Below are 56488 nucleotides of genomic sequence, written 5' to 3' on the forward strand. Positions count from 1 at the left end.
TAAATTTAATGTGTACTTTTCAAACTTCATGGGCTGAGCCGTTTATGGATTTTGCAGAACGCGCCCAGGTTGTTGAGCAGCTTATCGAAATGCAACAGGACGGTTTGTTGGCGATCGAAACAGATCGGATTGTAATTACTGAATCAGGCAAGCCCTTTGTTCGTAATATTTGTATGGCTTTTGATTTGCATTTAAAACGAAGAAAACCTGAAACACAGATTTTCTCGATGACGATTTGATTGTATTTTACAAAATATTATATTTAAACACTTAGATGAAGAAGTGCAGATGATTTCTTTCTTTTCAGGGATGAAAAGAAACAAAAATCCTTTGTTGGGCAAAGGGGACTCCTGTCACCCTTGCCCAACGGCGACATCCCTGTCGCCATCCGCGATAGCAAAACCTTTCTAGATGTTTTATTCATAAAATTAGTGAATTAATAGAGATGTTATGGTTTTACTGATTTTTTTTGTTCGATTAACTTATTAATGACTTCACCATATACCCAAGTATTTAAAATTTCATCTGAGCTTTCTAGGTCAATAATATCTAAAAATTTTTCATAGCTAACAGCAACTTGTTCTCTATCATCTGTATCTAGGCTGTATGGGTCAATTTGATTGATACCATCAGCAAGTGTTTTAAGTAATTGTTTTTTTGAGGGTAGTGTTTGACTCTCATAAAGTTTAATAAAAGCTTGACTTGTATGGGTTAAATTTTGATTGAGTTTTTGCTTTAATTGAGGATTTTTGATCCCGGCATATAAAAAAATTTCGGGCAAAAAATGGTTTTGTTGTTGGAACTGTCTTAATTGTTGAATGATTGTAGATTAGGCTTTTGAATCAGATGCCTGACAATATGCGCTGAATAAAAGGAGACTGATTGCAAATAAAATTGAGCTTAATTTCATTAGTTCAGTCTCCTATTATTTAACTTAGATTATTTAAAAGTCATCTTTCTCATACATATGAGACATACGATCATGTTTGGTTTTTAAATAATCTTCGTTGAATTTATTTAAACCCACAGTTAAAGGAACACGGTCGACAACATCTATGCCCAAATCCGTTAAGGCTTTTAATTTTAACGGATTATTGGTGATTAACTTGACTTGTTTAACCTGCAAATGATCCAGCATAATGCTGCACATGTCATATTGACGAGCATCAGCAGGGAGGTTCAACAATAAATTGGCGTCTACAGTATCATGACCTTGGTCCTGTAAAGCATATGCTCGAATTTTATTGGTTAAACCAATCCCGCGACCTTCTTGGCGTAGATATAAAATTACACCTTGACCTGCTTCATTCATCATTTTCATGGTGTTGTGTAACTGTGGACCGCAGTCGCATTTCAATGAGCCAAAGGCATCGCCAGTTAAACATTCTGAGTGAATGCGAACTAAAACAGGATTTGTGGGAGCGATTTCTAAACCCTTAGAAAGAGCAACATGCTCTTCACCTGTCAGCGGATCTTGAAATACAGAAATTTTAAAATCACCATATGCGGTGGGTAATTTTGAAGTGGCAACAAACTCTATTGACACAGAATCTTCCATCTATTTGTTTAGAAATTAGCTAAAGTATAGCGTAATGCTTGGACATTGGTAGAATTGAAAAGCATGTTTTTATAGATAACTTTGCGATAAAAAATTCTTTTTTGTATAAAGCGCACGATAATAGTTGATATATAGATAGATTATTCATGATAATTGACACCAAGAGCACACTTGCTGACTTGGAAGTATCCAATGACGCATCATTATAAATGTGGCTGATCGAATGTGATATGATTTGTTTTCACAATCATGCTAACCCGTGTACCTAGCTTAGATTTGCCAGGCTTTAGAAGGCTTTGCCACATATGTTGTATACCGAAATACCTAATCAACGTCCTGTTACGCCATTGTTGGATGAAGTAGAGCATCCTCAACAATTACGTCAGCTTGAGCAAAGCCAATTGGTGCAGGTCGCGGACGAATTGCGTCAATTCATTTTGTATGCTGCTGGACAAAGTGGCGGGCATTTTGGGGCAAACCTTGGCGTTATTGAACTGACTGTCGCTTTACATTATTGCTTTGAGACACCCAAAGATCGTTTGGTGTGGGATGTAGGGCATCAAGCATACCCACACAAGGCACTGACAGGCCGTCGGGAACAATTAACCACGATCCGTTCCAAAAATGGTTTGGCGGCTTTTCCCGCACGAGAAGAATCCGAGTTTGATACCTTTGGTGTTGGTCATTCTTCAACAGCAATTTCAGCAGGTTTGGGAATGGCGTTAGCACGTCGTTACCAAAAAGACCCTTGTGAGGTCGTGGCTATTGTGGGCGATGGTGCGATGACGGCTGGTATGGCTTTTGAAGCTATGAATGATGCTGTTGCGCATAATGCTGATTTGATTGTAGTGCTCAATGACAATGATATGTCCATTTCGTGTAGTACAGGCGGTTTTGCAAAGCACTTAGCTGCAATTTGGGAACAAGGCCAATTCATCAATATTGATGAAGAGGGACAAGCTTTTGTTCAAGACTGTCCAGAGTGGGACTACAATTCTCGTTTACACCAGTCAGCAACAGATGCAGCCGATAATTTATTTAAAGCGATTGGCTTTGATTATTTTGGTCCATTTGATGGTCACGATGTTGAGCAATTGGTACAAGTATTCAATGCATTGAAAAAGCGTAAAGGTCCACGTTTAATCCATGTATATACGGTAAAAGGTAAAGGTTTTGCGCCTGCCGAAGCTGATCAAATCAAATATCATGCCATTGGTAAAATTCACGCTTTACCCGCTAAAAGCTCAGCACCAAAATATTCAGATGTATTTGGGCAGTGGTTATGTGATGAAGCTTTACAAGATCAACGATTGTTGGCCATCACACCTGCGATGTGTGAGGGTTCGGGGATGGTACAGTTTGCCAAGCAATTCCCAGAACGCTACTTTGATGTTGCAATCGCAGAACAACATGCCGTGACTTTGGCTGCGGGGATGGCTTGCGAGGGCTTGAAACCTGTGGTTGCAATTTATTCGACCTTCTTGCAACGCGGTTATGACCAATTGATTCATGATGTCGCTTTACAAAATCTGGATGTAACCTTTGGGATTGATCGTGCTGGATTGGTTGGCGAAGATGGCCCAACCCATGCAGGGGCTTATGATTATGCTTATATGCGTACAGTGCCGAATATGGTGATCATGGCACCAAAAGACGAAGATGAATGCCGTCAGATGTTACATACGGCCTATTTATATCCAGGTCCAACAGCTGTTCGCTATCCACGTGGTAATGGTTTAGGGGTTGAAATTCAGCAGCAATTGACTGAACTTGAAATTGGTAAAGCAGAATTATTATTAGAACTCAATGCTGAACATGATGAAGGTTTGAGTATCCTTGCATTTGGTAGCCGTGTTCAACCTGCGTTAGAGGCAGCAAAACAACTGGCACAGCAATTGGATATTGCAATTCGCGTTGTGAACATGCGCTTTGTCAAACCATTGGATGAGCAGATTATTCAAGACTTGGCAGACAAAACCAGTTTGTTTGTTACCGTGGAAGAGCATGCCGTTATGGCGGGTGCAGGTAGTGCTGTAAACGAATTTTTAGCACAGGCTCAAATCATTAAACCGATTTTAAACTTGGGTTTACCTGATGAGTTTCTGGCTCAAGCAACTCATACTGAAATGCTTCAAGACTGTGGACTGGATACCGATGGTATTCAAAACTCAATCCAGCAGGCATGGTTGAAACTTGTTCAACATGTCTAAATGATTGTAAAAAATCAACATGTAAAATTTTAGAAACAAAATTTCCCAAAAAGCGCAGATATTTGTTAAAATGCCTGCGCTTTTATGCATTATTCTTTATCAGTATCTTCAAATTTGTAGTGGGTGTTCAATGGAACCTATGGTGGTGATGGCTGCGCGTGCGGCTCAATTAGTTGGTCAAGAGCTTTTAAAAGCGCATCAAAATCGTCATAAACTCGATCTACAAGTCGAAGAAAAAGGGATTGATGGGCCAGTGACTCGTGTAGACCGTTACATTGAGCAACTTACCATTGATACACTTCGTAAAAGTTATAAAAATCACAGCTTCCTTGGTGAGGAATTTGGTCTACAAGAAGGTAAAGGTCACGATGCCGATTGGTGTTGGGTGATTGATCCACTTGATGGCACTTTAAACTTTATCAATGGTTTCCCACATTTCTGTGTCTCTATTGCCGTTCAACATAAAGGCGTAACTCAACACGGTGTGATTTATGACCCTGTAAAAGATGAGTTATTCTCAGCAAGCCGTGGTCGCGGTGCCATGTTGAATCAACGCCGTATCCGCGTCAATGTGAAAGACAGCCTGGAAAATACTTTTGTTGGCGTAGGACATGCTTATCGTGCAAAACGTAACGGTGAAATTGTTTCTTATGCAAAAAACCATTTTGAATCTTTGTTAAATGTGACAAATGCTGGCGCACAATATCGTCGTGCAGGTTCTGCTGCACTCGATTTGGCTTATGTTGCTGCTGGCCGTTTAGATGCTTATTTTGAACTTGGTTTAAAACCTTGGGATATTGCGGCAGGTGAATTGATTGTGAAAGAAGCGGGCGGTACAGTTGTTGATGCTCGCGGTGGTTCAGACTCAATGGAAAATGGTCAAGTGATTGCTTGTTCTATGAAAATGTTAAAACCATTGATGCAACAAGTTGTTCCAGCATGGGGCGAAGCTGCGAAATAATTTTTAATTATTTGTGTAGATTGAGTTTTAAAAAGCCTTCATGAGAATGAGGGCTTTTTTGTTTTCAGGCAGTGATTTTCTTTTATCGGATTATAATATTTAGATGGTGATAAAATATTTATTTTAAAATATAGTTTAGATATATTAAAAAATACTCCTGATACGATAGTTTTTAAAATTAATTATGATCAAAAAACTGTCTTATCATGAATGAATCTTCAAAAATAATAATTTAAGGAAGTTCTAAATGAAAAGTATATTAATGTTGATATTTTTAATATTCATAACAGGTTGTTCTTCAAGTCCAAAAAAATTATATCCTGAAATAAATAAACATATGGTTTATATAAATAAAAAAGGTGAGCTAAAAGATCCTACAACGGGTAAAATTGTTACAAGTGATGATGATATAAATATTTATATTAATAACATTATTGAAGATTTTGAAAAGTCAGGTAAGAAAAAAATTACAATCTTTATTCATGGAGGTTTAAATACATTTAAAAACGCTACACAAAAAGCTTCACAAGTTCTAGAAAATTATGATGATAGTGAAAGTTTTATAATATTTGTAGGATGGTCCGCTGGTCCATATTCAAATTACTGGGACCATTTGCTTTTTATAAGAAATGGTGAAAGAAGACCTCACTTAGGACCAATAACTTCTCCGTTTATTTTGATTGAAGATATTGCTGAAAGTGTTTCTCATACTCCTCGCGCTATAACAGAATCAGTAATGTCTCAGGCTTCTGTCCCTAAGCCTAAAGCTTTTGATAGTAAAGAAGAAAAAGCTTATAGAAGTAGTCTTAAGATGCTCGAATCTCCAAAGTTGATAAATATTAGAATGACAGGGGAAACTACAGGATTAAATATGAAAGACATTTTACCTGTTATAAACCCCATAAAGTTTATTACTGCTCCTTTTGTTGATGGTCTTGGAAGTGGTGCGTGGGACTCTATGTCAAGAAGAACCGAGTTATTGGTCTATAATGATTCTGCTTTCAAAGGGCAAAAAAACGTAAAAACAGGGTTGGAAAAACTTCTAGTTGGTATTGAATGTAAGGAAAAAATAGATACAAAATCTCAAATAAACGGTACAGAGGAATATCTCAATATTGATGGTATCAGATGTCGAAAAAGAAGTGAATTTCAGGCAAATAAACCAGCAATTACACTTATTGGTCACAGTATGGGAACAATGGTTGCAAATAATATTCTTTCGAGACAACCTGACTTAAATTATCAAAATATTGTATATATGGGAGCTGCGGCAAAACTTAAGGATTTGGAAGCAAACGTAGTACCTGTTTTACTGAAACATAAAGAGACTAAATTTTATAATTTGTCTTTAGATCCTTATAGAGAAATTTCAGAGTCACATATGCTCGATTCTGTACCAAGAGGAAGCCTGTTAGTATGGATTGATGGCTACTTTACTAGGATAGCCTCATTTAATGATAAAACGGCAGGTAATTGGTTTAATATCATTCGAGCTGCCAATATTATTTTCCCTGATCAAGCCAAAAAACAAGTTTATTTGACAAAGTTCGGTTTTAAATCTGGACCACAAAATCATGGAGAATTTGATGAGTATAAATTTTGGGATGAAGAGTATTGGAAGGGAAATAAAATAACTCCCTTAGTTGATATTCAAAAAAAATAAATGAGTTGAAAAAAGTATAAAGAACAAAGCATTATTTTTAACTATAATAGTGATGCATTTAGATGCTGTAGATTTATAAAACAAGTCACAGGAAAAAACAATAAAACTTCGTGACTTTTTAATAAACTCTGCTATACTCCGCGCACGCACTAAATTTCGTTCATTACCTGAACATTCTCTTCTATATTGTGTATGCGCGTCCGGTCCAAAGAGAGGACAATATTTCGCGCCCCACCCAATCGCTTAAGCGATTCCTTCAGGTTGCGGCTGTTATCAAATGTGCGTTATACGCATCGTCGTTCTCGGATCGCCGCTGATTCTATATTTTCAGCGATTATTGCTGTGCCGCTTTTTGCCGATGTCCATCAGACCATATATTAATGGAGCACCCACATTAGGGTGAATATCTCTATGAGCAAAACTTTTGCTGAATTTTCATTAGACGAGTCGCTACAGAAAGCACTCGAGAGTCTTGGTTTTACTACACCGACTCCTGTTCAAGAATTATCTATCCCAGCGGCTTTAGAAGGAAAAGACCTTTTAGTATCAAGTCAAACTGGTTCTGGTAAAACTGCTGCATTCTTACTCCCAACGTTAAATGCTTTAGCTGGTCAAGATACATTTGTACCATTTAAAGAACGTATGAAAGCAGTCACTCAACCCAATATTTTGGTGATTTCGCCTACTCGTGAGCTTGCACAGCAAGTATGTCAAGATGCGATTGCATTTGTACGTCACATGAAAGGTGTGCGTGTTGCTGCGATTATGGGTGGTATGCCTTTTGGTAAGCAAATCCAACAATTAAAAGGTGCACAAGTTGTTGTTGCAACTCCAGGTCGTTTACTTGACCTTGTGAACCGTCGTCAAATCAAACTTGATTCAGTTGATGCTTTGATTGTTGACGAAGCTGACCGTATGCTTGACTTAGGTTTCTCTGAAGACCTGGAAGCGATTAGCGATTTAGCTTTAAACCGTAAACAAACATTAATGTTCTCTGCAACATTTGCACCACGTATCATTAACCTTGCTGAACGCATGATGAATGATCCAGAACGTATTGCAATTGAAACAGGTCATTCTACCAATACCGACATTACCCAGACCCTACATTGGACTGATGGTTTTGAGCATAAGAAAAAACTGCTTACGCATTGGTTAAATGAAGAAGATGTCGATCAAGCAGTTGTGTTTGCATCAACTCAAGAAGACACAGATATGTTGGCTGAAGAGCTTGCAGAAGCGGGTCTTTCTGTTGTTGCACTTCATGGTGCTATGCCACAAACTGTACGTAACCGCCGTTTACGCAGTATCCGTGAAGGTCGCGCAAAAATCCTTGTTGCTACAGATGTAGCAGCACGTGGTCTTGACGTACCAACAATCTCGCACGTGATTAACTTTGGTCTTCCAATGAAGAACGAGGATTATGTACACCGTATTGGTCGTACAGGTCGTGCAGGTCGTACGGGTAAAGCAATCACTTTAGCAACATATCGTGAACGCGGTAAAATCCGTGCTTTAGAAGATTACTTGGAAGCGCGTTTAAGTGTTTCTGAAATCGAAGGTTTAGAGCCATCTCCACCTCCTGCACGCGGTGGTCGTGATGGCGGTCGTGGTCGTAACGGTGGTGGTCGTCGTGATGGCGGTCGTGGTGGTTTCGGTGGCGGGCGTCGTTTTGAAGGTGAATCGAACTTCAAACGTCGTGAAGGCGGTGATGATCGTCCACGTCGTAGCTTCGATGACAAACCTCGCGGTGATCGTCCATCTTATGGCGAAGATCGTCCTAAGCGTTCTTTTGGTGGTGAAGACCGTCCACGTCGCGAATTTAATTCGGATCGTCCACGCCGTGAAGGTGGTTTTGAAGATCGTCCTAAACGTTCTTTTGGCGGTGAAGACCGTCCACGTCGCGAATTTAATTCAGATCGTCCACGCCGTGAAGGTGGTTTCGGAGATCGTCCGCGTCGTGAAGGTGGGTTTAATGATAAACCTCGTTTCAATGATGACAACCGTGGCAACAGCGTAGACTATAAACCACGTCGTGAAGGTAGCTTCGGTGACCGTCCTAAACGTTCTTTTGGTGAAGATCGCCCACGTCGTGAATTCAACTCAGACCGTCCACGCCGTGAAGGTGGTTTTGAAGACCGTCCTAAACGTTCTTTTGGTGGTGAAGATCGTCCAAAACGTGAGTTTAACTCAGATCGTCCTAAACGTTCTTTTGGCGGTGAAGATCGTCCAAAGCGCGAATTTAATTCAGACCGTCCACGTCGTAAATTCAATGACTAATTAAGTCTTTGCAATAAAAAACCAGCCATTCGGCTGGTTTTTTATTGCAAGTTGAAAAGTATTTGGTAAAATAAAAAATGTGACGCAGTTCAATTTATTTTGTAAAAAAGTTAGGTTGTTCTATTCTGTTGAATATTGAGTCTAAAATGAAGGCGATGATTTTTTTTGAGGCAATTATGTTATACATGTTTTCAGCTTTATTGATTTCCAATGTAGGCTATTTCTTTTATAGCTTCATTTTCAAATAAGCTGATGTTGTACAATTAAAACACTGCAATTTAAAAGTAAAAAAACAATGCATTTGATTTAAATGATATTATTTAAACAATACATATGAGTTTAAAGCCGTAGTTTTATCTTTTAATTACAAAAAATATAGATATTTCAGAGTATAGTATGTGAGCTGGTAAATGCAGGAAAATGTTCAGCTATGAATAAGCAAAGCCATTCCGAAGCTGAAGCTTTAATTGAAGTCAAAAATTTAAGTTTTAACCGTGGTGAGCGTGTAATTTACGACAATGTGGATTTAAAAATTCGTCGTGGGCAAATTACTGCAATCATGGGTCCATCAGGAACAGGTAAGACCACCTTGCTGCGTTTGATTGGTGGTCAGCTAAGCCCTGATGAGGGGCAGGTATTACTTGATGGGAAAAACATTGCATCTATGTCACGTAGTGAGCTTTTTTCGGCTCGTGCACGGATGGGGATGCTTTTTCAAAGTGGTGCCTTATTTACAGACATGACGGTCTATGAAAATGTCGCATTTCCAATTCGTGCACATACACATTTACCTGAAAATTTAATTGCAGAATTAGTGGCGCTTAAACTAGAGTCAGTTGGTTTGCGTGGTGCTGAAAAGCTGATGCCTGCGGAGCTTTCTGGTGGGATGAATCGACGTGTTGCACTTGCACGCGCTATTGCGCTTGACCCAGATTTGATCATGTATGATGAACCTTTTGCAGGGCAAGACCCAATCGTGATGGGTGTTTTAACGCGTTTGATTCGATCATTACGAGAAGCATTGGATCTGACCACGATTATTGTTTCACATGATGTGGATGAAACATTGTCTATTGCTGACTATATTTATGTGGTGGCAGAAGGCAAGGTACAGGGTGAGGGCACGCCTGAGCAATTGAAACAACATGCTTCTCCATTTGTGCAGCAATTTTTAACAGGATCGGTGGAAGGGCCTGTGGATTATCAATTTAGCCATCAAGCTTATTTAAGCAATGAGGTGAGTTCATGAATGCTATTGCCTTATTAGGTAGACGCGTTCTAGAACGTGTTCAAGGCATTGGTGTGGCAATGCTGATGTTGTTGCGGATCTTATTTTCGCTTCCCACAATGCTGGGTGTAAAACTGTTCATTTATCAGATGTACCGTGTGGGCGTGCTGTCTTTCTTGATCATTGCTGTATCTGGTCTGTTTATTGGGGCAGTTCTGGGTCTACAGATGTATAACATTTTGGTGACTTTTGGTAGCGAAGCAATGCTAGGCGCTGCTGTAGCATTAACCTTGTTGCGTGAGCTTGCACCCGTAGTTGCCGCATTACTTTTTGCAGGTCGTGCAGGTTCTGCATTGACTGCTGAAATTGGTTTAATGAAAGCTACAGAACAATTATCCAGTATGGAAATGATCGGTGTTGATCCTTTGAAACGTGTGATTTCTCCACGGTTATGGGCAGGCATTGTGAGTTTACCGATGCTTTCTGTCATTTTCGCCGCAATCGGTATCATGGGCGGGAAAATGGTCGGGGTCGATTTTCTAGGTGCGGACGAAGGTTCATATTGGAGTGGTATTTTAAGTAGCACTCAGTTTATGAAAGATGTCTTTAACGGTACCATCATCAAAAGTTTAGTCTTTGCTTTAATTTGTACTTGGATTGCGGTATATCAGGGCTATGCCTGTGAACCAACATCTGAGGGAATCGCAACATCTACAACACGTACTGTTGTGTATTCATCACTCTGTGTTTTAGGTTTTGATTTCGTGTTGACTGCGGTCATGTTCGGAGGTGTTTAATGAAATCACGTACTAGTGAGCTGACCGTAGGTGTTTTTGTCATCATCTTTGGTATTGCTCTGTTCTTTTTAGCAATGAAAGTGAGTGGCTTGGTCGGCACAAACTTAAAAGACAGTTATGAAATGACTGCAACATTTGACAACGTAAATGGATTAAAGCCACGTGCAAAAGTCACAATGAGTGGGGTGAAAATTGGACAGGTCGAAGCGATTAGTCTTGATCCAGTCACACGCCAAGCGACAGTAAAGTTTGATTTAGATGGTTCATTGACAACCTTCAATGCTGAACAGCTGAAGAAAGTCAAAGAAAATGCTTTAGGTGATTTGCATTACAGTGCAGATTATCAGGCTGCAACGCCTGAGAAACAAAAAGAAATGGAAACGCAACTTTTAAGTAACATGAAATCCATCACAAATATTGATGAAGATGCTTACATAATGGTTGCAACTAATGGTCTTTTAGGCGAAAAATATTTGAAAATTGTTCCTGGTGGCGGCATTAACTATATTAAACGTGGTGAAAGTATTGCCAATACGCAGGGTACGATGGATCTAGAAGATTTGATTACCAAATTTATTACGGGTGGTGCTGGAAAAACAACTGCTGGCGCATCAGATGCTAAAGACACATCTGCATCCACTGAAACAACTGATGCTCAAACTTCATTCGTTGAATAAGCATTAGAGGAGTTATTGAAATGAATATGTTGTTTAAACAAACTTTGACTGCAAGTGTTTTGGCTACAATGGTCGCTACAGCGGCTCAAGCGGCACCAGCAGAAGCACCTCCAGCATTTGTTAAGCGTGTAGCTGATGGTTTAATTTCACGTTTAAAAGCAGAGCATGGGAAATTGCAAAATAACCCAGCTGCTGTGAAAGCAATTGTCCGTCAAAACCTTGACCCATATGTAGATGGTCAAGCATTTACACGTATTGTGATGGGAACCTACGCCAACAGTAGTACGCCTGCTCAACGTGCTCAATTTGAACAAAACTTCCGTAATACCTTAATTGAAAATTATGGTAGTGCTTTTGCCAAGTATTCAAATCAGACCTATACCATGCGTCCTTATAAAGCGACCAACAGCAAATTCCCTGTTGTGACGATTGACTTCAATAACAATGGTGAAAAAATTCCAGTATCTTTCCAGTTATCTGATGCAGGTAGCCAATGGAAAGTACGCAATTTAAATGTGTCTGGTATTGATCTAGGGCTGCAATTCCGTAATCAGTTTGCGGCAAATGTACAACGTAATGGCGGTAATATTGATAAAGCCATTGCGACATTTAAACCAGATGCCGATGCTGCCGTAAAAAAATAAGCGTATCTTATTGAGCTAAAATAGGTGTAAGCGAGTGATTGAATTCAAGAATCAAGAACTATACGTGAGTGGTAAAATTGCTTATGAAAATGCAGAAAGTTATTATTTAAATGGCTTGAAAGTGATTCAAAGTGAAAAAAACTTTCCATTGACGGTAAATCTGTCTCAACTTGAACATGGTAGTACGCTTGCACTGTCTGTCTTTGTACAATGGTTGCGTCAAACGCCTAACTTGCAAGGCTTGCAATTTAAAGCTGTGCCAGAAAAAATGATGAAAATCATTCAGGCTTGTCATTTGCAAGACGATTTGAAATTGATTTGAATCATTTCTCAATAAAAAAGCACCATTCATAAGGTGCTTTTTTATTGAATTGAACTTTGTGTCCTAAAATATGGATTAAAATATTCATCCCTAATGCTGAAAAAGCCATGTGCCCAACACGTTTTAGATCCATTTTTTCCATCTAAAGTAAGCCAGTGGGCCGACAAAAAATGCGATCAACAATGAAATAACCACGTAAAAACTCCAATGCCCATGAGCAAAAGGAAGAATTTCAGTATTCATTCCATAAATACTGGCAATGAGCATTGGTGGTGCGAGCATACTGGGTAAAATTGAGAATCGACGAATCGTATCGTTCTGTTCGGTATTAATGAATCCAGAGGTGGTGTCGAGCAAAAATCGGACTTTTTGAAACAGGAAGGCATCATGTTCAACAAGAGAACGCACATCTTCGCTTAACTCTCGGATATCTGCATCGTAAATATGACTGCCCAATGCACGAGGACGGGATAAGAAGGTGAGGACACGGCGTAAATCAATTAAACATAGCTGTGCCTTTCCAAGCATATCTTCTTTTTGTGCAAGACGTGTAATCATGTCATCTAGATCAAGAATCATCTCACGGTGGCGTACGTTCAGCACTTCAGTAGAGTACAACTCTAAATCTTTGTGGATATCTTCTAAGATATCCGCAAGCTCATCAAGTTTTGCTTCAAGTAGACCGAGAAGAATCCATGTCGGATCTTTATAGTCGATTTCATAATCATTGCGTCGCGCACGTGCACGGAAAGCGCGGAAGGCAACCAGTTTCTCACCACGTAAAGTAAACAAACGCTCTTTATGTAAGATAAAAGCAACGGTTTGCACATTTGCCAGCATATTCGATGTATCTTCTGGATCTCCTTCAACTTGGTAATTTTTATTTTTTGTTAAAAAATACGTACTGATATGTAGAATACCATCATCATCACGGTAAAATCGTGCAGAAGATGAAATATCTTCTAAAGATTTGAGGGTGGGTAAGTTCTGCTCATAGGCATCTAAAACCCATTCTTGTTCTTCTTGTGAAGGTGCAATAAGATCCACCCAAACCAATTCAGGATGTAGGTCGAATCCACCATTAATGGTTGCATCTTCTAAGCTACCGCGCTCAGTGGCGTAAAAGGCTTCAAGCATTGTGTCTTTTCTCCCTTGCGCAGTGTGGTGTCAATTTGATGTGTGTATTTTAGACAAGGATTTTAGGAAAAACACTGCTTACAGCGCTCTTTTGTAAAAAAAATCTTTATGGTTCGTCTATATTTTTAGCATGACTAAATTAAAACTAGGTTAAATTTATGAATTCTATTGCTATTTTTTGTGGTTCATCTTTAGGTACAGATCAGATTTTTGCCGATGTTGCACAACTGACTGGTGAAACTATCGCCAAGCAAGGGCAAATACTGGTTTATGGCGGTGGTCGTTCAGGCCTGATGGGTATTGTTGCAGACAGTGCATTGGCAGCAGGTGGTCAGGTGATTGGTGTGATTCCTCAGGGGCTTGTAGATCGTGAGTTGGCACATCCCGGTTTGACCGAACTTCATATCGTGAAAAATATGCATGAACGTAAAACAAAAATGTCTGAATTGTCTGATGGTTTTATTGCATTACCAGGTGGAGCAGGGACGATTGAGGAAATTTTTGAGCAATGGACTTGGGCACAACTCGGCATTCATTTAAAACCATGTGCATTTTTAAATGTTCAAGGTTTTTACGATGACTTGCTGAAATTTATACAGCTTACAACTGATAAAGGGTTCTCTAAGGCAAGATTCACAGATCAGTTGATTCATTCTGCATCTATTGAAGATATTCTGGCTCAGTTTAAGGCCTATCAAGCACCCGAACCAAAATGGGGGGTAAAAGATCGTGAAGAGTTGGTGAAATTGGATTAAGGCCTAAAATACTTTATGCATCTTGATTAAGTCTGTTCAATTTAATTTTTAAAACACAATATATTGTTTTTAATTTTTTTGATGTCACAATATATTGTGTTTTTTATTATGCCCTAGAATGATGAATGTAATTACTGTCTCTGCTGCCGTGATTTTAAATAAGCAAAATCAATTATTACTGGTACGAAAAAAGAATACACAGTTTTTTATGCAAGTGGGTGGGAAGTTGGAATCGAATGAAGTACCTGAACAGACCATGCTACGTGAGATCACAGAAGAAATAGGTGTTCAAGCTGAGATTAAACACTATATTGGACGATTTGAAACTTCAGCTGCAAACGAGTCAGGGCACCAGTTGGTGAGTTATCTCTATCAGGTCAATTTAACCGATGCACCCCGAATTGATGCAGAAATTGCTGAAATGAAGTGGATTGATTTAGATGATCAATCCACGTTATTGGCACCATTAACCCGAGAAGTAGTGATCCCATGGTGTAAGGAAAATCTTTTAAGTTAAATTAACTGAATTTCAAAAGCTAATTCTTTAAATTATTGTAATGATTATTTCAAAGATGGATGTGCTGCCGCAATACAAAGACTGGAAATCTGTTGGCAACCCAAGCTTTGTAAAGCTTGGGTTAGTGCATGAATTGAACTGCCCGTTGTGACCACATCATCAACAATCAATACTTTTTTAAATTTTCTTCTTTCTGATTGAATGATTCGGAATTGATGCTCAATATTTTCCAGTCGCTCAACTCGGCTTAAGCCTTTTTGTGAGTGCTGTGCTTGCCGTATCACGGGTTGCCAAACGGGAATATTTAATTGTTTTGCCATAATTTTAGCCACAATCAACATTTGGTTATAACCACGTTCTTTAAGGCGCTCGGTTGAAATGGGCATGGGGACAATGGCTTGGAATTTGGAAAATCTTAGGCTCAATAAACTGTATGCAAGCACGTTTTGATATTGTAATTGTTGCTCATATTTATAAGTTTGAATGATGCGATCAATGGGAAAGTCGTAATGATGTGCGCAAAGTATCTGCTGTCCATGTCGTGCTATAGATTGTTTGTGCCACGGTAGTTGATGCCAACAGTCTTGACACAAGGAATGTGCCTGCTGTCGGTCAATGCCGCAAAGTAAGCATGGAGAAATACATTGTACGCCTTTATGGATCAGTAGATTGATAAAGTGGAGCATTTTTTCTAGTCTTTATTTGATCAAGTTTCAGTGATACTCCATTCATACGCGTAATTTCGAATAAAAACTTTTCATTTGGCGACATGCCGGATTTCAATAAATCATCATGATGGTGAAAAATGCATTGATAAGCCCTCAGTATAGTGTAAAGCTTAAGTCATTCTAATATGGTTAGGTTTAAACGTAGGCATATCGCGGTGCTTCAGGGAGCCAGCGTTTAAGTAATGCTTCGGCATTTTCTGGAAAATCTTGAAGCACTTGGGCCGCCACATAATGTGCTTGATTGAGCAAATGATCATCTCGTTCAAGTTTGGCAACTCTAAATCCCATATCTCCAGTCTGTTTTGTTCCCAGTAATTCTCCGGGACCTCGAATCTCTAAATCTTTTTCCGCAATGATAAATCCATCATTGGTTTCCCGCATAATTCTTAAGCGTTCTTGTCCATTTTGAGACAATGGATTTTTATAAAGTAGGGCACAGAAACTTGCAGTTGCACCACGTCCTACACGTCCACGTAATTGATGGAGTTGTGAAAGTCCAAGACGTTCAGCATTTTCAATCACCATAATGGATGCATTGGGTACATCGACACCCACTTCAATCACTGTGGTGGCAATTAAAAGCTGTAATTGATTGTCTTTGAATTGCTGCATCACAGTTTGTTTTTCATCAGCTTTCATTTTGCCGTGTACTAAACCGATATTGAGATTTGGGAAACGTTGTTTAATTTCTTGATAAGTTGCTTCTGCTGCTTGTGCATCCAAGGTTTCAGACTGTTCGACCAATGTGCAGACCCAGTACGCCTGTTTACCCTCAGCACAATTGGTGGCAATTCTTGTTAATACTTCTTCCCGTCGATCGAGTGGAATGGTGACAGTCTGGATCGGTGTTCGTCCGGGTGGAAGTTCATCAATGACGGAAGTATCTAAATCACCATAGGCAGACATTGCCAGTGTACGGGGGATGGGGGTCGCTGTCATGACCAGTTGATGGGGTGTGGTGTTGTCCACCCCCTTATTACGTAAAGCTAAACGTTGATCAACACCAAAACGATGTTGTTCATCAATAATCACTAAACCAAGTTTAGAAAATTCAACATTATCCTGAAATAAGGCATGGGTACCTACGATAACATTGGCTGTTCCATCCTTAATGGTCTGCTCAGCTGCTGCACGTGCTTTACCTTTCTGTTTTCCTGAGAGCCAGGAAACGCTTAAGCCTAAGGGTTCAAACCACTTTTTAAAGTTTAAATAATGTTGTTCCGCCAGGATTTCAGTGGGTGCCATCAGTGCAACCTGCCATCCTTCTTCCAGAACATGACATGCAGCTACACCGGCAACCAATGTTTTACCCGCTCCAACATCACCCTGTACCAAACGTAGCATTGGTTTGCTCTGTTTAAGGTCTTTGGCAATTTCATTCGAAACACGTTTTTGTGCGCTGGTCATTTCAAATGGAAGACTGCCCAGTAGAGCTTTTGCAAATTTTTTACTGGATGAAAACGAGGGTGCCGCGATGTGTTGAATATATGCCCGTCGGGTCAGCAAGCTGATTTGGTGTGCCACGAGTTCTTCAAAAATCAAACGTTGTTGTGCAGGATGAGCGCCTTGCGCAAGCTGTAACATATTGGCATTGACGGGAGGGTGATGGATATATTCAAGTGCTTCTTTGAGGGCAAAACCATTGGTAAACTTTTCAGGCAATAATTCAGGTAGTTCATCTGCATGTTGCTTCAATGCCTGTTTAACATAGTCACGTAATTTGGGTTGAGTTAATCCTTCTGTTGCAGGGTAGATTGCAGTCAACTGTGTTTGAGGAAGAGGGGTATGTTCTGTAATCAGTTGTATTTCTGGATGATAAAGCTCTAGTCCGCGCGCACCAACACGCACCTCACCAAATATTCTTAAACGATTGCCTGCTTTAGCTCGATCTGTCAAAGCTTTATAAACATGATAAAAACGTAAAGTGACTTTGCCAAAGTCATCTTGTAATAAAATCGCCATGGATTTCCGTTTACCTGGTGGCATATCGATAGATTTAACGACACCTTCCAACAGGTAACTCCGACCCACCTGTAATTGGTTCATGGCAATGATCGTGCTACGATCTTCATAGTCCCGTGGCAAATGAAACAACAGATCATCTGTTGTGAAAATATTCAGTTTTTCAAGTAAGGTAGCCGCTGCATTGCCAACCCCTTGTAATTGATGAACTGCTGCCATGTCCCCTCAGCTTAAGTTTGATTGATTTTGAAAAATAGGTCGTGTCATGCATATTCTATTTATAGGTTATGGTAAAACATCACAACGTGTTGCTAAACAAATATTTGAGCAAGATCACCAAATTACCACAGTTAGCCGTAGCCCGAAAGTGGAGGATTTTGCTCAACACTTGATACAGGATATTCATGAACTTGACTTATCACATATTCAAGCAGTGGATATGGTCTATGTCGCACTGGCGCCATCTCGAAATGCCTCACTCAATACTTTAGAACTGTATCAACACACCTATGTGGATTCCGTGCAGCCTATTGTTCAAGCACTTAGAAATCATCCAGTAAAACGGATTATCGTGGTGTCATCTACGCGTGTGTATGGAGAAAATCAAGGTGAACTGATCACCGATGATTCTGTAGTCCAACCGAGTGATGGGCAAGGCCGTTTACTCGTAGAAATGGAGCAGTTATGGCAACAGGCGTATCCTGCTGAAACTGTGATTGTCCGTCCGACAGGAATTTATGGTGTACCTACAGAGAGAATGGTAAAGCTTGCAGAAACCACTCGGCATTATCCAAATCTTCATTGGTCAAATCGAATCCATATTGATGATCTTGCCAATTTTTTAGCGTATTTGCTTCACGTGGAACGTCCTGAAAAATCATATATTTGTACGAATAACAAGCCGCAACCGTTGCATGAGAAAATTTTAAATCTTCAGCGCGAATTGAATTTACCTGAGTTGGTTTTAGAAAGTAATAAAGAGACAGGAAAGAAAATTTTTGCAGAAAGGATGCCTGCAACGGGATTTAAGTTAATACATTAGGATTGTTACAGGGGATCAATAAAAATCTGACCATACTGAAAGGTATACTTTGATGGCCATATTCGTACGCTGAACAGTTGCCTCTTTCTTGATCGGAGGAGGGTGAGCGAATCATGCCCCTTCTCCCAAAGAGAGAAGGGGGTAGCATTTATTTCTTCTTGCGTTTTAAGCGTTTCTTGGCTTGTTGCGCGGCCAAAGCATCTAAAGCCTCTTTAAGTTCCTTATCAGTGAAGGAGGTGATGTGGTGAAGCATTTGTAAAGTCACATCATCCAACACTAAATTGGCATACTGCGCAACATTTCTAAACTGTTCATCGAAAACAATAGCATGATCTTCATTGGTTTTGATATAAGCTTGTTCAATCAAGACTTTCATAAAACTTTGGAATAAAGCCTTATCAAAAAACTCAGGTGAATTGAACTCATACAATACAGATAAGCGTTGTCCGACTAAATGACTTAATTCTTCCACTTGGCGAATCGAGATATTTCCTGAACCACGTTGAGTAATCAGCGCAAGCGTCATGTAATAACGCTCAAGGCTTTGGCGAACAGGTGCGGCTAAAACAGCAAGTTGGTTATGATCCTCAGAGTTTGGCGCAGGGCTAAAGATAAAGCCCTCATCATCGACAAAAATCAAATTTGCTTGCGCCAAAGCATCGACATATTCAGTCACTTGAGCTTTGATTTCATGATCTTTCCACTTTAAAAACAATTCAGCTTTTAAGAATGGGTAAAGTGTGCGAATGACATTCAGCAGATCGGTCTGACTGATTTTACCATTATGCTCTACCAAAGCTGCGATCAAGGATGGAAGCACAAAGGCATGTAAAATATTATTACGGAAATAAGTCAGTAAAATGGCTTGATTATCTTCAATCGCAATAATATCACCGAGTACATGCTGAACTCGTTTAATCAATTTCAGTTTCATGCCATAGGCAATGATTTCTTTGCCTGAAAGTGGTGTCACTTGCGTACGATGGTCATAAGGAATTGCTGTCAACAGCTTACGATATGTATCCAACTGTTTGATGCAGATTTCTTCGTCCAACGTGTGTTTTGGGGTTGCCAATAAAATCAACGATAGTAATGATACTGGATTGATCACCACAGCACGATTGATATTTTCCAAGATGGCATTGGCAGAACTGTTGACTGCATTTGAGACTTCTTGAGGGATCGGCGCATCATTGTGTTCAATACGAATTTGATCTGCACCATGCTGTTTCAATAAGTCATCTAAAAAGACGGGTTCACCAAAGTTGACATGTACTTTACCAAAAATACGCTCGATTTTTTTCAGGGTTTGCAGAATGCCCCAAATTGATTCAGCCTCTTTAGGTTTACCATTCATTTCACCGACATAGGTTGCACCTTCCATCAAGCGCTCATAACCCACATAAGTAGGGATGAAAACAATCGGCTTGGCACGACCTCGCAAATGACCATGAACGGTCATTGCCAACATCCCCGTTTTAGGAGGCAATAAGCGACCCGTACGAGAACGTCCACCTTCAATAAAGTATTCCAGTGGGGTATTGCGAGACAGGATACTGAATAAATATTCCTTGAAGACGGCTGTGTAGAGTGCATTGCCTCGGAAAGAACGACGAATAAAGAATGCACCGCCACCACGCAATAATTGACCGACAAATGGCATATTCAGGTTATCACCTGCAGCAATATAGGGCACCATCAAACCGCGCTTGTAAATCACATACGACAGAAGTAAATAGTCGATATGACTGCGGTGACAGGGGGTGTAAATCACTTCATAGTCTTTAACCAATTCACGTACTGTATTGAAGTTATGTACTTCAACACCATCGTAAAGTTGCGTCCATAAACGGGTTAATGCCATATCAGCAAAACGTACAGCTGAAGCAGAATAATCCGATGCAATTTCGTTCACAAAACCAATTGCACGATGTTCAGCATCAATCATGCTGATTTTAGAGCGAACACTTTCTTTTCGAATCGCATCTTGGACATCGGGCGCTTTGATCAAAGATTGCATGACATTGCGACGATCAGATAAATCTGGACCAAGAATGACTTCTCGCTGACGATCTAGGAAGTCATTGAGTTGATTGACAATATAGGTTGCAGGAGAAATATTGGGATGATGGATTTTTGCGTGTTCGACTAAACCACGCAGGGATTGTGGTTCATGAAACTCCAGGAATGACTGGCGACCATGCAAGCCAATATTCATCAATTGCTTGACCTTGCTTGGTGTTGCCCAGGTATCGGTAAACAAAAGCTTGAACCAAGAGTCTTCTTTATCTGGTGAGCGTCCCCATAAGACTGTCACAGGGATCAGCTCAATATCTAAATCTGGATTTTGATCCAGAGATTCAATCAGTCTGAGTAAACGTGGTGGAAATGCATGCTCAGGGGGGCTAAAATAATTATTTTCATCCTGATGCTGCAAAAATAGAATCGCCGCTTTTTCACGGTTTCCACCCACTATCAGTGGGTCAAGTGCAGGGGCAAGCTGTAAACGACGTGTCTCACCATCAACGACCAAGGCATTACTTCTTGAGTAATTCTGTAATACATAACACACTACTTTTTGAGGTGTTGATGTATTGATTTCATTACTCTCTGTTGACTGGTCTAGCGTTGGAGTTTCTTTAGGAACCTCTCCAAGAACATGCGGGGTTACCACAAGGTCAAGTATTTTACTCGAAAGTCGACGATACATTTGACCAAAGCCACTCTTGGACATACATACTCCTAGCCAATGGTGAATCACGCAATATAGCGTATAAAAATAATCATTTCTGTCATTGAAGCACAGAACAGGATGTCATTTTCTGACAAATTAACTATTTCTTGTCAGATTTTATCGTTAAAAATCGTATTTTAAACAATCCTGCTGGACAAGAGAAGTGACAGCATAGTCTAGAAAGTTTAGTGTATCACTCTGGATTTATGGCAAAATAGAGTTAAATCTCTAAAATATGAACACTTTATTCTCTTTGTTTGAATAAAGTCTGTATATGGATAGGTCACTTATGAATGCTTTAACCCAAGAGCTTGTAGAGCTTTTAACGCTAGAAAAACTTGAAGAACATATTTTCCGTGGTCAAAGCCGAAATTTAGTCGGCAAACGTGTATTTGGTGGACAGGTTTTAGGGCAAGCACTACGTGCAGCATCATATACTGCGGATCGTCCTGTGCATTCTTTACATGCCTATTTCTTATATGGTGGGGATATCAATGCGCCGATTATTTATGAAGTAGATCGTTTGCGTGATGGTAAAAGCTTTTTAAGTCGCCAAGTGCGTGCCATTCAACATGGGCGGACTATTTTTTCAGCAATGGTTTCTTTTGCAACACCAGAAGAAGGGTTGAATTATCAAATTGCTGAACCTGAATATCCAGATCCAGAATCATTAAAATCTGAACAGGAATTAAAAGAGAATTTAATCAGTTTTATTCCTGAAAACATTCGCGCTGCATTTATGCGACCGCGTCAGGTGGAAATTCGTCCGATTAATGTGACCAACCCTTTCCAACCTCAACCAGAAGCACCATCCTATGCACACTATTTGCGTACACATGAGCCACTAGCAGCGGAGTTGGTGGATGATATTTCCTTAAATCAGGCAATTGTAGCGTTCTATTCAGATTACACCTTGATGATGACCGCATTGCGTCCGCATGGTTTAAATTATCTGTCGCCAAGTTTGCAGTGTGCGAGCATTGATCATGCAATCTATTTTCATAAACCGGTTAAAGCAGATGATTGGATGCTCTATGATATGGATGCAACCGTAAGTGCAAATTCGCGCGGTCTCAACTTTGGACGGATGTGGCAAAATGGTGAGTTGGTGTGCAGTACCGTTCAGGAAGGTCTGATGCGGGTACGTGAAATCGAAAACCAATAAGTAGTAGTTTTGGGCATTGTATAAGTGGCTTGCGTCATAGGTTAAAATCGAGCAGATATCAGGCGTATACTGCGCAAGGAAACACAGAGAATCGTGAGACTATTTTCAAGTTTCATAACATGGGCTGGGAAAATTTTAGCCACAACTTAAGCAAGAACAAAGCATTGCTTTGTTTGCAGTGCAGGGTGCAGCGGAGACTGGTATGCTTTTTGTCATTTCCTGGTTCTCTTGCAAAATCCTGTGTCTCATCATTTAGAATCACAAAATTTCGTATTTCGCAGCAGGAATCGTCTAAGAAACATACCCAGTCGTACACTTAGACGAATTGTCCACAGACCCCAGATACATCACCCAGAATAAAGCCATCACGATTGATGGCTTTTCTATTTTTTAGCAGAGCTTGTGACAAAAAAATGCTCGATTATAAGTAACTTCAATGGCATAGTTTAAAATGTGAAAATATATAACAGTCAATGAAGATGAGCTTAAATACCCAAATTTTAATTGCTGCCATTCTTGGTGTCGCATTTGGCTTCTTATTAAATCAATTCCCAGATACTCAGTTTTTAGACGGCAGTATTTATGCTTTAAGTATCGCCAGCAGTATTTTTATTGGCTTGTTGAAAATGCTTTTGGTGCCGCTAATTTTCAGTTCAATTTTAGTTGGTGTTTCCAATTTAGAAGCAGGCAGTCAGTTGAGCCGCGTTTGGAAAATCACCTTGGCTTGCTGCGTAACGACAACCACCTTGGCGCTGATTCTTGGTCTGGTATCTACTCACTTTTTCCATGTTGGGCAGGGGGTAGATATTGACCTGTTTAAAGATGCAATGAGTCAGCATAAAAGCCCTGATTCATTAACGCCAAGCTCATTTCTGACCAACTTTATTCAAAATACCCTGATTAATCCTTTTAAGGCATTCAGTGATGGCAATGTTTTGGCGGTTGTGCTGTTTGCATTGTTATTGGGTTTAGCCTTGGTACAGGGGGGAGAGCGTTTTAATTCTATTAAACAACTGGCACGTCAATTTTTTGACATAATGATGATGTTGGTGGGGTGGGTGATGAAAGTTGCACCCATTGGTATTTTTGCGTTAATGGCAAAGCTGATTGCAACTGAAGACATTTCTATTTTGAGCCGTCTTGCCGAGTTTGCCATTGTGGTGACAGGTACAACCATTTTTCATGGTGTGGTGGTTCTACCACTGCTGTTATGGATTTTTGGGAAAATGGATCCCATTACTTTTTTTAAAGGAACGCGTGCAGCCTTAATCACCGCTTTTGCGACCAGTTCAAGTTCGGCAACAATGCCTTTAAGTTTAAAATGTACGCAAGAAAACCTGGGTGTGCGTCCGCAAATTGCAGGTTTTGTGGTGCCATTCGGTTCACAGTTAAACATGGATGGAACAGCACTTTATGAGGCAGCAGCAGCACTATTTATTGCGAATCTGATGGGGTTGGAGCTATCAATTACCCAACAAATTATTGTATGTCTGACGGCTATGATTGCATCACTAGGCGCTCCAGGAATCCCGAGCGCCGGTATGGTGACCATGATTATGGTACTCCAATCTGTGGGCTTGCCTGCTGAGGCGATTGCGATTTTATTACCAATTGATCGAATTCTCGATACGGTACGTACTGTGGTGAATGTACAAGGAGATATGATGATCAGTGTTGTGGTTGATCGTCATACTCGAGAGATGGAAAGTTCATCCTAGTAAGCGATTTATAAAAGATTGCGATACATTTATTGAAAGCGTTTGCTTTTAATCTGAAACAGAAAAAGCAGGATTTAAAACCCTGCTTTTTCTGTTTCAGGATTATTTAGGCTTGAATAATCCTTATGCTGCAACTCTGGGTAAAGCGCGTTTGGCAGCAGGCGATTGATCTAAATACGCAATTGCATCTTCAGTTTTTGCTTCATGTACAGGGTCATACCACGGCATTAAATAGCCCAACTGTTGTGAAACCAACCAAAGTGGATGTGGCATTAAGCGATTGTCAGATTGTGCAATACTTGCCCATTCACGCCAAATCCAAGGTTTATAGAATGCTGGTTTTTTGTCTGCAAAACGTGGGTCTTGTCCCATGATATGTGCAGCACCATCCACCCATAAACCTAATACTGCAGCAATCACAATCACACTTTGATAATAACGTGAAATATAACCACCGCCTAAATGGCGATATAAATCAAACGCAACTGTACGATGTTCGATCTCTTCCGCGCCATGCCATTTGACCAAATCCAGCATGTTTGGATCTGCACCTAATTCAGCCCACTTTTTGTTATAAAGCGCATATTTCCCCAACACACAAGTCATGTGTTCGACAGTTGCTACAATGCCTAATCGGAACAGATCCCATTGATGGTCAAGAACTTTAGGGACTTTGAAACCGAGGGGTTGATCTGCAAGTAGCTTCCCAAATAAGAAATCCATAATTTCAAGATTTCTTTGAATATCAATATGGCGAACGGTTAGGTATTCTTTATTTGCTGACACATGTGCCTGTGCATGCATGGCTTCTTGACGGATAAAAGCACGAACGTCTTCAGCGAGCTTTTCATCTGTGACTTTGGGTAAAACACGGTTGTATAAACGGCAGAACCAAAATTCACCTGCAGGAAGAATATTGTTGATCTCGTTGATAAAGTAGCTGACAAAAGGCTGATTTGGAATCCAGTCGACTGGGGTATCTTGCCATTCAAACTTCACTTTACGTGGTTTGATGTGGTACTGAATAGACGATCCAATCCGACTGTTTTTTAATTTAGCGAGTAACTTCATCACAGTGTCCTAATTTTTCTTTGGTGATTTCACACTTTATTATTCAAGTATAAAAAAATGTCCTAAATAGTTATTAGCAATTTAGGACATTGAAGTATCAATATGTGATGAATTTTGTCAGACAAGACTGCTTTTAATTATTACTCTGGTTTTTCATTTTTATTTACATCAATATTTTCTACATTGAGATTTGATTCAGTATCTTGATCAATGAACTCATCTTCGATATCGTCAACACTGAGTTCTGGAATTGCGTCAAGATCAAAGCCCAAAGTTTTATCCAACGTGTAATTTAGACGACCTGCCATTACAGAAGCGAGTTCTTCCAAACCCTGTTTATTCAGAGATGAAAACAGTTGAATCGAAAAATTAAGCTTCATCTTTTTGAGTTGCTGCTGCACTTCCAATAATGCCTTATTGGCAGGACCACGATTGAGCTTATCCGCTTTGGTGAGTAGAACATGAACAAACAGGTGACGAGAATATGCCCATTCCAACATCATGACATCAAAATGTTGTAAAGGGTGGCGAATGTCCATCAACAAAACTAGACCCTGTAAGCTTTTTCGATGAATCAAATAATTTTCAAGTTCTTTTTGCCAAACGATTTTCATTGCTTCTGGAACCGCGGCATAGCCATAACCGGGTAAGTCGACTAAACGTTGGTCTGGATTTCCCAAGCTAAAGAAGTTAATCATTTGGGTGCGACCAGGCTTCTTGGATGCACGTGCCAGTTGTTTTTGATTGGTCAGTGCATTGATGGCGCTGGATTTACCTGCATTTGAGCGACCTGCAAAGGCAATTTCATAGCCTGTATCTTCTACACAAAGATTCAGTTTTGGCGCACTCATCAAGAATTCAGCTTTGCGTAACCAGTTTAAAGATGAGGTTGAGTATTCTGAAATCGCAGGGTCAGCCTTTTTTTCATAACTGATTTTCTGTTTAGGGGCATGTGATGCCTTACTATTTTTAGACTTTCCACTGCTGCGATGCATACTTCAACTTCAATAAATGGATAAACAAGGGACATTATAAAGGAAGTCAGAGATTCAAGCGAATTTTGACAGAGATAATTCAAACAGGATTGAGGCGCTTGTTTAAATGCAGACTTTAAAAACAGCTTAATACCGATTCAAGTGCTTAAACATTCACATTTGGAATTATAGAGTTAACTAGGATTGTTTGCGGTGGAGCATTTAAAACATCGGCAACTGTGTATTGGTCTAAACTTTGATAAAACTGTTCAACGGCCTGATCTAAAATACCTTTTAAACCACAGCGAGGACGAAGAACGCATGGCGGAGTATTGCACTCCACAATTTGTGCATCTCCTTGCAGGATGCGCACGATATGCCCTAAGCGAAATTCAAGGATTGCAGGGTTTAAGCGTAAACCTCCACCTTTACCACGTGTGGTAATTAACCAGTCTTGTTTTCCCATAAAATGCACAATTTTAACCAAATGATTCTGTGAAACATTCAAGTCCTGTGCAATTTCGGCAATCGTATAAGGTGTATCCTTGGGAGGAGAGATGTACATCAAAATACGTAAGGCATAGTCGGTAAATTTGTTAAGTTGCATAAATTTAAATTAATTAGACATGAACAGATTGCATGCTTATCTTAACGTGAATAGACAATGAAAGATATGTCGTCTACAAACTGGCATATTCGAGAATCTCTTGTCCCATGAGTATGCAGTCGCTTTGGCTAAAATACTCAAAGCGCATGCGATATTGACCTTTATAAATATAACCCCAGACTTCCAATACATCGAATCTTTGCTTTTTATTGCGTGGATTGATGATTGAGGGGAGTGCTTTGACCTCTGGTTGAATTTCAATACGATCATCTGGACCGAAATGGAATTCTAAAAGCTTGGCGGCTTGTTGAACTGCTTGATTTTTGCATTGCGTAGAAGACTTTACTTCAGTTGCATGACTGGTCACTGAAAAACACAACAAACTAATACTTAGACTGAAAATCAATAAGATGCGTTGCATGATCTGAACTCTGGTTCATCAATATAAGTGTCAGTGTATAAATATTGATTAAAAAGTTAAAGTGCAAAAAGATGAACCGGAGAGCAGAAGTTTTGAGTATTCAAAGTATCGTAATGTATGGATAAATCAGGCGCCATACATTACAGGGGGGAATATCATATGGGGTATTATTTTGCTTGTGGTGCAGTCAACTTAACTTGATCACCTACCTGATAGTGATTCAGTAATATATTGGATACCGAATATTCAGTGTGATTTTGTTCAGGTTTAACCGCGAATTGATAAGTATTTTCAGAGGCATGAAGTACAGCGTACTGATGTGGTTGCTCAATATCTTTCTGTGGTACTTTGACTTTCACTGAAATGAATTCACCGCCATTGATCTGCGCAACAGCCTGTTGATCTATTGCCTGTACGGTAAATGTTTTTGTGTCTTCAGATGTATCAATCGCGATAATTTTAAAAGCTCTCCAACCTGCCCATCCGCCATTTTGAGCAACGAGGTTTTCATATTTTTGCTTTTCCACACCAATTAAAATATCTGCCAATTGTAGATAAGCAACTTTCCATGCAGCAATCAATTCAGAATCCATAGGAACATCTAAAACTTCACTAATAGAATGCAGTAGATTTTCTCCTACGATTGAATACTGATTAGGTTGAATATCTAAGCTTACATGCTTGGTTGCAATATGCTGAACTGCTTTTGCTAACACAGCAGGATTTTCAATATGTTCAGCATAAGCCAAAACAGCTGCTGCGAGCGCACGTGGCTGGCGTCCAGAATTTTGGCTATCTAAGTTAAAAATATTATTCAACTCAGGATTATTTCCCAACATTCTTTTATAAAAATAGCTGGTGAGTGCCACACCATTTTCACGAAGTACTGGGACTGTAGATTTTACAAGTTCAATATGTTGTGGAGTCATTGGCTAGACCTTTTATCTGGCTTTATAAGATGTATTTAAAATATATGTTTTAAAAATAATTTGCAAGAGTGATTAATAAAAAAGACCTATAAAAATTAAGGTTTATGGTGTTATTCTTGACTAAGATTATAAAAATATTAGATTTATTTTTATTTTTTTCGAGGTTTTATCATTGGCCTGATTTAAAATAAAAGGGAGCAGTAGTGCTCCCTAGTTCACTTTTTTAAATTTTAGCGCCCACCAAATAATGAACCTAATAAACCACGTACCAATTTTTGTCCTGTTGGACCACCAAGCGTTCTGGCTGCACTCTTGGCAAAAGTTCCAATGACATCCTGAGTGAGCTTGGCACGGGCAGCGGCAGCTTTGGCTTCCTCTTTTTGTAAACGTTCTTGCTCTTTGGCTTGTTGCTTATCTAACACCTGCTGTTGTTTGGCGAGTTCTTCCAGTTGTTTGGCTTGTTGTGCGGCTGCTTCAAAGGCAATTTGTTGTTGTGTGCTGTCCGTTACTTTACGTTGCAGCATTTCATAGGCACTGTCACGATCCACCTCATTATCATAAACACCCGCCACAATACTTTGAGTCATCAGTGCTTTGCGCTCCTCAGGCGTGATTGGGCTAAAAGAAGAGTAGGGGGGCATGACCATGCCACGTTCCACAATTTGAGGGGTACCTTGTTCATCTAAGAAACTAATTAATGCTTCGCCGACGGCTAATTCTGTAATGGCTTGATCAACTTTGAATTCAGGGTTGGCGCGGAACGTATCTGCGGCTGTTTTTACAGCTTTTTGATCTTTAGGGGTGAATGCACGTAATGCATGTTGTACACGATTTCCCAATTGACCTAACACATTTTCAGGGATATCCAGTGGACTTTGGGTAATGAAATAAATACCTACACCTTTAGAGCGAATGAGACGGACCACTTGTTGGATTTTCTCCTGCAATGTTGGGCTGGCATTATTAAACAGTAAATGGGCTTCATCGAAAAAGAACACCAATTTAGGTTTGTCTAAATCGCCAACTTCAGGCAACTTTTCAAATAATTCTGAAAGCATCCACAGCAAAAAGGTTGCATAAAGTTTTGGCGTATTCATCAGTTTATCCGCAGCCAATAGATTGATGTAGCCATGCCCGTTTGAATCAGTTTGAATAAAATCCATAATGTCCAAGCTTGGTTCGCCAAAAAAACGCTGTCCGCCTTGGTCCCCTAAAGCCAATAAATTACGTTGGATTGCGCCTAAGCTGGCAGGAGAGAGATTGCCATATTCTGCCTTTAAATCTGCCGCATTTTCGCTGACATAAGTCAGCATGGCTTTTAAATCCTTAAAATCAATCAATAACAAACCCTGATCGTCTGCAACACGGAATACGGCTGAAAGCACACCTTCTTGGGTATCGTTTAAATTTAGCATTTGTGCCAACAGTAAGGGGCCAATTTCTGAAATGGTGGTGCGGATGGGGTGCCCTTGTTCACCAAATAAATCCCAAAAAATGGTGGGTGAAGCTGCAAAAGGAATGCTGTCTATACCTAAGCTCTTAATACGCTCATCGAATTTAGGATTACTTGAGCCTGCTTTGGCAATACTGGATACATCACCTTTGGCATCAGCAAGAAATACTGGAACCCCAATTCTGGAAAAACTTTCAGCAAGCACTTTTAAAGTGAAGGTTTTACCTGTCCCTGTTGCGCCTGCAATGAGTCCGTGGCGATTGGCAAATTGTGAGTGTAGAACAATGTCTTGAGTGGAATCTGAGGTCTTTTTTGCAATGACGATTGGTGTGCCCATTGTTATTCCTATAGCTTTGATCTAAGTTCGAATCTTATTCATTTGACTCGGTATTTATATGCTTATCGTTATACAAAATTGCATAAATTGATGATGTTGTAAATCTGTGTTCAATGATAAAAAATTTTTCACGTATCAAAAGCGATACGTGAAGTTAAGCGAGATGAATAATAAAGAGATAAAAGATATAGATTTGACTTAAATTGTTTCAAGTGCAGTTTGAATATCAAGGATTAAATCTTCTGCGTCTTCTAGACCAATACAGAAACGTACCAAGATGCCTGCTTGCAAATGTGGATGCTCAAGCTGACGCATCTGATCAAGCTGATACAACATTACAAGGCTTATCGGTCCCCCCCAACTAAATCCAAGCTTAAACAACTGAAGATGATCGCAGAACTTGCGTACAGCTGTCAGATCAAACTCAGGCTTAAAGATAACACTAACCAACCCGGCACTTTGCTGAGTTTCACAGCTTTCTTTCCAATAGGTATGGCTGATATTGTCTGGGTCTGCTGGATGTAAAACCTGGGCAAAAGCATTTTGATCTTTTAACCAGTTTAATATCTTTAAGGTGGTTCTTGATTGATGCTCATAGCGTACACGCATAGAGGCGAGACTACGTTGTATTTGTGCGGCGTCATCAGCTGATATTGATATTCCCTGTATTGCATGCATACGGAACAACTGATGATGCAAAGCCCGGTCTTGTGTGACCACAGAACCCATTAAAATATCACCTCCACCACTTGGGTACTTGGTCAGAGCATGTATGCTGATATCAATGGCTAAATGTTCTTGGCTAAAATCAAAAGCATTAAAGGCAAGTCCTGCGCCCCAAGTATTGTCTAGAGCTGTCAAAATATTGTTGGCTTTGGCTTTTTTTACTAAATTGATCAAATCAGGAAATTCAAGTGTGACTGAACCGGCAGCTTCAAGCCAAATTAATTTCGCTTGTTGCGTTGGTTGGAATGAGTCAGCACAGATGGGGTCATAGACTTTGACAATAATCCCATAACGTTGTTCAAGATTACGTAAATGCTCCATGTTTGGACCATAGATATTGTCGGCAACCCAAACTTCGTCGCCATGACTCAACAAACATGAATTAACAAGGTTAATTGCGGATAATCCGCTGGGTGTCAGTAAGCAGTATTGTCCACCTTCTATTTTTGCAATGTTATCGCCCAGCGTAAATGTTGTGGGGGTGCCATGTGTTCCATAGCTATAGTCGTAATCATCTGTCCAATGGCGATTAAATAGTGCATCGGTATTTTCGAATATAATTGTAGATGCACGAAATAGGGGAGGCTGAACAGTATGAATATATTGTGGGGCTTGTCGCGGGGAATGAATTAAAGCGGTTTGTGGATTTAGCTTCACAAGAATACTCAAGATTTATCAATAATAGGACTAAAATAAGGAAAACATAATCACTCGGTGACGAAAAGCAATAATTTGTGAAAAATAATAAATAAAATTGATATTGGCTTCATTTTTGCATTTGTTGAACTGTGTTTTTTGATTTGTAGCGTAGTCGATACAACAAGAATAGGTGATAATATGAAAAAACTTAAAGTGCATTATTTTCAACATATTGCAGGTGAAGGCTTTGGCAGTTGCCATGAATATTTAAAGGCAATGGGTGCAGAAATTACTGCAACAGAGTTTTTTGCTTTACCCACAGATTCAGCATTGGATATAGATGCATTGCCTCATGTCAATGAGGTGGATTTGCTGATTATTATGGGCGGGGAAATGAGTGTAAATGATGAAGCAAATTTCCCTTGGTTAAAAGTGGAAAAACGTTGGATTAGGCGCTATCTGGCGTCTGAAAAACCAGCAATAGGATTGTGTTTAGGAGGGCAATTGATTGCGAATGCACTGGGTGCAAACGTACGCCGAAATACGGTGCAAGAGCTGGGTTGGACTTATGTCAATAAAAGTGATCATGTCCCTGAAGAATACTTTCAACTTCCTGAGCAGATCAGTGTTTTGCAATGGCATAGCGAAACATTTGACATTCCAAAAGGTGCGATTCGTTTGGCAGAAAATCAAGCATGCCCGAATCAACTCTATCAAATTGGTAAAAATGTCTTGGGCTTTCAGTTTCACCCAGAAATTACACCGCATAGCTTAAACATATTTATTGAGCATGAAGAAGAAGGAATGGTATTTAGCGATATACATCATCAGTCACTCTCCAATTTGAAAAAAACTCCAAGTTCAGATTATGTCATCGGAAACCAGTTACTCAATCATGCAATTGACTATGTTTTAAGAGTTTAAACCTTTGTTTAAATCTTAAACATTTCATTTCTTTGCCAATATCGCAATAATGCGAAAAAAATCCAAATTTATTTGCTTAAGCGTTAAACAATCGTTATAATGAGCGACCCTTCGATATGAAGGGGTGAATGGCGAAGAAAGTCATTCAGATCGTTACAGTCGTGGCATCGATCACGACCTTAGTGATTTTCACTGCCTTTGACACTTGCCTTATTTTAGTGGGGTGAGATGCGTCAAGGGTGATTCTTTATATATTTGGCTTGGAGTTAACTGGTATGTCTAACCAGAGAATTCGTATCCGTCTTAAGTCTTTTGATCATCGTTTAATTGATCAATCTTCTCAAGAGATCGTAGAAACAGCAAAACGTACTGGCGCACAGGTTTGTGGTCCAATTCCGATGCCTACTCGCATCGAGCGTTTTAACGTTTTGACATCACCACACGTAAACAAAGATGCGCGTGACCAATATGAAATCCGCACATATAAACGTTTGATCGACATCGTTCAACCTACAGACAAAACTGTAGATGCATTGATGAAGTTGGATCTTGCAGCTGGTGTTGATGTTCAGATCGCATTGGGTTAAGGCTTTCGGTTAATTAACGCTCTAAGTTAATTAGGCCGCTTTTTTAGAGGTTTATGCACATGGCTATTGGTTTAGTCGGTCGCAAGTGCGGTATGACACGTATCTTTACAGATGCTGGTGTTTCTGTGCCTGTAACAGTGATTGAGGTTGATCCTAACCGTATCACTCAAATCAAAACGCTTGAAACTGATGGTTATCAAGCGATTCAAATCACTACTGGTGAACGTCGCGAATCTCGCGTAACGAATGCTCAGAAAGGTCACTTTGCGAAAGCGGGTGTTGCTGCTGGTCGTTTGGTTAAAGAATTCCGCGTTGCAGAAGCTGATCTTGAAGGTCGTGAAGTTGGTGGAACTATCGGTGTTGATTTGTTCACAGTAGGTCAAGTTGTTGACGTTACTGGTCAATCAAAAGGTAAAGGTTTCCAAGGTGGTGTTAAGCGTTGGAACTTCCGTACGCAAGATGCTACACATGGTAACTCTGTATCTCACCGTGTAATTGGTTCTACAGGTCAAAACCAGACTCCTGGTCGCGTGTTCAAAGGTAAAAAAATGCCTGGTCACTTAGGTGATGATCGCGTAACTGTACAAGGTCTTGAGATTGTATCTATTGACGCAGAACGTTCAGTTCTTGTTGTTAAAGGTGCGATTCCTGGTGCTACTGGTGGCGACGTTATCGTTCGTCCTACGATCAAGGCCTGAGGGGAAATAACGTGAATTTAAAAACTGTTTCCGGCTCTGCTGTTGAATTGTCTGAAGTTGCTTTCGGACGTGAATTTAATGAAGCTCTTGTACACCAAGTTGTTACAGCTTATTTAGCTGGTGGTCGTCAAGGTTCTAAAGCTCAGAAGTCACGTGCAGACGTTTCTGGCGGTGGTAAAAAACCATTCCGTCAAAAAGGTACTGGCCGCGCTCGTGCTGGTTCTATTCGTAGCCCAATCTGGGTTGGTGGTGGTAAAACTTTTGCTGCTCGTCCACAAGATTGGTCTCAAAAAGTTAACCGTAAAATGTACCGCGGTGCAATGCAATGTATCTTAGCTGAACTTGTTCGCCAAGATCGTCTTGTATTGGTTGAAGAGTTTGCAGTTGAAGCTCCAAAAACTAAAGAATTGCTTGCAAAACTAAACGGCTTGAACGCTACTCGCGCATTAATCGTTACTGAAGCTGTAGATGAAAATCTATACTTAGCTGCACGTAACCTTCCACACGTTGATGTGGTAGATGCTGCTGGGATCGATCCTGTTGGTTTGATTGCGTTCGATAAAGTTGTTATGTCTGTTGCTGCTGCTAAGAAAATTGAGGTAGAACTCGGATGAACAACGAACGTATCTATCAAGTCCTAAAAGGACCTGTATTCTCAGAAAAAGCACAAGTTTTAGGTGAAACTGCTGGTGTTCAAGTATTTAAAGTTGCACTTGATGCAAACAAACTTGAAATCAAAAAAGCAGTAGAACAATTATTTGGTGTGGAAGTTGTTAAAGTTAACACGACTATCACTAAAGGTAAGACTAAGCGCTTTGGTCGTACATTAGGACGTCGTTCTGATGTTAAAAAAGCATACGTCACCCTGAAAGCTGGCCAAGATGTTGAAATGGCTGACTTGGGCGATACCGCTGAAAGCGCAGCGGAATAAGGACGAAAATTATGCCGATTCAAAAATGTAAGCCAACGTCTCCAGGACGTCGCTTTGTAGAGAAAGTGGTTCATAATCACCTTCACAAAGGCGCGCCTTATGCACCGTTGGTTGAAGCTAAAAAACGTACTGGTGGTCGTAATAACAACGGTCACATTACTACTCGTCACGTTGGTGGTGGACATAAACAACACTACCGTATCGTTGACTTCAAACGTAACAAAGATGGCATTCCTGCTGTAGTTGAGCGTATTGAATACGATCCTAACCGTACATCTCATATTGCTTTATTGAAGTATGCTGACGGTGAGCGTCGTTATATTATCGCTGCTAAAGGTTTACGTGCTGGTGATAAAGTTCAGTCTGGTAACGATGCTCCAATTCGTCCAGGTAACTGCTTGCCACTTCGTAACATGCCTATCGGTTCTACACTACATAACATCGAGCTTAAAATCGGTAAAGGTGCACAATTAGTGCGTTCTGCTGGTACTTCTGCTCAGTTGTTGGGTCGTGACGGTTCTTACGCAATCATTCGTCTTCGTTCAGGCGAAATGCGTAAAGTACACGTTGAATGTCGTGCTGTGTTAGGTGAAGTATCTAACTCAGAAAGCAACCTTCGTTCACTTGGTAAAGCAGGTGCTGCACGCTGGCGTGGCGTTCGTCCTACCGTTCGTGGTATGGCGATGAACCCAGTAGACCATCCACATGGTGGTGGTGAAGGGCGTAACAAAGGTATTCAACCTGTAAGCCCATGGGGTCAAAAAGCTAAAGGGTACAAGACTCGTACCAATAAGCGTACGACTAAGATGATCATTCGCGACCGTCGCGTTAAGTAACAAGTAAAGGAATCTGACAATGCCTCGTTCTCTGAAAAAAGGCCCATTCGTCGATGCGCACTTGTTCGCTAAGGTTGAAGCGGCAATCGCGGCTAATAACCGTAAGCCGATCAAAACTTGGTCGCGTCGTTCGATGATCCTCCCGGATTTTGTTGGTTTAACAATTTCTGTACACAATGGCCGTAACCATGTTCCAGTGATCGTATCTGAACATATGGTTGGTCATAAATTAGGTGAATTCGCGCCAACTCGTACCTATCGTGGTCACGGTGTTGACAAGAAGTCTAAACGTTAATAGGTGCTATGATGGAAGTAACTGCTAAATTACGCGGTGCCGCTATCTCGGCACAAAAAGCACGTTTGGTTGCAGATCTAATTCGCGGCAAATCTGTTGCGCATGCTTTGAATATCTTGAACTTCAGCAACAAAAAAGCTGCAGTTTTAGTTAAAAAAGCTTTGGAATCTGCGATTGCAAACGCTGAACACAATAACAGTTTAGATGTTGACGATCTTAAAGTATCTACGATTTACGTTGATGAAGGCATGAGCCTTAAACGTATTATGCCACGTGCTAAAGGCCGTGCAGATCGTATTACTAAGCGTACTTGTCACATTACCGTTAAGGTAGGGGTTTGATATGGGTCAGAAGGTTCATCCAATCGGTATCCGCCTTGGTGTTGTAAAACGTCATAACGCCAACTGGTATGCGAGTCCGAAACAATACGCTGAATATTTGCTTAAAGATCTTCAAGTTCGTGAGTTTTTAACTAAAAAACTTAAAAGCGCGATGATCAGCAATATTCTTATCGAACGTCCTACAGGCGCTGCTAAAGTAACTATTAGCACTGCTCGTCCAGGTATCGTGATCGGTAAAAAAGGCGAAGACATTGAAAAATTACAGCGTGAACTCACCACTATTATGGGTGTTCCAGCGCAAGTAAGCATCAACGAAATCGATCGCCCAGATTTAGACGCTCGTTTAGTTGCTGAAGCAATCGCTTCTCAATTAGAGAAACGTGTAATGTTCCGTCGTGCTATGAAGCGTGCGGTTCAAAACACGATGCGTGCTGGTGCTAAAGGTATCAAAGTTGAAGTTTCTGGTCGTTTAGGCGGTGCAGAGATTGCACGTACTGAATGGTATCGTGAAGGTCGTGTACCTTTGCATACACTTCGTGCCGATATCGACTATGCAACTATGCGTGCTGAAACTACTTACGGTACGATTGGTGTTAAAGTTTGGATTTTCCGTGGTGAGATCTTAGGTGGCATGAAACAAGTCATGAACCCTGCTCCTGCTGAAGAACGTCCAGCTAAACGCGGTCGCGGTCGTGGTGAAGGTCAAGAGCGTCGTGGTCGTCGCAATGATCGTTCTGCTGAAAAAGGAGAATAATCCATGTTGCAACCTAAACGTACTAAATTCCGTAAGGTGCAAAAAGGCCGTAACACTGGTCTAGCGCATCGTGGTAGCACAGTATCTTTCGGTACAATCGCACTTAAATCTATTGAACGTGGTCAAATGACTGCGCGTCAAATTGAAGCTGCGCGTCGTACAATTAGCCGTCGTGTTAAACGTGGTGGTAAGATCTTTATCCGTGTTTTCCCAGACAAACCAATTACTGAAAAACCATTAGAAGTTCGTATGGGTAAAGGTAAAGGTTCTGTGGAATACTGGGTTTGCCAAATCAAACCAGGTAAGATCTTGTACGAAATGGATGGTGTTAGTGAAGAATTGGCACGCGAAGCGTTCACGCTTGCGGCTGCTAAGCTTCCATTTAAAACCACTATCGTTACTAAGACGGTGATGTAATGAAAACTAAAGATCTACGTGAAAAGTCGGTAGAAGAGTTGACAGCTTTGCTTGATGAGCAACAGTTGAACCAATTCCGTCTTCGTATGGCGAAAGCAACAGGTCAATTGGGTAAATCGCATGAAGTTGCGTTAACTCGTAAGACTATTGCTCGTATCAAGACCCTCCTTACCGAAAAACAGGGGAACGCACAATGAGTGAGCAAACAGTTCGCACGTTAACAGGCAAAGTCGTAAGTGACAAAATGGACAAGTCTATTGTTGTACTTATCGAACGCCGCGTTCAACACCCGTTGTACGGCAAATCAATCCGCCGTTCAACAAAATTACACGCTCATGATGAGAACAACACAGCTAAAACTGGTGATGTTGTGACCATTAAAGAAAGCCGCCCAATTTCAAAAACTAAAGCTTGGACTTTAGTGGAAGTTATTGAAGCAGCTGCTGAGTAATTAGACGTTCTTGTTGCATCATCGGTCAATTTCGAGTACTCTTTGAGCCTTTCGAAATTGCGACCGGTGATGCTCGGTTTTGGAGTAGGGCAATGATTCAGACCGAAAGTATGCTAGACGTAGCAGACAACAGTGGTGCTCGCCGCGTACAATGTATTAAAGTACTTGGTGGTTCACATCGTCGTTATGCTTCTGTTGGCGACATTATTAAAGTTACTGTAAAAGAAGCAATTCCACGTGGCCGTGTTAAAAAAGGTGACGTGATGAATGCAGTTGTGGTTCGTACTAAATTCGGTATTCGTCGTCCAGACGGTTCTGTGATCCGTTTCGATGATAATGCTGCAGTTATCTTGAACAACAACAAGGCTCCGATTGCCACTCGTATTTTCGGACCAGTGACTCGTGAACTTCGTACTGAACAGTTCATGAAAATCATTTCATTGGCTCCTGAAGTTCTATAATAGAGGCAATCATGGCTAAGATTAGAAAAGGCGATCAAGTAATCGTGATCGCAGGTAAAGAAAAAGGCAAACAGGGTACTGTTTTGTCTGTTTCAAATGACCAAGTTAAGGTTGAAGGCCTTAATTTAGTTAAGAAGCATCAAAAGCCGAACCGTGCAACAGGTGCTGAAGGCGCTATCGTTACACAAGAAGCTTCGCTTCATATTTCAAACGTGGCAATTTTTAATGCTGCAACCCAAAAGGCTGACCGTGTTGGTTACCAAGTGATTGAAGGCGTGAAAACTCGCGTTTACAAATCAAATGGTGAATCAGTGGCGGTAGCGAAGTAATAGGTTGAAATAGGCTATGGCCAGACTTAAAACACGTTATAACGACGAAATCCGAGCTAAGTTGAAAGAAGAACTTGGTTTGGGTAATGTGATGGAGATTCCTCGCATCACTAAAATCACCATCAACATGGGTGTTGGTGCGGCTTCAGCTGACAAGAAATTGTTAGATGGCGCTTTGGCGGATATGCAAGCTATTGCTGGTCAAAAACCAGTGCTTACATTAGCGCGCAAATCAATCGCTGGTTTTAAAATCCGTGATGGTTGGCCGATTGGTTGTAAAGTAACTTTACGCGGCGAACAAATGTACGAATTCTTAGACCGTTTGATCTCTATTGCGATCCCTCGTATTCGTGACTTCCGCGGTTTTTCTGCGAAATCATTCGATGGTCGTGGTAATTATTCAATGGGTCTCAAGGAACAAATTATGTTCCCTGAAATCGATTTTGATAAGATCGATCGTATTCGTGGTATGGATATTACTATCACTACGACTGCTCGTACTGATGACGAAGGCCGTGCGCTAATCCGTGCATTCGGCTTCCCGTTCAAATAAGAGGTCGATATGGCTAAGAAAAGTATGATTAATCGCGAATTGAAACGCGAAACTACAGTTGCTAAATACGCTGCTAAACGTGCTGAATTAAAAGCTACGATTGCAAACGTAAATGCTTCTGATGAAGAGCGTTTCGAAGCGATGATGAAGTTACAAGCATTACCACGTAATGCGTCTCCAGTACGTCTGCGTAACCGTTGTGGTTTAACTGGTCGTCCTCATGGTTACTTCCGTAAGTTCGGCTTAAGCCGTAACAAATTACGTGACACAGTAATGCAAGGTGATGTACCGGGCGTTGTTAAGGCAAGCTGGTAAGGAGCGACTATAAATGAGTATGCAAGATACCGTTGCCGACATGCTAACACGTGTTCGTAACGCACAAATGGCAAAGAAACAAACTGTTTCTATGCCTAATTCTAAGTTGAAAGTTGCAATTGCAAACGTACTTCAACAAGAAGGTTACATTTCAAATGTAGAAGTTGCTGATCTTGAAGGCAAAGCTACTTTGACAATTACTTTAAAATATTTTGAAGGCAAACCAGTTATCGAAACTGTGAAACGTGTAAGCCGTCCAGGTCTACGTCAGTATCGCGGTAAAGATGCACTTCCGAGCGTTAAGCAAGGTTTAGGTATTGCAATTGTTTCTACAAGCAAAGGCATCATGACTGATCGCGCTGCACGTGCTGCAGGCGTTGGTGGTGAAGTTATTGCTTTTGTTTCTTAATAGGTGATTCCTCATGTCTCGTGTGGCTAAAGCCCCAGTAACTGTACCTAACGGTGTAGCAGTTACTCAGAACGGCCGGCAGGTCGAAGTGAAAGGCAGCAAAGGTACGTTGTCTTTCAACCTGCATGCGCTGGTCGAGCTTAAACAGGAAGAAGGTCAACTTCATATTGCTCCAGTTAAAGAATCTCGTGATTCTTGGATGCAAGCTGGTACTGCTCGCGCTGTTCTTAATAACCTTGTAAAAGGTGTTAACGAAGGCTTCGAACGTAAGTTACAACTGATCGGTGTTGGTTATAAAGCTGCGGTTAAAGGTACTGTTGTTAACCTTAACCTTGGTTATTCTCATCCAATCGATTACGCTCTTCCAGAAGGTGTAACTGCTGAAACTCCGACTGCTACTGAAATCATTTTGAAATCAGCTAACAAACAATTGTTAGGTCAAGTTGCTGCAGAAATCCGTGGTTACCGTCCGCCAGAGCCTTATAAAGGTAAAGGTGTTCGTTATTCTGACGAAGTTGTTCTTCGTAAAGAAGCTAAGAAGAAATAAGGCGCGAGGTTCTTATGAACGAAAAGAAACAATCCCGTTTGCGTCGTGCGAAAAGCACACGCTTGCACATTCGTGCATTGGGTGCGACTCGCTTGTGTGTAAACCGCACGCCGCGTCACATCTATGCTCAAGTTATTTCTGCAGATGGTGGCAAAGTATTAGCGCAAGCTTCTACTTTGGATGCATCTTTACGTAGCGGAACTACTGGTAATGTAGATTCAGCTACTAAAGTAGGTGCTTTAATCGCAGAACGTGCAAAAGCTGCTGGTGTAACTAAAGTTGCATTTGACCGTTCTGGTTTTAAATATCATGGTCGTATCAAAGCCTTGGCTGATGCTGCTCGTGAAAACGGCTTGGAGTTCTAATCATGGCTAAAGTTGAACAAAACGAAGGTCTTGTTGAAAAGCTGGTTGCCGTTGATCGTGTAGCCAAAGTTGTTAAGGGCGGTCGTATCTTCTCTTTCACAGCATTAACTGTTGTGGGTGATGGTAATGGTCGTGTAGGTTTTGGTCGCGGTAAAGCGCGTGAAGTTCCAGCTGCTATTTCTAAAGCACTTGAAGCTGCACGCCGCAACATGATCACAGTTGATCTTGTTGATGGTACTGTACAACATCCTATTAATGCTCGTCATGGCGCTAGCCGTGTTTACATGCAACCTGCATCAGAAGGTACTGGCGTAATCGCTGGTGGTTCTATGCGTGCGGTTTTAGAAGCTGCTGGTGTACGTAACGTATTGACGAAGTGCTATGGTTCTACTAACGCAGCTAACGTTGTAAACGCGACTTTTAACGGTTTGCGTGATATGACTTCTCCTGAGAAAGTTGCTGCGAAACGTGGTCTTTCAGTAGAACAAATTTTAGGGTAATCAATCATGAAAACGATTAAAGTTACCCAGACTAAGTCTTCTTCGCATCGTTTGAAAAATCACAAACTTTGCCTACAAGGTTTAGGTCTGCGTCGTATTGGTCATACAGTAGAAGTGGTAGATACTCCTTCTAACCGTGGTATGATCAACAAAGTCTACTATATGGTTAGTGTAGAGGAATAAGCCATGACTCTGCGTTTAAATGAGCTTGCACCTGCTGAAGGTGCAAAACGTGAAAACCGTCGTTTAGGCCGTGGTATCGGTTCTGGCGTTGGTAAGACTGGTGGCCGTGGTGTCAAAGGTCAAAAATCACGTAAAAGTGGTGGCGTTCGTCCAGGCTTTGAAGGTGGTCAAACTGCGTTATATCGTCGTTTACCTAAATTCGGTTTCACAAGCCAATTGGCTTTGAAAACTGCTGAAGTACGTTTGTCTGAACTTGCTAAAGTTGAAGGTGATATCGTTTCACTTGAAACTTTGAAAGCTGCGAATGTAGTACGTAAAGATATGTTGCGTGCTCGTGTCGTTCTTTCTGGTGAAATCACTCGTGCATTCACTGTTCAAGGTGTTGCATTGACTAAAGGCGCTAAAGCTGCTGTTGAAGCTGCTGGCGGTAAAGTCGAGGAGTAATCGCGAGTGACTATGTCTCCTAGTTCTACAGGTCATGTTAACATGATGAAAGGTCAACCATTTCATGTGAAATACCGTGAAATTATTCGCCGATTAATGTTCTTGATTGGCGCATTGGTGGTCTTTCGACTAGGAGCGCATATTCCGCTGCCAGGTATTGATAATGTTGCTCTAGAACGTTTTTTCAAAGCTAATGAAGGTACTTTCTTAGGTTTGTTTAATATGTTCTCGGGTGGAGCATTAGAACGAATGTCCATTCTTGCGTTGGGAATCATGCCATACATTTCTGCATCTATTATTGTGCAGTTAATGTCAACAGTGGTTCCTTCGTTAGAAGCATTGAAGAAAGAAGGCGAGCAAGGTAAGCGTAAGATTAATCAATATACGCGTTACGGCACTTTAATACTTGCATTGGTTCAAGGTATCGGGATGTGTGCTGGTCTGATCAGTCAGGGAATTACTTTGACGTCAGGGCTGGCTTTTTACGTTCCAGCGCTAACATCGTTAGTTGCAGGTACTATGTTCCTAATGTGGTTAGGTGAGCAGATTACTGAGCGTGGTGTTGGTAACGGTATCTCAATGATTATCTTTGCAGGTATTGTTGCTGGTTTACCCAACTTAGTGATTCAAGCATTTACTTCGGTAGATAATGGTCAATCCAGTCTTATTGGTTTGGCGGTATTTGGATTGCTATCAGTTGCTGTGTTAGCCGCAATCGTGTTTATTGAGAAAGCTCAACGTCGCATACCTGTAAACTATGCACAAAAACAGCAAGGTCGTCGTGTATTTACTGCACAGCAAACGCATTTGCCATTGAAAATCAACATGGCAGGGGTAATTCCAGCAATTTTCGCAAGTTCGTTATTGTTGTTCCCTGCAAGTTTAGGACAATGGTTAGGCAGTGCTGATCCAAATGCAGGAATTGTAAAACGTAGCCTACAAGATTTGGCATTGGTATTATCGCCTGGACAACCGTTGTATTTAGTGCTCTTCGGTGCGTTAATTATCTTTTTCTGTTATTTCTACACGGCGCTTGTATTTAGCCCGAAAGAAGTATCAGAGAACTTGAAACGCAGTGGAGCTTACGTACCTGGTATTCGCCCAGGTGAGCAAACTGCTCGTTACTTAGATCATATTCTTAATCGTTTGACGTTTATTGGTGCAATCTACATCACGGTCATCTGCTTAATGCCGATGATTTTACAAAGCTCTTTCGGTATTCCATTCCATTTGGGTGGTACCTCATTGCTAATCGTGGTTGTTGTTGTGATGGACTTTATGGCTCAGCTTCAAGCCCATCTGACTTCGCATCAGTATGACAATCAATCGTTAATGAGAAAAACGACTGCTCATCCTAAGGGATAAGCGCACTTAGAAGGTTTCATCATGAAAGTACAAGCTTCTGTAAAGAAAATTTGTGGTAGCTGTAAAGTTATCCGTCGTAATGGGGTTATTCGCGTAATTTGCAGCGCAGAACCTCGTCATAAGCAGCGTCAAGGTTAATTTAATTAAGACCTGTTGATTTCAGTAGGCTAATTAGGTTATTATCCGCCCCTCAAGATTTTTGTGGGGCGGTTGATTATCTCTACTGCCTTTTTGGAGAAATTTGAATGGCTCGTATTGCCGGTGTAAACATTCCGGATAACAAGCATGCTGTTATCTCTCTCACGTATATTTTTGGTATTGGTCGCCACACTGCTAAGAGCATCTTAGCTGCTGCTGGTATTGCAACTACGACTAAAATCCGTGAATTAGATGACGCTCAGCTTGATGCGATTCGTGCTGAAGTTGCTAAGGTTCCTACCGAAGGTGACTTACGTCGCGAAATTTCCATGAACATTAAACGTTTAATGGATTTAGGCTGCTATCGCGGTCTTCGTCATCGTCGCGGCTTGCCTGTTCGTGGACAACGCACCAAAACTAACGCACGTACCCGTAAAGGTCCGCGCAAACCTATTAAGAAATAAGATTTCTGGAAGCTAAAAGATGGCTAAAGATACTCGCACACGCAAGAAGGTCACTCGTACCGTCTCTGAAGGTGTTGCACACATTCACGCTTCTTTTAATAACACCATTGTTACGATTACTGATCGTCAAGGTAATGCATTGGCTTGGGCTACTTCAGGTGGACAAGGCTTCCGTGGATCACGTAAATCAACTCCGTTTGCTGCTCAGGTAGCTGCTGAAGTTGCTGGTAAAGCTGCTTTAGATTACGGTTTGAAAAACTTGGACGTCCTTGTTAAAGGTCCTGGTCCAGGTCGTGAATCTGCGGTTCGTGCATTAGGTGCAGTGGGTTATAAAATTAACAGCATTACCGATGTGACTCCGATTCCGCACAACGGTTGCCGTCCACCTAAAAAACGTCGCGTGTAAGGAGAAACATTCATGGCTCGTTATATTGGTCCAAAATGCAAACTCTCTCGCCGCGAAGGGACAGACCTGCAATTAAAATCTGGCGTTAAACCTTTTGACGTCAAAACAAAAAAATCTGCTAAAGCTCCTGGTCAACATGGCCAAAGCCGTGCTAAACAATCTGAGTATTCACTACAATTACGTGAAAAACAAAAAGTACGTCGTATGTACGGTGTTTTAGAGCGTCAATTTAGTAATTACTACAAAGAAGCTGCTCGTGTTAAAGGCGCAACTGGTGAAAACTTGTTGAAATTGCTTGAAAGCCGCCTCGATAACGTTGTTTATCGCATGGGTTTTGGTTCTACACGTGCAGAAGCTCGTCAGCTGGTATCTCACCGTTCAATCACTTTAAATGGTCGTCGCGTTAACATCGCGTCTATCCAAGTTAAAGCGGGTGACGTGATTGCAGTTCACGAAAGCGCTAAACAACAATTACGTATTAAAAACGCAATTGAATTGGCTGCTCAACGTGGCACAGCTGCTTGGATTGACGTAGATCATTCAAAACTTGAAGGTACATTTAAAGCTGCACCTGATCGTTCTGATTTACCTGCTGAAATCAACGAAAGCTTGATTGTAGAATTGTATTCTAAATAATCCTTGAGGTAGCAATAATGACGCGTACTGCAAACGAGTTTCTAACTCCGCAAGCGATCAAGGTCGAAGCGGCAAGCGGGACCTCGGCAAAAGTGATTCTTGAACCATTAGAGCGTGGCTTCGGTCATACTCTTGGTAATGCTTTACGTCGCATCCTATTGTCTTCTTTACCTGGCGCTGCTGTGGTAGAAGTTGAAATAGAGGGTGTCGAGCACGAGTACAGTACTTTAGAAGGCTTGCAGCAGGACATCGTCGAGCTCTTGCTGAACCTAAAAGGATTGTCTATTAAGCTGTTCGATCAAAACGAAGCATATTTAACATTGGAAAAGCAAGGTCCTGGCGATGTAACTGCTGCAGATCTTCGCTTACCGCATAATGTTGAAGTGGTTAACCCTGAACATTTGATCGGTACTTTAAGTGCTTCAGGCTCATTAAAAATGCGCTTGAAAGTTTCTCAAGGTCGTGGTTATGAAACTTCTGACTCACGTTTCCCTGAAGGTGAAACGCGTCCTGTAGGTCGTTTACAGTTAGATGCTTCTTATAGCCCAATCAAACGTGTGTCTTACACAGTAGAAAATGCTCGTGTAGAACAACGTACTGACCTTGATAAGCTCATCATTGATCTTGAAACAAATGGAACTGTTGATCCTGAAGAAGCGATCCGCAAAGCGGCAACAATCTTGCAACAACAAATTGCAATTTTTGTTGATCTTCAGAAAGATCAAGCTCCAGTTGCTCAAGAGCCACGTGAAGAAGTTGACCCAATCTTGCTTCGTCCAGTTGATGATCTAGAGCTTACTGTTCGTTCTGCTAACTGTTTGAAAGCAGAAAATATTTACTACATTGGTGATCTAGTACAGCGTACTGAGGTTGAGTTGCTTAAAACTCCTAACCTAGGTAAAAAATCGCTTACTGAGATCAAAGATGTTCTGGCTTCTAAGGGCTTACAGCTCGGCATGCGTTTAGAGAACTGGCCACCAGCTAGTCTCCGTATGGACGATCGTTTCGCCTATCGTAGCCGTTAATTAAGTAGGACTATCACCATGCGTCATCGTAATAGTGGTGTGAAATTAGGCCGTACCAGCAGCCATCGTAAAGCGATGTTCCAAAACATGGCGAATTCATTGTTTGAGCACGAGTTAATTAAAACGACTGTGCCTAAAGCAAAAGAGTTACGTCGTGTAGCTGAGCCTTTAATCACTTTAGCTAAAAACGATACTGTAGCAAACCGTCGTTTAGCGTTTGCTCGTACTCGTTCAGCAGCAACAGTTGGTAAATTATTTACCGTTCTTGGCCCTCGTTACAAAGAACGTAACGGCGGTTATCTACGTGTTCTTAAAGCTGGTTTCCGTGCAGGTGATGCTGCGCCGATGGCTTATGTAGAGCTTGTGGATCGTGAAGTAAACTAATTACTTACGTCATAGAACAATCGGTTGTTCGAAAAAGGTCGGTGTTTCACCGACCTTTTTTTGTGCCTGTATTGTTAGACAATTTTTTAAATTTGTCCTCAATTGACATGAATTTTGTCAGAAAAATTCAAACTTGACATTGCGTATTGTCAAATTTATGCTTTAATAAAAATGTACTCTTAAAAAGGTTATAAAAAGAACATGGAAAAGCAAGTTGATATTCTTATCGTAGGCGCAGGGATCTCTGGTATCGGTGTTGCTGCACATCTTTCTAAAAACTCGCCACAACGTTCATTTGAAATTATTGAACGTCGCGCTAGTTTTGGTGGTACTTGGGATTTATTTAAGTATCCCGGCATTCGTTCTGACTCTGATATGTCTACATTTGGCTTTAATTTCAAGCCTTGGCAGAAAGCCAATGTCTTAGCAGATGGTGCTTCGATTAAAGGCTATGTTGCTGAGGTGGTCGACGAGTTTAAGTTAAAAGATAAAATTCATTTTAATCATCGTGTGCGTACTGCTAACTATGATTCTTCAATCAAAAAATGGGTTGTTGAAATTGAAGATGAAAATCAAAAATTACAAACTTGGGTTGCCAATTTTGTTGTAGGGTGTACGGGTTATTACAATTACGATCAAGGTTATCAACCCGATTATCCAGGTAAAAATGATTTTAAAGGCGAGTTTGTGAATCCACAGTTCTGGCCAGAAAACCTAGATTACACAGGCAAAAAAGTGGTGATTATTGGCAGTGGTGCAACAGCGATCACGCTTGTTCCTGCAATGTCAAAAGGCGGAGCGGGTCATGTAACCATGTTACAACGGTCACCAACATATATTGCTTCTATTCCATCGATTGATTTTGTCTATGATAAAATGCGTAAAGTATTACCTGAAGATGTTGCCTATAAACTGACCCGTGCACGTAATATTGGCATGCAGCGTGGAATTTATGCACTTGCCCAAAAGCAGCCAAAATTACTCCGTAAGTTCTTGCTCAAATCCATTGAAATGCAGTTAAAAGGTAAAGTGGATATGAAACATTTTACCCCTAGTTATAATCCTTGGGATCAGCGTTTATGTGTGGTTCCAGATGGGGATTTATTTAAAATTTTACGTTCCGGTAAAGCCAGTGTGGAAACAGACCATATTGAGAAAATAACTGAAACGGGTATTCAGTTAAAATCAGGTAAGCATTTAGATGCTGACATTATTGTATCTGCAACAGGTCTGGATATTCAGATTCTAGGCGGCATCAAAGCGACACTCGATGGCAAACCATTGAATACTTCACAGCACATGCTTTATCAGGGCGTAATGGTCAGTGATGTACCGAATATGGCGATGATCATTGGTTATATTAACGCTTCCTGGACACTTAAAGTAGATATTGCTGGTGAATATATATGCCGACTACTTAACTATATGGATAACAAAGGCTACGATGAAGTTATTCCTCAAGGTGATGCAACAGAGTTGATGGAAGATACCGTGATGGGTAGCTTAAGTTCAGGCTATATTGCTCGTGCTGCTGACGTAATGCCAAAACAGGGGAAACATGCACCTTGGAAAGTGACGAATAACTATCTTGCAGATCGTAAAGAACTTAAAAATGCCAAGTTTGATGATAGGGTTTTAAAATTTCATAAACGTGAAGCGGAAGTCAAAAAAAGCCTAAACTGGTTTCTTGATTGAATCTGTTTTTAAGTTTGAACGTAGTAACAAAAAAGGAGCCATCGCTCCTTTTTTCATGTTAGAAAAGTATTTCCAGCAGGGTTTTCTGTAATTGAATCTTTTGTCAGTGAACAATGAATGCTGAATAGTTTTTAATGGTGTAGTACATGAATCTATTGAATTGAAAATAAAAAAGGAGCCGAAGCCCCTTGATCAAACCATTTAAATTATAAGGAACGTGAAATGAGTTCTTTCATAATTTCATTGGTTCCTGCATAAATTCGATTGGCACGATTATCAATATAGGCCCGGGCAATTGGATATTCCATCATATAGCCATAGCCGCCATGCAATTGTAGACATTCATCAACAACATTTGAAAAGAGTTCGGAAATTTTATATTTTGCAGCTGCGGCAGCATCAACCCCCAAACTTCCTTCAAGTTGTAATTCCATACAACGATCAAGGTAAGCACGGCAGAAATCAATTTCTGTACGCATTTCTGCAAGTTTGAAACGTGTATTTTGAAATGCACCAATCGGTTTACCAAAGGCTTTACGATCTTTGGTATATTGAACAGTATGTGCCAGTGCTGCTTCTGCGCCTGCCTGACAGATAATAGCCACCAACATACGTTCCCATGCCAACTCTTTCATCAGCATGATGAAGCCCATACCTTCCATACCCAAAAGATTTTCTTTCGGTACTCGGACATCTTCAAAGAAAAGTTCACAAGTGTCTTGACCTTTCATTCCAATTTTATTGAGCGGTTTACCTTTGGTAAATCCAGCACGGTCTGCTTCAACGATAATTAAGGACAAGTTTGCCGAACCTTTATCTGAATTGCCTGTTTTACAGACCACAATCGCCATATCGCAAAGATAGCCGTTGGTAATAAAGATTTTGGATCCATTGATGACATATTCATCACCGTCCAGAACTGCTGTTGTGCGAACCCCTTGTAAGTCAGATCCTGTACCCGGTTCAGTCATTGCAATCGCAGTCACAGTCTCACCAGACGCCATTTTAGGCAACCAATGTTTCTTTTGTGCTTCGTTGCCAAAATTATTGATATAGTTTGCAACAATATCTGAATGCAGAGAAAAGCCTGTAGAAGAATCCATCGCATAGGCTTGTTCTTCAATTAAAATCATACTGTAAAGGCGATCTACACCGTAACCGCCATATTCTTCAGGCATCGTTGCACAGAGCAGACCCAGTTCGCCAGCCTTGTTCCACAGGTCGCGATCGACATGTTGTTGTTGCTCATACTTAGCAATATTCGGTACAACTTCTTTTTCATAGAATTTTCGTACAGTTTCACGAAAAGCTTCGTGATCTGAATTAAATAATTGGCGTGGTAACATATTGCTTAGAGGTCGAATTGCACCTGATTGCATTTTTATAATATCCATATGAGTTTTAGTGAGTAAAAATTAGGTGAATTGATGAATTGCCGCAATGAGATGAATGCTCAAAACTTATTTTTAAATGATGAATTTGGTCATTTCAAAGAATTTAGCGCGAAATTAGTGGTGAATAAGGTAAACTAAGCCAGAACTGAATCATTGGGGGATAAAGAATGTCAGAAGAGATGAGTTTAGAAGAACGTAAAGTGATTTATCGCGCGCGTCGTGGTCTTAAAGAGATCGATGTTTATTTTGACCCTTATGTAAAACAATATTATTTACAAGCGGATGCCCAGGAAAAAGCCTTATTTAAAGAATTGGTCGATCAAGAAGATCCAGACTTGTTGGATTGGTTTATGGAGGTTTCGGAGCCTCCACGTCAAGAGTTAAGAGCATTGATCAATAAGTTAAAACATTATATTCATGGCTGAATCAACACAGCATCAGCAATATGAGTTAAAACCCAGTCGGATTGCACTGGGTTTTCAGCTTTTATGCTTAGCATTCATGTTTATTCTGTGGCTGAAAATTTTGAATATTTGGCTGAGTCTGTTGTTACTGTTGTTGGGATCGATTAGTCTAAAATGTTTGAGAAATCGTCAGCAGGTAAAAAGTTTAGCGCAATTGGACTTAGCTGAATGGGTAATCCAGTATACGGATTTACACAAAGTACAGCATGTTCAGATCAAACAAATGATTGATCATGGTTTTTATGTTGTGGTGTATTTCAATGGAAAAAAGCATTCGAATTTAATTATTTGGCAGGATCAAATGAGCACTTTGGCATGGAAATCCTTAAAATCTCGCACTAAACTTCAATAATTGTCTAACAAACATAAACTTTTAAAACTAAATTTAATCTCGACAAAACAATTTCTTAATAAAAAAAATGGCAATCTGGTTCACATTGTTAGACCAAAAGGATAAAAAAATGCGCAATCCTGCAATTGTCTGACAATTATCTCTGAAAAAACATGATTCTACCTGTAAATTAAAAAACACCAACAGCGAGGAGGAATTTCCAAATGGGTGAAATTCATACGTTTTGGTTCTTAGTGGTTGCAATCGTGCTTGCAATTATATTTGGAAGACTAGGAACTGTGCTGAGGGAACAGATTGAAAAGGCTCACGATAACAAAGTTAACGCGAGTAAATTTAAAACCAATAAGCTCTCACAATAGAGTTTACCTTTTAATAAGTAGCATGTGCTGAACCGTCGCAATGCTACTTTTTTTTGCCTAAAATTTCTATAAAAAAAAGATCAGGTCAATTGAATGCACGATGAAGTCTGTCAAATTGTTCAGATAGAATTAGAGCAATTACTCTTTTATTCGGAGAATGCATCTGATATTGTTATTTAAAAAGGATATAAACACAATTATATAGAGGACAGGAGTATGTCTAAGGCCCATAAATTTGGTCAATTGATGCTGACCGCAGTGATTGCTTCGTCTGTATTATCAGGATGCTCATATGTCGTTAAATCTGGTGCCAATGTCGCGCTTGGATTTAGTGAGAAGCATATTGTGCCGCCAATTTTGGCAGGAAACGATACTGATATGGCATGTAATTCTGGCAATGCATTAACCCCAGCAATCATGGCAACTAAAGATATGGGAGCTGATCCAACCCGTATGGCAGTGTTACTGTATTCCGCTGCGGGAATGTGTGCAGAAAATCGCGCCTTGGATGCTGAACTCAGATATTTACGTGCGTCTAAAGACGGTAAAGTCACAGAAGCTCAAGATGCGCGTGTAGAACAAAAGCGCTGGGCGGCATTGGCAGCTGAACGTCAATACACGGGTTATCAACTATTTGCAGAACGTTGGCAGGCCAAATATAAATATACCTTGGGTGACTCTTGTCCAACCATGCGTAAGGACTTAGATCAAACTATTTATCTGATCGGTTTGCTGAGTGGCTTGCAGGCAATGACCAATGATATTAACTCTGGCGGTGCAGTGAATGTACCCAAGGATATTGCTGCAATTGTTGAACGGGGTATGACCTGTTTGGACAATAACAAATTCTGGGGAGCGCCAATGGCAACACGCGCTGTAATTTGGATATTGTTACCAGGTGCAGGGGATGGCAAGCCAGATCCGACACAAACTTTACAACAGTCTATGCAAATTGCAGAACAAAAAGGTGTACGTTTGGCATTTGCCATGAATGCTGTAGCAGCACAAGCCAGCGGTGATGATGCAAAATTACGATCTGCATTAAAAGCTTATGCTGCATCTCGTGCAGAGGATAAGCCTGTAAACCCTGAGTTTAGATTGTTAGATGGTATGGCGGGTCAGATGATCCAAGGTATCGCAGATCGTTACTGGACTGAAAATACAGGCGTACGCGCACCTGATGATGGTATGTCTACTTTCTGGGATGAACAAGCTTCTTCTGGTGATGACGAGTTATTCAATGACTTGCCTGCACCTACAGAAGATCCTGTTGCCCCTGCAGAAGAACCTGCGAATAATCCATAATATTCATTTTCTTTCTGATGAATAGATTGGTTAGAATCAAAGAAGAGCAATAGCTCTTCTTTTTTATGGTGTCGCATGATCCAACAGAAGCATAATCAGAATCTTTGGTTTATTGGTTTAAGCAGCATTTTTTTTGCAGTATTACAGCTTTTTCAAAATACCCTGATTTATCAATCAGACTTATTTCTGACTCAACCTTGGCGTTGGTGGACAGGGCATTGGGTACATGTGGGGTGGATTCACTACAGTTTAAATGTGCTGGCATTGGCATGTCTCCCGTTATTATTTCCTAATATCCAACAAAAAGTTTTAATTCTATTGTTGCTGGTTTTATCGCCTTTGCTCAGTCTTTGTTTCTATCTGTTTTATCCCCAGATTTTTGCTTATGCTGGCTTATCGGGGGTATTGCATGGTCTATTTATTTTTTGTGCAATTGTAAGCTTACAACAACCACAGGAACGTAAATTTGCCGCCTTGCTACTTTTACTCATACTTGGAAAAATCGCTTGGGAATATCGTTTTGGTGCTTTGCAAACAGAACAATTGATTGGTCATCCTGTATTGACGCAAGCACATTTACTTGGTGTCATTTTTGGCAGTATTTGCTCAATTTTAACTTTGGTTTTTCATTTCAATGTTTTAAACAATGAGTGATATTGCAAGGGGAACAGAAAATTTAAAAAAATTAACTTCTTACAATTGATTGATTTTGACCTACATTTGTTCTTGATTCTTTAATGATTCAGAGTATTTTAGTAAGAATAATAGATAAACACTGATTTTTGCTCATATTAAATTATAAATTTAGAGGTGAGTTGACAAAAAGGTCGCCAAAAAAATTAATCTTTGTCATGTTTTTTTTAGCAAAATTACGGCAAATTTAAGATGTACCGATAGGAATGGGTATTGGTAAAGGATTTTACCTCTGACCTAATAATAAAGATAAGTTATGCAAGCAATTGCATAGTGGTTATAAAACTGGAATAACAATGCAAGAACCTGTAAATAATAGATCGGGATTAGGTCTACTCAGTTATCTCTGGAATGAGTGGTTCTCAACCTTTTCCATCCTTATTCTACTCCTGCTGACCTTGATTATTGGGACAGGGGATATGATCCATGGGCAAATGCTCCGCCTAGGCGAACGCTTGTATGGCGATGAAAAAATTGGAATGCAATATTCCTTTTTACGTGCCGAACCAAAACAACCCTCATGTGATCGCAATCAAGACATCGATAAACTCGTAAAAGAAAAAATGCAACAGGAAGCCAATGATCCTGATGCTGCGTTTTTCGGGTTAACACCTGAGGCGGATGTCCGAGCGTCATTTGTTTCAGCACAGAAAGACTGTGAACAAAAATATGCGTTCTATGATAAATCCATGAAGCATATGGAAGATCATCCATCCATTCGTACGTATCGTTCAATGGAAACCGGGTTTTTCTGGGTACTGAAGTGGGGTTCTGAACATCGCGTCCTGATTTTAATTTTAATGGTGGTGATTGCAGCAATCACAGCATCATTAAAAATGCATCATATTGGTTTACGCCCTGCACGAACCAAACTTGATTTTAAAGTTTATAACGTTGCAATGGTGCTTGGTAATGCACTGCTCAGTTTCTCCGTCATTAGTCAGTATCGTTCAGTACAGAACTCAGGTGTAGAATCGACACTGGAGACCATAGGGGTATATTGGTTATGGATGATTTTATTTAGCGTCTTGACCGTGATCAGCCTCTATAAATTATTCCGCACACCTGAAACAGCCGAAGAAGGTGGGAATTTTGGACTGGCACTGCTCAGCATTCCTTTATATGCCTTCATGGCGATTGTAACGGGTATTGCCTTTACTTTCTTTATGGACTATCCAATGGGACAAGGGATTTACCTTGGCTTATTGACTGAGTTCTCTAATATCTTCCTGAACTTAGCGCTGTTCATTTGGGCGGGGATGTTGCTGACTCAAACCCGAGTCATGGACTTGTTCTTGGCGATTTTACGTCCTTGGAACTTGGCGCCAGAAACATTGACTTGGATCATTTTGATTGGTGCTGCAATTCCTACAGCCTATACTGGCGCATCGGGTATCTTCGTTGTTGCCGCGGGTGCGATCATCTATAAAGAAGTATGGAATTCTGGTGCACGCCGTCAGTATGCATTGGCTGTTTCAGCAATGTCAGGTTCATTGGGTGTGGTATTACGTCCATGTCTGTTGGTGATTTTAATCTCAATGTTGGATAGCCGCCATGTCACTTCTGATGAGCTATTTGATCACGGGATCTATGTATTCTGGTTAACTGCATTTATTTTCTTGGGGGTATCTTTATTCCTTGCTGAAAATAAATTCCGCATTAACTCACCCAAAGTTGCAGTTCCAGGTATGTTGCGGGCATTCTTACCTGTGATCCCATATATTTTGATTGTTGCAGTTGTGATCGGCTTCTATAAGTTCGGTTTAGACACGCAAATGGATGAGTTTACTGCACCTGTTATTCTTCCAATCATGCTGTTGGCATTTATCTTGTTTGATAAATTATTTGGCAATAAATTACCAATTCCAGAAAATCCGAATAAAGCACTTGCACTGGAACATGAAAAGAATTCAGAGTACTTACGTGAGCATGGAGATACCGCAGAAACTAAGCGTGGTTTCCGTAGTGCGATTCGTTTTGCAACCTCTGAGAGTGTAGGACATATTGGTGCGCTGATTATCCTGATGGCATTGTCTGCAAGTGTGGGTGGTTTGATTGAGCGTAGCGAAATCGTGACCATGGTTCCAACGCATCTGGGCAGTATCTTGGTAACGCTTGGCTTTATGGCGTTATTGCTGGCAATGATCGGTATGACGACAGATCCATTCGGTGCTGTGATTCTTGTTGCTGCAACGATTGCGCCAGTTGCATTTGATAATGGTATCCATCCAATCCACTTCTGGATGATTGTATTGGTTGCATTCGAGTTTGGTTATGTGACGCCACCAGTTGCACTGAATCATTTGCTGACGAGGCTCTCGGTAGGCGATGCTGAAGTTGCCGCCGCTGATGCTGAAGCGAAAGCGAAATACACCAGCTTCTACTATCGTTATGAGCGTTGGATTTTACCAATCGTGGTCTTGTTCTCTGCCTTAATGATCGTAACCTATGCACCTTACTTATTTAATCTATTTGATTGGTATAGTGCGAAGTAATGTTCACAATTTAAAAAGCGCCCTAGGGCGCTTTTTTTGATGTTGTGGATGATCGAGAGAAATCACAGCTTTTAAGTGCTGATATTTGAGTGAAAGTTAAAGCCAATATCGGTTAATCGTTGTAATCCATAGGTCTATGAGTATGGAAAAACTCGATGACCCTGTTTAGATTGAATCTGACTGAAACTGTTGAATGTATTCACTGGGCGTTAAGCTGGTCTCTCGTTTAAACATGGCACTAAAAGCACTCGCACTGTCATAACCCAAATCCAAAGCAACATTGAAAATCGACTTATTCATCGCGAGATCAATCATTGCCTGCATCAGGCGAGCTTGGCGAACCCAATGACTAAAATGCATTTGGGTCTCTTTTTGAAAATGTCGTGTAAGTGTTTTAGGGCTGATATGTAAAAGTGCTGCAGCGTATTCTAAACTCCAATCCTGAGCCAGATCCTTTTTAATTGTAGTGCAGAGCTTTTGCAGTTTAATCTGCTGCGGTTCGGGCAAATTAAAAGGCAGTACATGTAAAAGTGCAACTTCGTCCAAAATGAGCTCAAGCAATCTTTGTTCGCGGCTCTGTGGCTGAATTGGACTTTGAATCTGCATGGCATGACGAATCAATTCTTTGAGTAGCGGAGAAATATTTACGACACGGCATCCATCTACCAGCTTTTCGCGTGCATGAGGCTCGATAAATACCCCATAGGCTTGAACATCACCACTGATGTGCAAAGCGTGAAGTTTATAGGCAGGAATCCATACCCCACGTCCGGGAGGCGTGATCCATGTTCCCTCAGTAGTTTGTACTCGAATTACCCCTGTGAGGGTATGAATAAGCTGAATCCGATCATGGCTGTGCCAATCTTCTACATGACCATGGGTATAATTTTCAGTAAATGCAAAAACAGGATAATCTAAAAATCCATGGTCATAATTGTTGCCCAAACCCATCCCTCCAAATTTATTTCTGTCTCATTTCTATCACCCTAAAATTCAAACATGCGTCAAGATGTCCTTTTCCCGATGATTGTTGTCATTTTGTCGTATAAGCTCGAAATCAATATTTTTTAACATGATTGATTCCTTCTGTACAGGCAGAATCTTATGTTTCAAAAAGCGTATTTCTATCCCTTATTTGCCATTTTGTTTTGGGCTGGAAATGTCATCGTGTCCAAAATGGCCAGTCATACTATTTCACCTGTCGCGATTACATTTTATCGTTTGGTTTTTGCCTTGGCTGTTATGAGTACTTTTGTCCTGATTCCCACATGGAAAAATCGTAAAGTCATTGCTCAATACTGGAAGCATTTGGCTTTAGGTGGCTTTCTATCTGTCTCATTATTCCAATTTTTATCCTATCAGGCTGCTGCTACCACCACTGCAACCAATATGTCGATTGTCACGGCGTTGATTCCCTTATTGACCATTATTTTAAGTACGTGGATTTTGAAAGATCAGGTCAGTTATGGTCTGGTCATGGGGGGCGTATTGTCTTTTTATGGTATTTTATATTTATTGAGCCAAGGGCATATTTCTCAGGTGTTTAATCAAGGCATGCATCTTGGTGATGTGTTGATGCTTATTGCATCAATCGGCTATGCGCTATACGGGGTATTGCTAAAGCGTTGGAAAATGCCGATTCCTGCGTGGCAAGCGAATTTTGTCATGTCGAGTTTTGCAATAATATATGTTTTACCTTTTTTTATTTTTTTGCCTGC

Annotated in this window: 65 protein-coding genes and 2 pseudogenes (2 of these 67 cut by a window edge); 51 read left to right on the forward strand and 16 right to left on the reverse strand. The window is 40.6% G+C overall.

Annotated features, from left to right (window positions below; all coding sequences use genetic code 11):
• Positions 1-239, forward strand: the 3' portion of a protein-coding gene (gene hemN / locus OSH00_RS08130) for an oxygen-independent coproporphyrinogen III oxidase (RefSeq protein ID WP_266130015.1). 1126 nt of this gene lie to the left of the window's left edge; 239 of the gene's 1365 nt are visible here — the last part of the coding sequence; the start codon falls outside the window, past its left edge; it ends in the stop codon at positions 237-239.
• Positions 240-448: 209 nt separating this feature from the next.
• Here the strand turns inward: hemN and OSH00_RS08135 are convergent, their stop codons facing one another.
• Together OSH00_RS08135 and ribA are read right to left on the reverse strand one after the other, a co-directional pair.
• The gene (locus tag OSH00_RS08135; protein WP_266130155.1) at positions 449-823 is read right to left on the reverse strand and encodes a DUF4844 domain-containing protein; all 375 of its coding nucleotides are present in this window, start codon (positions 821-823) and stop codon (positions 449-451) included.
• Between the two features lie 120 nt (positions 824-943).
• Entirely contained in the window at positions 944-1546 is a 603-nt protein-coding gene (gene ribA / locus OSH00_RS08140) for a GTP cyclohydrolase II (protein ID WP_196074425.1), read from the reverse strand.
• 317 nt (positions 1547-1863) lie between these two features.
• Here ribA and dxs point away from each other — a divergent pair, with 317 nt between their 5' ends.
• The 9 genes from dxs to OSH00_RS08185 all read left to right on the forward strand — a co-directional run bounded on the left by dxs (position 1864) and on the right by OSH00_RS08185 (position 12340).
• A complete protein-coding gene (dxs, locus tag OSH00_RS08145) occupies positions 1864-3768 on the forward strand; it encodes a 1-deoxy-D-xylulose-5-phosphate synthase (protein WP_266130016.1) in 1905 nt (634 codons plus the stop codon).
• 130 nt (positions 3769-3898) lie between these two features.
• Positions 3899-4729, forward strand: a complete 831-nt coding sequence (locus tag OSH00_RS08150) for an inositol monophosphatase family protein (protein ID WP_196074423.1) — start codon at positions 3899-3901, stop codon at positions 4727-4729.
• 247 nt (positions 4730-4976) lie between these two features.
• Positions 4977-6392, forward strand: a complete 1416-nt coding sequence (locus tag OSH00_RS08155; RefSeq protein WP_266130017.1) for a hypothetical protein — start codon at positions 4977-4979, stop codon at positions 6390-6392.
• A gap of 411 nt (positions 6393-6803) precedes the next feature.
• Entirely contained in the window at positions 6804-8672 is a 1869-nt protein-coding gene (locus tag OSH00_RS08160; protein WP_009586057.1) for a DEAD/DEAH box helicase, read from the forward strand.
• 430 nt (positions 8673-9102) lie between these two features.
• Positions 9103-9921 (forward strand): ABC transporter ATP-binding protein, encoded by an 819-nt coding sequence (locus OSH00_RS08165; RefSeq protein ID WP_004825229.1) that lies wholly within the window; start codon positions 9103-9105, stop codon positions 9919-9921.
• Entirely contained in the window at positions 9918-10697 is a 780-nt protein-coding gene (mlaE, locus tag OSH00_RS08170; RefSeq protein ID WP_266130018.1) for a lipid asymmetry maintenance ABC transporter permease subunit MlaE, read from the forward strand. Before OSH00_RS08165 ends, mlaE begins: the two co-directional genes overlap by 4 nt.
• Positions 10697-11374: an outer membrane lipid asymmetry maintenance protein MlaD gene (mlaD, locus tag OSH00_RS08175; protein WP_266130019.1), complete on the forward strand. Its 678-nt coding sequence runs from the start codon at positions 10697-10699 to the stop codon at positions 11372-11374. The genes mlaE and mlaD overlap by 1 nt, the downstream gene beginning before the upstream one ends.
• Positions 11375-11394: 20 nt before the next feature.
• Positions 11395-12018 (forward strand): MlaC/ttg2D family ABC transporter substrate-binding protein, encoded by a 624-nt coding sequence (locus tag OSH00_RS08180; RefSeq protein ID WP_196074419.1) that lies wholly within the window; start codon positions 11395-11397, stop codon positions 12016-12018.
• Between the two features lie 34 nt (positions 12019-12052).
• A complete protein-coding gene (locus OSH00_RS08185) occupies positions 12053-12340 on the forward strand; it encodes a toluene tolerance protein (protein ID WP_266130020.1) in 288 nt (95 codons plus the stop codon).
• Position 12341: 1 nt separating this feature from the next.
• On the opposite strand, the gene OSH00_RS08190 is transcribed toward OSH00_RS08185, so the two are convergent.
• Together OSH00_RS08190 and OSH00_RS08195 are read right to left on the reverse strand one after the other, a co-directional pair.
• The gene (locus OSH00_RS08190; protein WP_266130021.1) at positions 12342-12473 is read right to left on the reverse strand and encodes a hypothetical protein; all 132 of its coding nucleotides are present in this window, start codon (positions 12471-12473) and stop codon (positions 12342-12344) included.
• Positions 12464-13477: a magnesium and cobalt transport protein CorA gene (locus tag OSH00_RS08195; RefSeq protein ID WP_266130022.1), complete on the reverse strand. Its 1014-nt coding sequence runs from the start codon at positions 13475-13477 to the stop codon at positions 12464-12466. The genes OSH00_RS08190 and OSH00_RS08195 overlap by 10 nt, the downstream gene beginning before the upstream one ends.
• A 158-nt stretch (positions 13478-13635) precedes the next feature.
• Between OSH00_RS08195 and OSH00_RS08200 the strand changes: the two genes are divergently transcribed.
• Positions 13636-14232, forward strand: coding sequence for an LOG family protein (locus OSH00_RS08200; RefSeq protein WP_266130023.1), 597 nt, complete (start codon positions 13636-13638; stop codon positions 14230-14232).
• Between the two features lie 121 nt (positions 14233-14353).
• The gene (locus OSH00_RS08205; protein ID WP_266130156.1) at positions 14354-14749 is read left to right on the forward strand and encodes an NUDIX hydrolase; all 396 of its coding nucleotides are present in this window, start codon (positions 14354-14356) and stop codon (positions 14747-14749) included.
• 44 nt (positions 14750-14793) lie between these two features.
• Here OSH00_RS08205 and OSH00_RS08210 read toward each other — a convergent pair whose 3' ends face one another.
• Positions 14794-15435, reverse strand: coding sequence for a ComF family protein (locus tag OSH00_RS08210; RefSeq protein WP_266130024.1), 642 nt, complete (start codon positions 15433-15435; stop codon positions 14794-14796).
• Positions 15436-15612: 177 nt separating this feature from the next.
• Positions 15613-17658 carry an ATP-dependent DNA helicase RecG gene (gene recG / locus OSH00_RS08215; RefSeq protein WP_266130025.1) on the reverse strand — a complete coding sequence of 682 codons (2046 nt, stop codon included), beginning with the start codon at positions 17656-17658 and terminating at the stop codon, positions 15613-15615.
• 46 nt (positions 17659-17704) lie between these two features.
• On the opposite strand from recG, the gene OSH00_RS08220 reads away from it, so the two are divergent.
• A complete protein-coding gene (locus OSH00_RS08220; protein ID WP_266130026.1) occupies positions 17705-18481 on the forward strand; it encodes an NAD(P)H-binding protein in 777 nt (258 codons plus the stop codon).
• Positions 18482-18629: 148 nt separating this feature from the next.
• Here OSH00_RS08220 and plsB read toward each other — a convergent pair whose 3' ends face one another.
• Complete coding sequence (gene plsB, locus OSH00_RS08225) at positions 18630-21215, reverse strand: glycerol-3-phosphate 1-O-acyltransferase PlsB (RefSeq protein ID WP_266130027.1); 2586 nt, start codon at positions 21213-21215, stop codon at positions 18630-18632.
• 289 nt (positions 21216-21504) lie between these two features.
• Here plsB and OSH00_RS08230 point away from each other — a divergent pair, with 289 nt between their 5' ends.
• The gene (locus OSH00_RS08230) at positions 21505-22380 is read left to right on the forward strand and encodes an acyl-CoA thioesterase (protein WP_196074413.1); all 876 of its coding nucleotides are present in this window, start codon (positions 21505-21507) and stop codon (positions 22378-22380) included.
• A 479-nt stretch (positions 22381-22859) separates the two neighbouring features.
• On the forward strand, positions 22860-24098 hold the full coding sequence (locus OSH00_RS08235) for a dicarboxylate/amino acid:cation symporter (RefSeq protein WP_266130028.1): 1239 nt from the start codon (positions 22860-22862) through the stop codon (positions 24096-24098).
• Positions 24099-24221: 123 nt separating this feature from the next.
• On the opposite strand, the gene OSH00_RS08240 is transcribed toward OSH00_RS08235, so the two are convergent.
• The 7 genes from OSH00_RS08240 to OSH00_RS08270 form a co-directional block, all read right to left on the reverse strand.
• On the reverse strand, positions 24222-25169 hold the full coding sequence (locus tag OSH00_RS08240; protein WP_266130029.1) for a metal-dependent hydrolase: 948 nt from the start codon (positions 25167-25169) through the stop codon (positions 24222-24224).
• A 140-nt stretch (positions 25170-25309) separates the two neighbouring features.
• Positions 25310-26164, reverse strand: a complete 855-nt coding sequence (gene yihA / locus OSH00_RS08245) for a ribosome biogenesis GTP-binding protein YihA/YsxC (RefSeq protein WP_266130030.1) — start codon at positions 26162-26164, stop codon at positions 25310-25312.
• Positions 26165-26309: 145 nt separating this feature from the next.
• Positions 26310-26750, reverse strand: a complete 441-nt coding sequence (locus OSH00_RS08250; protein WP_266130031.1) for an RrF2 family transcriptional regulator — start codon at positions 26748-26750, stop codon at positions 26310-26312.
• 73 nt (positions 26751-26823) lie between these two features.
• Positions 26824-27171, reverse strand: coding sequence for a hypothetical protein (locus tag OSH00_RS08255; protein ID WP_266130032.1), 348 nt, complete (start codon positions 27169-27171; stop codon positions 26824-26826).
• A gap of 167 nt (positions 27172-27338) precedes the next feature.
• Entirely contained in the window at positions 27339-28100 is a 762-nt protein-coding gene (locus OSH00_RS08260) for a globin domain-containing protein (protein ID WP_266130033.1), read from the reverse strand.
• 230 nt (positions 28101-28330) lie between these two features.
• Entirely contained in the window at positions 28331-29890 is a 1560-nt protein-coding gene (locus tag OSH00_RS08265; protein WP_266130034.1) for a helicase HerA-like domain-containing protein, read from the reverse strand.
• A 198-nt stretch (positions 29891-30088) separates the two neighbouring features.
• Positions 30089-31273, reverse strand: coding sequence for a PLP-dependent transferase (locus OSH00_RS08270; protein ID WP_266130035.1), 1185 nt, complete (start codon positions 31271-31273; stop codon positions 30089-30091).
• A 180-nt stretch (positions 31274-31453) separates the two neighbouring features.
• On the opposite strand from OSH00_RS08270, the gene OSH00_RS08275 reads away from it, so the two are divergent.
• The 30 genes and pseudogenes from OSH00_RS08275 (at position 31454) to OSH00_RS08420 (ending at position 47704) form a co-directional block, all read left to right on the forward strand.
• On the forward strand, positions 31454-32179 hold the full coding sequence (locus OSH00_RS08275) for a type 1 glutamine amidotransferase (protein WP_266130036.1): 726 nt from the start codon (positions 31454-31456) through the stop codon (positions 32177-32179).
• Positions 32180-32454: 275 nt separating this feature from the next.
• The gene (rpsJ, locus tag OSH00_RS08280) at positions 32455-32766 is read left to right on the forward strand and encodes a 30S ribosomal protein S10 (protein WP_004725677.1); all 312 of its coding nucleotides are present in this window, start codon (positions 32455-32457) and stop codon (positions 32764-32766) included.
• A gap of 59 nt (positions 32767-32825) precedes the next feature.
• Positions 32826-33464, forward strand: coding sequence for a 50S ribosomal protein L3 (gene rplC, locus OSH00_RS08285; protein ID WP_004825193.1), 639 nt, complete (start codon positions 32826-32828; stop codon positions 33462-33464).
• Between the two features lie 11 nt (positions 33465-33475).
• The gene (rplD, locus tag OSH00_RS08290; RefSeq protein ID WP_004816870.1) at positions 33476-34078 is read left to right on the forward strand and encodes a 50S ribosomal protein L4; all 603 of its coding nucleotides are present in this window, start codon (positions 33476-33478) and stop codon (positions 34076-34078) included.
• Positions 34075-34395, forward strand: a complete 321-nt coding sequence (rplW, locus tag OSH00_RS08295) for a 50S ribosomal protein L23 (RefSeq protein ID WP_004825192.1) — start codon at positions 34075-34077, stop codon at positions 34393-34395. The genes rplD and rplW overlap by 4 nt, the downstream gene beginning before the upstream one ends.
• 11 nt (positions 34396-34406) lie before the next feature.
• A complete protein-coding gene (gene rplB / locus OSH00_RS08300) occupies positions 34407-35231 on the forward strand; it encodes a 50S ribosomal protein L2 (protein ID WP_196075063.1) in 825 nt (274 codons plus the stop codon).
• A gap of 19 nt (positions 35232-35250) precedes the next feature.
• The gene (gene rpsS, locus OSH00_RS08305; RefSeq protein ID WP_004281508.1) at positions 35251-35526 is read left to right on the forward strand and encodes a 30S ribosomal protein S19; all 276 of its coding nucleotides are present in this window, start codon (positions 35251-35253) and stop codon (positions 35524-35526) included.
• An 11-nt stretch (positions 35527-35537) separates the two neighbouring features.
• Entirely contained in the window at positions 35538-35867 is a 330-nt protein-coding gene (rplV, locus tag OSH00_RS08310) for a 50S ribosomal protein L22 (RefSeq protein WP_001982638.1), read from the forward strand.
• A 1-nt stretch (position 35868) separates the two neighbouring features.
• A pseudogene (gene rpsC / locus OSH00_RS08315) lies at positions 35869-36685 on the forward strand (30S ribosomal protein S3).
• Positions 36625-37038, forward strand: a complete 414-nt coding sequence (gene rplP / locus OSH00_RS08320; RefSeq protein WP_004825189.1) for a 50S ribosomal protein L16 — start codon at positions 36625-36627, stop codon at positions 37036-37038. The pseudogene rpsC and the gene rplP overlap by 61 nt, the downstream one beginning before the upstream one ends.
• Entirely contained in the window at positions 37038-37235 is a 198-nt protein-coding gene (gene rpmC / locus OSH00_RS08325) for a 50S ribosomal protein L29 (protein ID WP_004825188.1), read from the forward strand. The genes rplP and rpmC overlap by 1 nt, the downstream gene beginning before the upstream one ends.
• Positions 37232-37489: a 30S ribosomal protein S17 gene (gene rpsQ / locus OSH00_RS08330; RefSeq protein WP_004725698.1), complete on the forward strand. Its 258-nt coding sequence runs from the start codon at positions 37232-37234 to the stop codon at positions 37487-37489. The genes rpmC and rpsQ overlap by 4 nt, the downstream gene beginning before the upstream one ends.
• A 92-nt stretch (positions 37490-37581) precedes the next feature.
• A complete protein-coding gene (gene rplN / locus OSH00_RS08335; protein WP_004725701.1) occupies positions 37582-37950 on the forward strand; it encodes a 50S ribosomal protein L14 in 369 nt (122 codons plus the stop codon).
• Between the two features lie 11 nt (positions 37951-37961).
• Entirely contained in the window at positions 37962-38279 is a 318-nt protein-coding gene (rplX, locus tag OSH00_RS08340) for a 50S ribosomal protein L24 (RefSeq protein ID WP_196075062.1), read from the forward strand.
• 16 nt (positions 38280-38295) lie between these two features.
• Positions 38296-38832, forward strand: coding sequence for a 50S ribosomal protein L5 (gene rplE, locus OSH00_RS08345; protein ID WP_004725705.1), 537 nt, complete (start codon positions 38296-38298; stop codon positions 38830-38832).
• A gap of 9 nt (positions 38833-38841) precedes the next feature.
• Positions 38842-39147, forward strand: coding sequence for a 30S ribosomal protein S14 (rpsN, locus tag OSH00_RS08350; RefSeq protein WP_004725707.1), 306 nt, complete (start codon positions 38842-38844; stop codon positions 39145-39147).
• Positions 39148-39160: 13 nt separating this feature from the next.
• Positions 39161-39556, forward strand: a complete 396-nt coding sequence (rpsH, locus tag OSH00_RS08355; RefSeq protein ID WP_004725709.1) for a 30S ribosomal protein S8 — start codon at positions 39161-39163, stop codon at positions 39554-39556.
• A gap of 13 nt (positions 39557-39569) precedes the next feature.
• The gene (gene rplF, locus OSH00_RS08360; RefSeq protein WP_004725711.1) at positions 39570-40103 is read left to right on the forward strand and encodes a 50S ribosomal protein L6; all 534 of its coding nucleotides are present in this window, start codon (positions 39570-39572) and stop codon (positions 40101-40103) included.
• A 14-nt stretch (positions 40104-40117) separates the two neighbouring features.
• Positions 40118-40468 carry a 50S ribosomal protein L18 gene (rplR, locus tag OSH00_RS08365; RefSeq protein ID WP_004725713.1) on the forward strand — a complete coding sequence of 117 codons (351 nt, stop codon included), beginning with the start codon at positions 40118-40120 and terminating at the stop codon, positions 40466-40468.
• Positions 40469-40470: 2 nt separating this feature from the next.
• Positions 40471-40968 (forward strand): 30S ribosomal protein S5, encoded by a 498-nt coding sequence (gene rpsE / locus OSH00_RS08370; protein ID WP_004825184.1) that lies wholly within the window; start codon positions 40471-40473, stop codon positions 40966-40968.
• Positions 40969-40974: 6 nt separating this feature from the next.
• Complete coding sequence (rpmD, locus tag OSH00_RS08375) at positions 40975-41151, forward strand: 50S ribosomal protein L30 (protein WP_004825182.1); 177 nt, start codon at positions 40975-40977, stop codon at positions 41149-41151.
• Between the two features lie 3 nt (positions 41152-41154).
• Positions 41155-41595: a 50S ribosomal protein L15 gene (gene rplO, locus OSH00_RS08380; protein WP_196075061.1), complete on the forward strand. Its 441-nt coding sequence runs from the start codon at positions 41155-41157 to the stop codon at positions 41593-41595.
• A gap of 45 nt (positions 41596-41640) precedes the next feature.
• Positions 41641-42960 carry a preprotein translocase subunit SecY gene (secY, locus tag OSH00_RS08385; protein ID WP_196075073.1) on the forward strand — a complete coding sequence of 440 codons (1320 nt, stop codon included), beginning with the start codon at positions 41641-41643 and terminating at the stop codon, positions 42958-42960.
• Positions 42961-42981: 21 nt separating this feature from the next.
• Positions 42982-43098: a 50S ribosomal protein L36 gene (gene rpmJ / locus OSH00_RS08390; protein ID WP_000867907.1), complete on the forward strand. Its 117-nt coding sequence runs from the start codon at positions 42982-42984 to the stop codon at positions 43096-43098.
• A gap of 107 nt (positions 43099-43205) precedes the next feature.
• Positions 43206-43562 carry a 30S ribosomal protein S13 gene (gene rpsM / locus OSH00_RS08395; protein WP_196075060.1) on the forward strand — a complete coding sequence of 119 codons (357 nt, stop codon included), beginning with the start codon at positions 43206-43208 and terminating at the stop codon, positions 43560-43562.
• Between the two features lie 19 nt (positions 43563-43581).
• Positions 43582-43968, forward strand: a complete 387-nt coding sequence (gene rpsK / locus OSH00_RS08400; RefSeq protein WP_001040166.1) for a 30S ribosomal protein S11 — start codon at positions 43582-43584, stop codon at positions 43966-43968.
• Between the two features lie 12 nt (positions 43969-43980).
• Complete coding sequence (gene rpsD / locus OSH00_RS08405) at positions 43981-44604, forward strand: 30S ribosomal protein S4 (RefSeq protein WP_004825175.1); 624 nt, start codon at positions 43981-43983, stop codon at positions 44602-44604.
• A 17-nt stretch (positions 44605-44621) separates the two neighbouring features.
• On the forward strand, positions 44622-45629 hold the full coding sequence (locus tag OSH00_RS08410; RefSeq protein WP_004650465.1) for a DNA-directed RNA polymerase subunit alpha: 1008 nt from the start codon (positions 44622-44624) through the stop codon (positions 45627-45629).
• Between the two features lie 18 nt (positions 45630-45647).
• Positions 45648-46013, forward strand: coding sequence for a 50S ribosomal protein L17 (gene rplQ, locus OSH00_RS08415; protein WP_004281488.1), 366 nt, complete (start codon positions 45648-45650; stop codon positions 46011-46013).
• 201 nt (positions 46014-46214) lie between these two features.
• Positions 46215-47704, forward strand: a pseudogene (locus OSH00_RS08420) (flavin-containing monooxygenase).
• A 210-nt stretch (positions 47705-47914) separates the two neighbouring features.
• On the opposite strand, the gene OSH00_RS08425 reads toward OSH00_RS08420, so the two are convergent.
• Complete coding sequence (locus tag OSH00_RS08425) at positions 47915-49087, reverse strand: acyl-CoA dehydrogenase family protein (RefSeq protein ID WP_266130037.1); 1173 nt, start codon at positions 49085-49087, stop codon at positions 47915-47917.
• Between the two features lie 182 nt (positions 49088-49269).
• On the opposite strand from OSH00_RS08425, the gene OSH00_RS08430 reads away from it, so the two are divergent.
• The 5 genes from OSH00_RS08430 to OSH00_RS08450 all read left to right on the forward strand — a co-directional run bounded on the left by OSH00_RS08430 (position 49270) and on the right by OSH00_RS08450 (position 54770).
• Entirely contained in the window at positions 49270-49527 is a 258-nt protein-coding gene (locus OSH00_RS08430; RefSeq protein ID WP_266130038.1) for an FAD assembly factor SdhE, read from the forward strand.
• Entirely contained in the window at positions 49520-49918 is a 399-nt protein-coding gene (locus OSH00_RS08435; RefSeq protein ID WP_266130039.1) for a hypothetical protein, read from the forward strand. The genes OSH00_RS08430 and OSH00_RS08435 overlap by 8 nt, the downstream gene beginning before the upstream one ends.
• 575 nt (positions 49919-50493) lie before the next feature.
• On the forward strand, positions 50494-51582 hold the full coding sequence (locus OSH00_RS08440) for a hypothetical protein (protein WP_266130040.1): 1089 nt from the start codon (positions 50494-50496) through the stop codon (positions 51580-51582).
• A gap of 75 nt (positions 51583-51657) precedes the next feature.
• Positions 51658-52236, forward strand: coding sequence for a rhombosortase (gene rrtA / locus OSH00_RS08445; protein WP_266130041.1), 579 nt, complete (start codon positions 51658-51660; stop codon positions 52234-52236).
• Between the two features lie 335 nt (positions 52237-52571).
• A complete protein-coding gene (locus OSH00_RS08450) occupies positions 52572-54770 on the forward strand; it encodes a TRAP transporter large permease subunit (protein WP_266130042.1) in 2199 nt (732 codons plus the stop codon).
• Positions 54771-54935: 165 nt separating this feature from the next.
• Here the strand turns inward: OSH00_RS08450 and OSH00_RS08455 are convergent, their stop codons facing one another.
• Positions 54936-55715 carry an AraC family transcriptional regulator gene (locus OSH00_RS08455; RefSeq protein WP_266130043.1) on the reverse strand — a complete coding sequence of 260 codons (780 nt, stop codon included), beginning with the start codon at positions 55713-55715 and terminating at the stop codon, positions 54936-54938.
• 159 nt (positions 55716-55874) lie between these two features.
• On the opposite strand from OSH00_RS08455, the gene OSH00_RS08460 reads away from it, so the two are divergent.
• A protein-coding gene (locus OSH00_RS08460; protein ID WP_266130044.1) for a DMT family transporter crosses the window boundary here: on the forward strand, positions 55875-56488 show its 5' portion. Its footprint extends 307 nt past the window's final position; the window shows 614 of its 921 coding nt (coding positions 1-614); it begins with the start codon at positions 55875-55877; its stop codon lies off the right edge, out of view.

The organism is Acinetobacter nematophilus (assembly GCF_026344175.1).
Taxonomy (GTDB): Bacteria; Pseudomonadota; Gammaproteobacteria; order Pseudomonadales; family Moraxellaceae; genus Acinetobacter; species Acinetobacter nematophilus.

Bases quoted from the DNA above. Each gene is read 5' to 3' on its own strand.
- dxs (WP_266130016.1), top strand. From the start codon at position 1,864: ATGTTGTATACCGAAATACCTAATCAACGTCCTGTTACGCCATTGTTG.
- OSH00_RS08150 (WP_196074423.1), top strand. From the start codon at position 3,899: ATGGAACCTATGGTGGTGATGGCTGCGCGTGCGGCTCAATTAGTTGGT.
- OSH00_RS08155 (WP_266130017.1), top strand. From the start codon at position 4,977: ATGAAAAGTATATTAATGTTGATATTTTTAATATTCATAACAGGTTGT.
- OSH00_RS08160 (WP_009586057.1), top strand. From the start codon at position 6,804: ATGAGCAAAACTTTTGCTGAATTTTCATTAGACGAGTCGCTACAGAAA.
- OSH00_RS08165 (WP_004825229.1), top strand. From the start codon at position 9,103: ATGAATAAGCAAAGCCATTCCGAAGCTGAAGCTTTAATTGAAGTCAAA.
- mlaE (WP_266130018.1), top strand. From the start codon at position 9,918: ATGAATGCTATTGCCTTATTAGGTAGACGCGTTCTAGAACGTGTTCAA.
- mlaD (WP_266130019.1), top strand. From the start codon at position 10,697: ATGAAATCACGTACTAGTGAGCTGACCGTAGGTGTTTTTGTCATCATC.
- OSH00_RS08180 (WP_196074419.1), top strand. From the start codon at position 11,395: ATGAATATGTTGTTTAAACAAACTTTGACTGCAAGTGTTTTGGCTACA.
- OSH00_RS08190 (WP_266130021.1), bottom strand. From the start codon at position 12,473: ATGGATCTAAAACGTGTTGGGCACATGGCTTTTTCAGCATTAGGGATG.
- OSH00_RS08195 (WP_266130022.1), bottom strand. From the start codon at position 13,477: ATGCTTGAAGCCTTTTACGCCACTGAGCGCGGTAGCTTAGAAGATGCA.
- OSH00_RS08200 (WP_266130023.1), top strand. From the start codon at position 13,636: ATGAATTCTATTGCTATTTTTTGTGGTTCATCTTTAGGTACAGATCAG.
- OSH00_RS08205 (WP_266130156.1), top strand. From the start codon at position 14,354: ATGAATGTAATTACTGTCTCTGCTGCCGTGATTTTAAATAAGCAAAAT.
- OSH00_RS08210 (WP_266130024.1), bottom strand. From the start codon at position 15,435: ATGCTCCACTTTATCAATCTACTGATCCATAAAGGCGTACAATGTATT.
- recG (WP_266130025.1), bottom strand. From the start codon at position 17,658: ATGGCAGCAGTTCATCAATTACAAGGGGTTGGCAATGCAGCGGCTACC.
- OSH00_RS08220 (WP_266130026.1), top strand. From the start codon at position 17,705: ATGCATATTCTATTTATAGGTTATGGTAAAACATCACAACGTGTTGCT.
- plsB (WP_266130027.1), bottom strand. From the start codon at position 21,215: ATGTCCAAGAGTGGCTTTGGTCAAATGTATCGTCGACTTTCGAGTAAA.
- OSH00_RS08230 (WP_196074413.1), top strand. From the start codon at position 21,505: ATGAATGCTTTAACCCAAGAGCTTGTAGAGCTTTTAACGCTAGAAAAA.
- OSH00_RS08235 (WP_266130028.1), top strand. From the start codon at position 22,860: ATGAGCTTAAATACCCAAATTTTAATTGCTGCCATTCTTGGTGTCGCA.
- OSH00_RS08240 (WP_266130029.1), bottom strand. From the start codon at position 25,169: ATGAAGTTACTCGCTAAATTAAAAAACAGTCGGATTGGATCGTCTATT.
- yihA (WP_266130030.1), bottom strand. From the start codon at position 26,164: ATGCATCGCAGCAGTGGAAAGTCTAAAAATAGTAAGGCATCACATGCC.
- OSH00_RS08250 (WP_266130031.1), bottom strand. From the start codon at position 26,750: ATGCAACTTAACAAATTTACCGACTATGCCTTACGTATTTTGATGTAC.
- OSH00_RS08255 (WP_266130032.1), bottom strand. From the start codon at position 27,171: ATGCAACGCATCTTATTGATTTTCAGTCTAAGTATTAGTTTGTTGTGT.
- OSH00_RS08260 (WP_266130033.1), bottom strand. From the start codon at position 28,100: ATGACTCCACAACATATTGAACTTGTAAAATCTACAGTCCCAGTACTT.
- OSH00_RS08265 (WP_266130034.1), bottom strand. From the start codon at position 29,890: ATGGGCACACCAATCGTCATTGCAAAAAAGACCTCAGATTCCACTCAA.
- OSH00_RS08275 (WP_266130036.1), top strand. From the start codon at position 31,454: ATGAAAAAACTTAAAGTGCATTATTTTCAACATATTGCAGGTGAAGGC.
- rpsJ (WP_004725677.1), top strand. From the start codon at position 32,455: ATGTCTAACCAGAGAATTCGTATCCGTCTTAAGTCTTTTGATCATCGT.
- rplC (WP_004825193.1), top strand. From the start codon at position 32,826: ATGGCTATTGGTTTAGTCGGTCGCAAGTGCGGTATGACACGTATCTTT.
- rplW (WP_004825192.1), top strand. From the start codon at position 34,075: ATGAACAACGAACGTATCTATCAAGTCCTAAAAGGACCTGTATTCTCA.
- rplB (WP_196075063.1), top strand. From the start codon at position 34,407: ATGCCGATTCAAAAATGTAAGCCAACGTCTCCAGGACGTCGCTTTGTA.
- rpsS (WP_004281508.1), top strand. From the start codon at position 35,251: ATGCCTCGTTCTCTGAAAAAAGGCCCATTCGTCGATGCGCACTTGTTC.
- rplV (WP_001982638.1), top strand. From the start codon at position 35,538: ATGGAAGTAACTGCTAAATTACGCGGTGCCGCTATCTCGGCACAAAAA.
- rplP (WP_004825189.1), top strand. From the start codon at position 36,625: ATGTTGCAACCTAAACGTACTAAATTCCGTAAGGTGCAAAAAGGCCGT.
- rpmC (WP_004825188.1), top strand. From the start codon at position 37,038: ATGAAAACTAAAGATCTACGTGAAAAGTCGGTAGAAGAGTTGACAGCT.
- rpsQ (WP_004725698.1), top strand. From the start codon at position 37,232: ATGAGTGAGCAAACAGTTCGCACGTTAACAGGCAAAGTCGTAAGTGAC.
- rplN (WP_004725701.1), top strand. From the start codon at position 37,582: ATGATTCAGACCGAAAGTATGCTAGACGTAGCAGACAACAGTGGTGCT.
- rplX (WP_196075062.1), top strand. From the start codon at position 37,962: ATGGCTAAGATTAGAAAAGGCGATCAAGTAATCGTGATCGCAGGTAAA.
- rplE (WP_004725705.1), top strand. From the start codon at position 38,296: ATGGCCAGACTTAAAACACGTTATAACGACGAAATCCGAGCTAAGTTG.
- rpsN (WP_004725707.1), top strand. From the start codon at position 38,842: ATGGCTAAGAAAAGTATGATTAATCGCGAATTGAAACGCGAAACTACA.
- rpsH (WP_004725709.1), top strand. From the start codon at position 39,161: ATGAGTATGCAAGATACCGTTGCCGACATGCTAACACGTGTTCGTAAC.
- rplF (WP_004725711.1), top strand. From the start codon at position 39,570: ATGTCTCGTGTGGCTAAAGCCCCAGTAACTGTACCTAACGGTGTAGCA.
- rplR (WP_004725713.1), top strand. From the start codon at position 40,118: ATGAACGAAAAGAAACAATCCCGTTTGCGTCGTGCGAAAAGCACACGC.
- rpsE (WP_004825184.1), top strand. From the start codon at position 40,471: ATGGCTAAAGTTGAACAAAACGAAGGTCTTGTTGAAAAGCTGGTTGCC.
- rpmD (WP_004825182.1), top strand. From the start codon at position 40,975: ATGAAAACGATTAAAGTTACCCAGACTAAGTCTTCTTCGCATCGTTTG.
- rplO (WP_196075061.1), top strand. From the start codon at position 41,155: ATGACTCTGCGTTTAAATGAGCTTGCACCTGCTGAAGGTGCAAAACGT.
- secY (WP_196075073.1), top strand. From the start codon at position 41,641: ATGAAAGGTCAACCATTTCATGTGAAATACCGTGAAATTATTCGCCGA.
- rpmJ (WP_000867907.1), top strand. From the start codon at position 42,982: ATGAAAGTACAAGCTTCTGTAAAGAAAATTTGTGGTAGCTGTAAAGTT.
- rpsM (WP_196075060.1), top strand. From the start codon at position 43,206: ATGGCTCGTATTGCCGGTGTAAACATTCCGGATAACAAGCATGCTGTT.
- rpsK (WP_001040166.1), top strand. From the start codon at position 43,582: ATGGCTAAAGATACTCGCACACGCAAGAAGGTCACTCGTACCGTCTCT.
- rpsD (WP_004825175.1), top strand. From the start codon at position 43,981: ATGGCTCGTTATATTGGTCCAAAATGCAAACTCTCTCGCCGCGAAGGG.
- OSH00_RS08410 (WP_004650465.1), top strand. From the start codon at position 44,622: ATGACGCGTACTGCAAACGAGTTTCTAACTCCGCAAGCGATCAAGGTC.
- rplQ (WP_004281488.1), top strand. From the start codon at position 45,648: ATGCGTCATCGTAATAGTGGTGTGAAATTAGGCCGTACCAGCAGCCAT.
- OSH00_RS08425 (WP_266130037.1), bottom strand. From the start codon at position 49,087: ATGCAATCAGGTGCAATTCGACCTCTAAGCAATATGTTACCACGCCAA.
- OSH00_RS08430 (WP_266130038.1), top strand. From the start codon at position 49,270: ATGTCAGAAGAGATGAGTTTAGAAGAACGTAAAGTGATTTATCGCGCG.
- OSH00_RS08435 (WP_266130039.1), top strand. From the start codon at position 49,520: ATGGCTGAATCAACACAGCATCAGCAATATGAGTTAAAACCCAGTCGG.
- OSH00_RS08440 (WP_266130040.1), top strand. From the start codon at position 50,494: ATGTCTAAGGCCCATAAATTTGGTCAATTGATGCTGACCGCAGTGATT.
- rrtA (WP_266130041.1), top strand. From the start codon at position 51,658: ATGATCCAACAGAAGCATAATCAGAATCTTTGGTTTATTGGTTTAAGC.
- OSH00_RS08450 (WP_266130042.1), top strand. From the start codon at position 52,572: ATGCAAGAACCTGTAAATAATAGATCGGGATTAGGTCTACTCAGTTAT.